Source organism: Pseudonocardia thermophila (assembly GCF_900142365.1).
GTDB classification, from domain to species: Bacteria; Actinomycetota; Actinomycetes; order Mycobacteriales; family Pseudonocardiaceae; genus Pseudonocardia; species Pseudonocardia thermophila.
In genome coordinates, this window is sequence record NZ_FRAP01000022.1 from 1 (window position 1) to 55776 (window position 55776).

At 74.0% G+C, this 55776-nt stretch carries 56 protein-coding genes and 1 riboswitch (1 of these 57 only partly in view); of the genes, 32 read left to right on the forward strand and 24 right to left on the reverse strand.

Annotation, left to right across the window (positions count from 1 at the left end; translation table 11 throughout):
- Positions 1 to 110: 110 nt before the first annotated feature.
- The 11 genes from BUE41_RS24270 to BUE41_RS24320 all read left to right on the forward strand — a co-directional run bounded on the left by BUE41_RS24270 (position 111) and on the right by BUE41_RS24320 (position 10061).
- Entirely contained in the window at positions 111 to 557 is a 447-nt protein-coding gene (locus tag BUE41_RS24270) for a MarR family winged helix-turn-helix transcriptional regulator (RefSeq protein ID WP_073459638.1), read from the forward strand.
- Positions 558 to 560: 3 nt separating this feature from the next.
- Positions 561 to 1076, forward strand: a complete 516-nt coding sequence (locus BUE41_RS24275) for a glycosyl-4,4'-diaponeurosporenoate acyltransferase CrtO family protein (RefSeq protein WP_073459639.1) — start codon at positions 561 to 563, stop codon at positions 1074 to 1076.
- Between the two features lie 58 nt (positions 1077 to 1134).
- Positions 1135 to 2046 carry an EamA family transporter gene (locus BUE41_RS24280; protein ID WP_143172329.1) on the forward strand — a complete coding sequence of 304 codons (912 nt, stop codon included), beginning with the start codon at positions 1135 to 1137 and terminating at the stop codon, positions 2044 to 2046.
- A gap of 54 nt (positions 2047 to 2100) precedes the next feature.
- A complete protein-coding gene (locus tag BUE41_RS24285; RefSeq protein WP_073459641.1) occupies positions 2101 to 3381 on the forward strand; it encodes a GAF domain-containing protein in 1281 nt (426 codons plus the stop codon).
- A 28-nt stretch (positions 3382 to 3409) separates the two neighbouring features.
- The gene (locus BUE41_RS24290; protein WP_073459642.1) at positions 3410 to 4288 is read left to right on the forward strand and encodes a DUF2268 domain-containing putative Zn-dependent protease; all 879 of its coding nucleotides are present in this window, start codon (positions 3410 to 3412) and stop codon (positions 4286 to 4288) included.
- A gap of 44 nt (positions 4289 to 4332) precedes the next feature.
- Positions 4333 to 5313: a 3-oxoacyl-ACP synthase III family protein gene (locus BUE41_RS24295; protein ID WP_073459643.1), complete on the forward strand. Its 981-nt coding sequence runs from the start codon at positions 4333 to 4335 to the stop codon at positions 5311 to 5313.
- A complete protein-coding gene (locus tag BUE41_RS24300; RefSeq protein ID WP_073459644.1) occupies positions 5310 to 6053 on the forward strand; it encodes a glycosyltransferase family 2 protein in 744 nt (247 codons plus the stop codon). Before BUE41_RS24295 ends, BUE41_RS24300 begins: the two co-directional genes overlap by 4 nt.
- Positions 6050 to 7210 (forward strand): cytochrome P450, encoded by a 1161-nt coding sequence (locus tag BUE41_RS24305; protein WP_073459645.1) that lies wholly within the window; start codon positions 6050 to 6052, stop codon positions 7208 to 7210. Before BUE41_RS24300 ends, BUE41_RS24305 begins: the two co-directional genes overlap by 4 nt.
- The gene (locus tag BUE41_RS24310) at positions 7195 to 8691 is read left to right on the forward strand and encodes a class I adenylate-forming enzyme family protein (protein WP_073459646.1); all 1497 of its coding nucleotides are present in this window, start codon (positions 7195 to 7197) and stop codon (positions 8689 to 8691) included. Before BUE41_RS24305 ends, BUE41_RS24310 begins: the two co-directional genes overlap by 16 nt.
- The gene (locus BUE41_RS24315; RefSeq protein ID WP_073459647.1) at positions 8676 to 9548 is read left to right on the forward strand and encodes an NAD-dependent epimerase/dehydratase family protein; all 873 of its coding nucleotides are present in this window, start codon (positions 8676 to 8678) and stop codon (positions 9546 to 9548) included. The genes BUE41_RS24310 and BUE41_RS24315 overlap by 16 nt, the downstream gene beginning before the upstream one ends.
- A gap of 69 nt (positions 9549 to 9617) precedes the next feature.
- Entirely contained in the window at positions 9618 to 10061 is a 444-nt protein-coding gene (locus BUE41_RS24320; protein ID WP_073459648.1) for an ATP-binding protein, read from the forward strand.
- 294 nt (positions 10062 to 10355) lie between these two features.
- On the opposite strand, the gene BUE41_RS24325 is transcribed toward BUE41_RS24320, so the two are convergent.
- Both BUE41_RS24325 and BUE41_RS24330 read right to left on the reverse strand, forming a co-directional pair.
- Complete coding sequence (locus BUE41_RS24325) at positions 10356 to 11645, reverse strand: aminotransferase class V-fold PLP-dependent enzyme (protein ID WP_073459649.1); 1290 nt, start codon at positions 11643 to 11645, stop codon at positions 10356 to 10358.
- A 32-nt stretch (positions 11646 to 11677) separates the two neighbouring features.
- A riboswitch (SAM riboswitch) is annotated at positions 11678 to 11791 on the reverse strand.
- A gap of 70 nt (positions 11792 to 11861) precedes the next feature.
- On the reverse strand, positions 11862 to 13316 hold the full coding sequence (locus tag BUE41_RS24330) for an aminotransferase class V-fold PLP-dependent enzyme (RefSeq protein WP_073459650.1): 1455 nt from the start codon (positions 13314 to 13316) through the stop codon (positions 11862 to 11864).
- 296 nt (positions 13317 to 13612) lie between these two features.
- Between BUE41_RS24330 and BUE41_RS24335 the strand changes: the two genes are divergently transcribed.
- Entirely contained in the window at positions 13613 to 14785 is a 1173-nt protein-coding gene (locus BUE41_RS24335; RefSeq protein WP_073459651.1) for an MFS transporter, read from the forward strand.
- Between the two features lie 9 nt (positions 14786 to 14794).
- Here BUE41_RS24335 and BUE41_RS24340 read toward each other — a convergent pair whose 3' ends face one another.
- Positions 14795 to 16312 carry an MDR family MFS transporter gene (locus BUE41_RS24340; RefSeq protein WP_073459652.1) on the reverse strand — a complete coding sequence of 506 codons (1518 nt, stop codon included), beginning with the start codon at positions 16310 to 16312 and terminating at the stop codon, positions 14795 to 14797.
- 69 nt (positions 16313 to 16381) lie between these two features.
- Here BUE41_RS24340 and BUE41_RS24345 point away from each other — a divergent pair, with 69 nt between their 5' ends.
- Together BUE41_RS24345 and BUE41_RS24350 are read left to right on the forward strand one after the other, a co-directional pair.
- Positions 16382 to 17035 carry a TetR/AcrR family transcriptional regulator gene (locus tag BUE41_RS24345; protein ID WP_234997544.1) on the forward strand — a complete coding sequence of 218 codons (654 nt, stop codon included), beginning with the start codon at positions 16382 to 16384 and terminating at the stop codon, positions 17033 to 17035.
- A gap of 55 nt (positions 17036 to 17090) precedes the next feature.
- On the forward strand, positions 17091 to 17852 hold the full coding sequence (locus tag BUE41_RS24350; RefSeq protein ID WP_073459653.1) for a 3-hydroxyacyl-CoA dehydrogenase: 762 nt from the start codon (positions 17091 to 17093) through the stop codon (positions 17850 to 17852).
- An 81-nt stretch (positions 17853 to 17933) separates the two neighbouring features.
- Here BUE41_RS24350 and BUE41_RS24355 read toward each other — a convergent pair whose 3' ends face one another.
- Together BUE41_RS24355 and BUE41_RS24360 are read right to left on the reverse strand one after the other, a co-directional pair.
- Positions 17934 to 18263: a histone-like nucleoid-structuring protein Lsr2 gene (locus BUE41_RS24355; protein ID WP_073459654.1), complete on the reverse strand. Its 330-nt coding sequence runs from the start codon at positions 18261 to 18263 to the stop codon at positions 17934 to 17936.
- Between the two features lie 186 nt (positions 18264 to 18449).
- Positions 18450 to 19376 (reverse strand): MBL fold metallo-hydrolase, encoded by a 927-nt coding sequence (locus BUE41_RS24360; protein ID WP_327194783.1) that lies wholly within the window; start codon positions 19374 to 19376, stop codon positions 18450 to 18452.
- A gap of 242 nt (positions 19377 to 19618) precedes the next feature.
- On the opposite strand from BUE41_RS24360, the gene BUE41_RS24365 reads away from it, so the two are divergent.
- On the forward strand, positions 19619 to 20368 hold the full coding sequence (locus tag BUE41_RS24365; RefSeq protein WP_073459656.1) for an enoyl-CoA hydratase-related protein: 750 nt from the start codon (positions 19619 to 19621) through the stop codon (positions 20366 to 20368).
- Between the two features lie 3 nt (positions 20369 to 20371).
- Here BUE41_RS24365 and BUE41_RS24370 read toward each other — a convergent pair whose 3' ends face one another.
- Complete coding sequence (locus tag BUE41_RS24370; protein WP_073459657.1) at positions 20372 to 21043, reverse strand: hypothetical protein; 672 nt, start codon at positions 21041 to 21043, stop codon at positions 20372 to 20374.
- Positions 21044 to 21060: 17 nt separating this feature from the next.
- Between BUE41_RS24370 and BUE41_RS31475 the strand changes: the two genes are divergently transcribed.
- On the forward strand, positions 21061 to 21213 hold the full coding sequence (locus tag BUE41_RS31475; protein WP_200804092.1) for a hypothetical protein: 153 nt from the start codon (positions 21061 to 21063) through the stop codon (positions 21211 to 21213).
- 592 nt (positions 21214 to 21805) lie between these two features.
- Here BUE41_RS31475 and BUE41_RS24375 read toward each other — a convergent pair.
- Together BUE41_RS24375 and BUE41_RS24380 are read right to left on the reverse strand one after the other, a co-directional pair.
- The gene (locus tag BUE41_RS24375; RefSeq protein WP_073459748.1) at positions 21806 to 23092 is read right to left on the reverse strand and encodes an acyl-CoA dehydrogenase family protein; all 1287 of its coding nucleotides are present in this window, start codon (positions 23090 to 23092) and stop codon (positions 21806 to 21808) included.
- A gap of 72 nt (positions 23093 to 23164) precedes the next feature.
- The gene (locus BUE41_RS24380; RefSeq protein ID WP_073459658.1) at positions 23165 to 24085 is read right to left on the reverse strand and encodes a TIGR03854 family LLM class F420-dependent oxidoreductase; all 921 of its coding nucleotides are present in this window, start codon (positions 24083 to 24085) and stop codon (positions 23165 to 23167) included.
- A gap of 63 nt (positions 24086 to 24148) precedes the next feature.
- Between BUE41_RS24380 and BUE41_RS24385 the strand changes: the two genes are divergently transcribed.
- Positions 24149 to 24790 carry a response regulator gene (locus BUE41_RS24385; RefSeq protein ID WP_073459659.1) on the forward strand — a complete coding sequence of 214 codons (642 nt, stop codon included), beginning with the start codon at positions 24149 to 24151 and terminating at the stop codon, positions 24788 to 24790.
- Between the two features lie 92 nt (positions 24791 to 24882).
- On the opposite strand, the gene BUE41_RS24390 is transcribed toward BUE41_RS24385, so the two are convergent.
- The 6 genes from BUE41_RS24390 to BUE41_RS24415 all read right to left on the reverse strand — a co-directional run bounded on the left by BUE41_RS24390 (position 24883) and on the right by BUE41_RS24415 (position 32598).
- Positions 24883 to 25464, reverse strand: a complete 582-nt coding sequence (locus tag BUE41_RS24390; RefSeq protein WP_084755771.1) for a hypothetical protein — start codon at positions 25462 to 25464, stop codon at positions 24883 to 24885.
- Between the two features lie 300 nt (positions 25465 to 25764).
- Positions 25765 to 26973 carry a sensor histidine kinase gene (locus tag BUE41_RS24395; RefSeq protein WP_200804093.1) on the reverse strand — a complete coding sequence of 403 codons (1209 nt, stop codon included), beginning with the start codon at positions 26971 to 26973 and terminating at the stop codon, positions 25765 to 25767.
- Positions 26974 to 27295: 322 nt separating this feature from the next.
- Positions 27296 to 28135: an SWIM zinc finger family protein gene (locus BUE41_RS24400; protein ID WP_143172330.1), complete on the reverse strand. Its 840-nt coding sequence runs from the start codon at positions 28133 to 28135 to the stop codon at positions 27296 to 27298.
- On the reverse strand, positions 28128 to 31223 hold the full coding sequence (locus tag BUE41_RS24405) for a DEAD/DEAH box helicase (protein ID WP_073459662.1): 3096 nt from the start codon (positions 31221 to 31223) through the stop codon (positions 28128 to 28130). The genes BUE41_RS24400 and BUE41_RS24405 overlap by 8 nt, the downstream gene beginning before the upstream one ends.
- 95 nt (positions 31224 to 31318) lie before the next feature.
- The gene (locus BUE41_RS24410) at positions 31319 to 31615 is read right to left on the reverse strand and encodes a GNAT family N-acetyltransferase (protein ID WP_073459663.1); all 297 of its coding nucleotides are present in this window, start codon (positions 31613 to 31615) and stop codon (positions 31319 to 31321) included.
- Complete coding sequence (locus BUE41_RS24415) at positions 31615 to 32598, reverse strand: pirin family protein (RefSeq protein ID WP_073459664.1); 984 nt, start codon at positions 32596 to 32598, stop codon at positions 31615 to 31617. The genes BUE41_RS24410 and BUE41_RS24415 overlap by 1 nt, the downstream gene beginning before the upstream one ends.
- Positions 32599 to 32656: 58 nt before the next feature.
- Between BUE41_RS24415 and BUE41_RS24420 the strand changes: the two genes are divergently transcribed.
- Together BUE41_RS24420 and BUE41_RS24425 are read left to right on the forward strand one after the other, a co-directional pair.
- Positions 32657 to 33535 (forward strand): SMP-30/gluconolactonase/LRE family protein, encoded by an 879-nt coding sequence (locus BUE41_RS24420; RefSeq protein ID WP_073459665.1) that lies wholly within the window; start codon positions 32657 to 32659, stop codon positions 33533 to 33535.
- Between the two features lie 118 nt (positions 33536 to 33653).
- A complete protein-coding gene (locus BUE41_RS24425; RefSeq protein WP_073459666.1) occupies positions 33654 to 34067 on the forward strand; it encodes a TIGR03668 family PPOX class F420-dependent oxidoreductase in 414 nt (137 codons plus the stop codon).
- A gap of 1 nt (position 34068) precedes the next feature.
- Here the strand turns inward: BUE41_RS24425 and BUE41_RS24430 are convergent, their stop codons facing one another.
- From BUE41_RS24430 to BUE41_RS24450, 5 genes are read right to left on the reverse strand one after another with little or no spacing between them, the layout of a single operon-like run.
- Positions 34069 to 34827, reverse strand: a complete 759-nt coding sequence (locus BUE41_RS24430; protein WP_073459750.1) for an alpha/beta fold hydrolase — start codon at positions 34825 to 34827, stop codon at positions 34069 to 34071.
- A gap of 17 nt (positions 34828 to 34844) precedes the next feature.
- Positions 34845 to 35216, reverse strand: a complete 372-nt coding sequence (locus BUE41_RS24435; protein ID WP_073459667.1) for an MmcQ/YjbR family DNA-binding protein — start codon at positions 35214 to 35216, stop codon at positions 34845 to 34847.
- Entirely contained in the window at positions 35213 to 36235 is a 1023-nt protein-coding gene (locus BUE41_RS24440; RefSeq protein ID WP_073459668.1) for a methyltransferase, read from the reverse strand. Before BUE41_RS24440 ends, BUE41_RS24435 begins: the two co-directional genes overlap by 4 nt.
- Positions 36232 to 36618: a VOC family protein gene (locus tag BUE41_RS24445; protein WP_073459669.1), complete on the reverse strand. Its 387-nt coding sequence runs from the start codon at positions 36616 to 36618 to the stop codon at positions 36232 to 36234. Before BUE41_RS24445 ends, BUE41_RS24440 begins: the two co-directional genes overlap by 4 nt.
- Positions 36615 to 37505 carry a helix-turn-helix transcriptional regulator gene (locus BUE41_RS24450; RefSeq protein ID WP_073459670.1) on the reverse strand — a complete coding sequence of 297 codons (891 nt, stop codon included), beginning with the start codon at positions 37503 to 37505 and terminating at the stop codon, positions 36615 to 36617. Before BUE41_RS24450 ends, BUE41_RS24445 begins: the two co-directional genes overlap by 4 nt.
- Positions 37506 to 37551: 46 nt before the next feature.
- Between BUE41_RS24450 and BUE41_RS24455 the strand changes: the two genes are divergently transcribed.
- Complete coding sequence (locus BUE41_RS24455; protein ID WP_073459671.1) at positions 37552 to 38190, forward strand: nucleoside/nucleotide kinase family protein; 639 nt, start codon at positions 37552 to 37554, stop codon at positions 38188 to 38190.
- A gap of 29 nt (positions 38191 to 38219) precedes the next feature.
- Here BUE41_RS24455 and BUE41_RS24460 read toward each other — a convergent pair whose 3' ends face one another.
- The 4 genes from BUE41_RS24460 to BUE41_RS24475 all read right to left on the reverse strand — a co-directional run bounded on the left by BUE41_RS24460 (position 38220) and on the right by BUE41_RS24475 (position 42779).
- The gene (locus BUE41_RS24460; RefSeq protein WP_073459672.1) at positions 38220 to 38456 is read right to left on the reverse strand and encodes a hypothetical protein; all 237 of its coding nucleotides are present in this window, start codon (positions 38454 to 38456) and stop codon (positions 38220 to 38222) included.
- 83 nt (positions 38457 to 38539) lie between these two features.
- Entirely contained in the window at positions 38540 to 41170 is a 2631-nt protein-coding gene (locus tag BUE41_RS24465) for a transglycosylase domain-containing protein (RefSeq protein ID WP_200804094.1), read from the reverse strand.
- A gap of 212 nt (positions 41171 to 41382) precedes the next feature.
- Positions 41383 to 41751, reverse strand: a complete 369-nt coding sequence (locus BUE41_RS24470; RefSeq protein WP_073459673.1) for a nuclear transport factor 2 family protein — start codon at positions 41749 to 41751, stop codon at positions 41383 to 41385.
- Positions 41752 to 41789: 38 nt separating this feature from the next.
- Positions 41790 to 42779 carry an LLM class flavin-dependent oxidoreductase gene (locus BUE41_RS24475; protein WP_073459674.1) on the reverse strand — a complete coding sequence of 330 codons (990 nt, stop codon included), beginning with the start codon at positions 42777 to 42779 and terminating at the stop codon, positions 41790 to 41792.
- Between the two features lie 510 nt (positions 42780 to 43289).
- Here BUE41_RS24475 and BUE41_RS24480 point away from each other — a divergent pair.
- The 4 genes from BUE41_RS24480 (at position 43290) to thrS (ending at position 47507) form a co-directional block, all read left to right on the forward strand.
- Positions 43290 to 43850, forward strand: a complete 561-nt coding sequence (locus BUE41_RS24480) for a hypothetical protein (RefSeq protein ID WP_073459675.1) — start codon at positions 43290 to 43292, stop codon at positions 43848 to 43850.
- 274 nt (positions 43851 to 44124) lie between these two features.
- Positions 44125 to 44568, forward strand: coding sequence for a hypothetical protein (locus tag BUE41_RS24485; RefSeq protein WP_073459676.1), 444 nt, complete (start codon positions 44125 to 44127; stop codon positions 44566 to 44568).
- A 19-nt stretch (positions 44569 to 44587) separates the two neighbouring features.
- Complete coding sequence (locus BUE41_RS30915) at positions 44588 to 45325, forward strand: hypothetical protein (RefSeq protein ID WP_073459677.1); 738 nt, start codon at positions 44588 to 44590, stop codon at positions 45323 to 45325.
- Between the two features lie 136 nt (positions 45326 to 45461).
- A complete protein-coding gene (thrS, locus tag BUE41_RS24495) occupies positions 45462 to 47507 on the forward strand; it encodes a threonine--tRNA ligase (protein ID WP_073459678.1) in 2046 nt (681 codons plus the stop codon).
- Here the strand turns inward: thrS and BUE41_RS24500 are convergent, their stop codons facing one another.
- Positions 47508 to 48314: a TetR/AcrR family transcriptional regulator gene (locus BUE41_RS24500; protein ID WP_073459679.1), complete on the reverse strand. Its 807-nt coding sequence runs from the start codon at positions 48312 to 48314 to the stop codon at positions 47508 to 47510.
- A gap of 168 nt (positions 48315 to 48482) precedes the next feature.
- On the opposite strand from BUE41_RS24500, the gene BUE41_RS24505 reads away from it, so the two are divergent.
- The 8 genes from BUE41_RS24505 to BUE41_RS32530 all read left to right on the forward strand — a co-directional run.
- Positions 48483 to 48992: a nitroreductase/quinone reductase family protein gene (locus BUE41_RS24505; protein ID WP_073459680.1), complete on the forward strand. Its 510-nt coding sequence runs from the start codon at positions 48483 to 48485 to the stop codon at positions 48990 to 48992.
- 97 nt (positions 48993 to 49089) lie between these two features.
- A complete protein-coding gene (locus tag BUE41_RS24510; RefSeq protein WP_073459681.1) occupies positions 49090 to 49644 on the forward strand; it encodes an HIT family protein in 555 nt (184 codons plus the stop codon).
- A 34-nt stretch (positions 49645 to 49678) separates the two neighbouring features.
- Complete coding sequence (gene pgsA / locus BUE41_RS24515) at positions 49679 to 50323, forward strand: phosphatidylinositol phosphate synthase (RefSeq protein ID WP_073459682.1); 645 nt, start codon at positions 49679 to 49681, stop codon at positions 50321 to 50323.
- Positions 50320 to 51264: a phosphatidylinositol mannoside acyltransferase gene (locus tag BUE41_RS24520; RefSeq protein ID WP_234997546.1), complete on the forward strand. Its 945-nt coding sequence runs from the start codon at positions 50320 to 50322 to the stop codon at positions 51262 to 51264. The genes pgsA and BUE41_RS24520 overlap by 4 nt, the downstream gene beginning before the upstream one ends.
- Before the next feature lie 8 nt (positions 51265 to 51272).
- On the forward strand, positions 51273 to 52367 hold the full coding sequence (locus tag BUE41_RS24525; protein WP_073459753.1) for a glycosyltransferase family 4 protein: 1095 nt from the start codon (positions 51273 to 51275) through the stop codon (positions 52365 to 52367).
- Positions 52364 to 52876: a hypothetical protein gene (locus BUE41_RS24530; RefSeq protein WP_073459683.1), complete on the forward strand. Its 513-nt coding sequence runs from the start codon at positions 52364 to 52366 to the stop codon at positions 52874 to 52876. The genes BUE41_RS24525 and BUE41_RS24530 overlap by 4 nt, the downstream gene beginning before the upstream one ends.
- Positions 52877 to 52919: 43 nt before the next feature.
- Positions 52920 to 53849 (forward strand): pyridoxal 5'-phosphate synthase lyase subunit PdxS, encoded by a 930-nt coding sequence (gene pdxS / locus BUE41_RS24535; RefSeq protein WP_073459684.1) that lies wholly within the window; start codon positions 52920 to 52922, stop codon positions 53847 to 53849.
- A 1519-nt stretch (positions 53850 to 55368) separates the two neighbouring features.
- A protein-coding gene (locus BUE41_RS32530) for a glycoside hydrolase family 16 protein (RefSeq protein WP_143172333.1) crosses the window boundary here: on the forward strand, positions 55369 to 55776 show its 5' end (the start). The gene runs 1065 nt beyond the window's last position; the window shows 408 of its 1473 coding nt (coding positions 1-408); it begins with the start codon at positions 55369 to 55371; the stop codon falls past the right edge of the window.

The following is a 55776-nucleotide window of genomic DNA, read 5'->3' on the forward strand; positions in this document are numbered from 1 at the left end:
AGGTGCCTCAGACACACCCACCTCGCCCGGAGGCCCTCCCCTCGTTCAAGCCGACACGCCGTCGAGCACTGACAACAACGTCCTGAGTCACTACATCTAGGGTGCCGTCGATGGATGGCGCACCGGCTCGCCTGCTCGCGCTGGCGACGTACCTCACGACGCGCACGGCGGCGCACGCGCATCGCCTGGTGGGGGAGGCCTTCAGCGCGACCGGGGCACGCGGCTACCACTACCGCGTGCTCTCCGCGCTGGCCGAGTTCGGCCCGCTCAGCCAGGCCGATCTCGGCCGTCGGATCGACGTCGACCGCAGCGACATCGTCACCGCGGTGAACGAGCTGGCAGCAGCCGGGCAGGTGGAGCGAAAGCCGGACCCGGCGGACGGGCGGCGGAACCTCGTGACGATCACCCCGGCCGGGCGCGAGCAGCTGCTCCGGCTCGACGCGGCGCTCGCGCAGGTGCAGGAACGGTTCCTGGCCCCGCTCGACGACGAGGAGCGCGTGACCTACCGGGCGCTGCTGGCCAAGCTCCTCGCGCACCACGCCGGACGCGCGACCTGAGCGGTGCGCGCTGCGGGACTCGCGCTGGTGGCGGCAGCGGTGACCACCGCGGCCGGCGTGCTGCTCGGCCCGGCGAACCCGCTGTTCGCGCTGATCGCGAACCTGGTGGCGATGGCGTGGACCGCGACGGTCCTGCACCGGTACCGGCCGGCCCTGGCCGCGCGCTGGTTCCGCGTCCGGGCCTGGGAGGAGCGGGTGTGGCCGCGGCTGGGCACCGGTCTCCTGTCCACCCCGCTGCGCGCCGTCGGCTGGAACCGGGTGATCGCTGCGCAGCGGCAGTTCGACGGCACGCGGGCCGGGCTGACCGATCTGGCTCGGCACACCCGGGCCTCGGAACTGTCCCACCTGGTCGTAGCGATCCTGAGTGCGCTCGGTGGGATCGTGGCCGCGGTGTGCGGGAACCTGCGGGCGGCGCTGTGGCTCTGGCTCGCGGCCGTCGTCTTCCACCTGCATCCGGTGCTGCTGCAGCGGCAGCTGCGCGCCCGGATCACCCGCGTGAGGTCTCTTAAGTCCTACTGAACGATTGCTTCATATCTATTCGATGGTCTTACAGAATCGTCCTGCTCAGGCTGGCACCGTGAGCTTGCGTGATCGCGCCCTCGCCGCGACCGTCGCCGTGCTGTGGGGCTGCAACTTCCTCGCCATCCACCAGACCCTGGATCTCTTCCCGCCGCTGCTCCTCGGGGCGCTGCGGTTCGCGGTGATCGCCGTCCCGACGGTGATCCTGGTGCCCCGTCCGCGGGTGCCGCTGCGCTGGTTGATCGCCTACGGCCTGGGCTTCGGCGTCGTGCAGTTCGGCTTCCTGTTCATCGCCATGGACATCGGCATGCCGCCGGGGCTCGCATCGCTGGTGCTGCAGGCGTCGGCGCCGTTCACGGTGCTGCTGGGTGCGCTGCTGCTGCGTGAGCAGGTCGGGCGGCGGCAGGCGGCGGGCATCGCGCTGGCCGTCGCGGGGCTGGTCGCGATCGCCGTGGCGCGGGCGCAGTCCGCGGCACTGCTGCCGGTGCTGCTCACCGTGCTCGCCGCGCTCGGCTGGGCGCTGGGCAACCTCACCAGCCGGCTCGCGCTGCGCACCCCCGCAACCAACCCGATGCACCTGCTGCTGTGGATGTCGCTGGTGCCGCCGATCCCGCTCTACGCGCTCTCGTTCCTCATGGAGGGCCCGGACGCTCTCCCCACCGCGGTCGCGGCGCTGACCGGCCCCGACGCGCTGCCCGGACTGGCCGGGTTCGCCTACCTGGTCGTCATCGGCACGATCGTCGGGAGCGGCATCTGGAACAGCCTCATGCGGCGTCACCCGGCCGGGGTCGTAGCGCCGTACTCGCTGCTGGTGCCGGTCGTCGGGATGGGGATGTCGGCGCTGCTGCTGGCTGAGCGACCATCGGTCGTCGAGCTCGCCGCAGCGGTCGTGATCGTCGGCGGGGTGCTGCTCGGAACGCCGCGCGCGAGACGGCGGGCCCCGGCGGAGGAGGTCCCGACGCGGGCCTGACCGCCCGGGCAGCCGCTATGGTGCGCACCACATCCAGTGCCTAGTCTGGCGGGGATGGACGAGGGAGTCTGCGCGGTTCGCCCCGGTACCGACGTGCGCCGACATGCCCGGATGCTGCAGCGGATCCACGACGCCCTGCTGTCGGGCGACCGCCCGCCCGGAGATCTCCGCGGACCAGTGGCGCGGTCCTGGGAGCGGGTGCGCGCCCTGGGGGTCGATCCCGACCAGGAAACGCCGCCCGGGCCGGTCGGGCCGGACGAGGTGGAGCGGCGCCGCGAGACCTCGCCGCTGCAGCCGGTGCTGCCCGAGCTGCGGGCGGCGCTGACCTCGGTCGCCGACGACGCCCGGCACATCATGGTCATCACCGACGCCGACGGCGTCCTGCTGTGGCGGGAGGGCTGTGCGCCGGTGCGGCACCGCGCCGATCGGCTCGGGTTCACCGAGGGTGCGGCGTGGTCGGAGGGCGCGGTCGGGAGCAACGCGATCGGCGTCGCGCTCGCCGAGGACGCACCGGTGCAGATGTTCGGGGCGGAGCACTTCGTCCGCACCCACCACGCGTGGACCTGCACGGCCTGCCCCGTCCACGATCCGCGCACCGGCGAGCTGCTCGGCGTCGTCGACGTGAGCGGGCCGGCCGAGACCGTGCACCCCACGACCGTCGCGCTGGTCGGCACCGCGGTGAAGCTGGCCGAGGCGAGCCTGTGGCGCCACCACGAGCGCCGGCTGGACGCGCTGCGATCGGTGGCCGCGCCGCTGCTGTCGCGGCTGTCCGGGCCCGGGCTCGTCGTGGACGACCACGGCTGGGTCGCCGCCGTGACCGGGATGCCGAGCATCGACCGGGTGGCCGTGCCGCGGGCGGATCGGCCGGTCGCGGTGCACGGCGTGGGTGTGCTGCTGCCCGAGCCGGTGCCGGGCGGCTGGCTGCTGCGCGGGGCCGGGTCGAACGGGTCGTCGAGCGGGCTGCGGCTCTCGCTCGACCTCGACGGGCGGCCACCGCGCGCGATCGTCGACGGCGCGCAGCGCTGGGTGCATCCGCTCTCCGCGCGGCACGCCGAGGTGCTCACGCTGCTCGCGTTCGCCGGGCCGCGCGGCATGGACGCCGGTGCGCTGTCCACCGCGCTCTACGGCGACCGGGACCACCTGGTGACCGTGCGCGCGGAGATGTCGCGGCTGCGCCGCACCCTCGGTGGGCTCCTGCTGGCCCGCCCGTACCGCATCGCCCCGGACGTCGCCGTCGAGCTACCCGATCCGGCTACGTCGGCGTTCCTGCGGGCGTCGGCGGCGCCGGGGATCGTCCGGCTGCGGTCGGTGCGGCCGATTTCGGGTTGTGGTTGACGCTGCGTCAGCCTCTACGGTCGCCGGCATGACGATCGAGGTCCTGGACACCTACGCGGCGATGCGGGAGATCCTCGCCGCTCCGCAGCCCGACCGCCCCGATCTGCTCCGGAAGATGATCGAGCCGGCGAAGGGCATGTACCGGTACTTCCCCGGCGAGGTCGATCTGGTGCAGATGCACGCCATGAGCGGCGGCTTCCCGATCGACCGCGACGAGGAGCACTGCCTGGCCGCGCTGGAGGAGCTGCGCGCCGCCGACGCGTGGGGGCGCATCGCCCGCGCGCTCGACGAGGCGGTGGCGGTGCAGCGGGAGGCGGTGCCCGAGGTGGTGGTCCCCGATCTCGTCGTGCTGCTCAGCCTCGCCGACCCCGGGGACGAGCACCTCATGGGCCCGGGCCTCGGGATGAGCGCGAACGGCAGCGTCTCCGGCTACATCTGGATCAACCTGTGGCCGTACCCGGAGAACCTCGAGCGCATCGAGGCCACCGCGGTGCACGAGCTCAACCACAACCTGCGCTACACGACCCGCCCGGACTTCTGGAACCCCGCGACGGTGACGGTGGGGGAGCACGTCGTCTCCGAAGGGCTGGCCGACGCGTTCGCCCGCCAGCTCTACGGCGACGAGCTGGGCCGGGCCCGGATCGGCGTGGCGGCACTCGGTGACGACGCCGCGTTCGCCACGGTGGTGAGCGGGCTGGGGACGACCGGTATGCAGAACTTCGTGGCGTGGGTGCACGGCGACTCCCACGCCGAGCGGTTCGGCGCCACCCCGGTCGGACTGCCCACCGGCGCCGGCTACGCAGCGGGCAACCGGATCGTGGACGCCTACCTGGCGGCCACCGGGAAGACCGCGGCGGAGGCGGTGCTGGCCGAGTCGGCGGAGGTGATCCGGGTGGCACTCCAGTAGATCTGCCGAGCCGGTGACCGGGTTCGGCTGTTTAGGGTCCGGTCATGGCACGCATCGGCGGGGTGGCGGTCCACCTGCCCGAACGACTCATGACCGGCGTGGAGCTGGAGCAGAGGATCGGCCCGTACCGGCCGCCGGACGGCATCGTGGCCCGGCTGACCGGCATCACCGCGCGGCACGTGATGGCCGACGACGAGCAGGCGTCGGACCTCGCGGTCGCGGCGGCGCGCAAGCTGCTGGCCGACACCGGCACCGCGGTGGAGGACGTCGACCTGCTGCTGTTCGCGTCAGCGAGCCAGGACATGGTGGAGCCGGCGACGGCGCACATCGTGGCCGAGAAGCTGGAGCTGCGCTGCCCGGTGATGGACGTGAAGAACGCCTGCAACAGCGTCCTCAACGGGCTGGAGGTCGCTGACGCGCTGATCGGCACCGGCCGCTACCGGCGGGTGGTGGTGGCCAGCGGGGAGGCGCCGTCGCGGGCCGTGCGGTGGCAGGTGCCCGATCTCGCAACGTTCCTGCGCTCGTTCGCGGGCTACACGCTCTCCGACGCCGGTGCGGCTCTGCTCGTCACGGCCGGGGACGGGATCCTGGCCAGCGCGTTCACCGCCGACTCGCAGCACTGGCGGGCCGGCACGCTCGGCACCGGCGGATCGGCGCATCCCCGCGACGTCGAGCACACGTACTTCGCGATGGACGCCGGGCGGCTGAAGAAGGCCTTCCTCGGGCTCGGCACCGCTGTGCTCGACCACACCCTCGCCGGGCTCGGCCTGACCTGGGCAGACCTGGCGGTGGTGTGCGTGCACCAGGTGTCGCGGCCCTACCTCGACGTGTTCGCCGAGCGGGCGGGGGTGCCGCCGGAGAAGCTGGTCGTGACCGTGGGCGAGCACGGCAACATGGCCTCGGCGAGCCTGCCGGTGCAGCTGGTGACGGCGATCGAGCTGGGCCGGGCCGGCCCCGGGGACCTGGTGGCGCTGGTCGGCCTCGCCGGCGGGGTCTCGCTGGGGATCATGGTGGTCCGGCTGTGAGCCTCGCCGTCGTCGTGCCGGCGTTCGACGAGGAGAAGGCGCTGCCCACGACGCTGGCCGCGCTGGACGCGCAGGTCGACCGGGACTTCCGGCTCGTCGTCGTCGACAACGCCTCGACCGACGCGACGCCGGACGTCGTGCGCGCGTTCGCCGCGGACCGGCCGTGGGTCACGCTGATCCACGAGCCGCAGCGGGGCACCGGCGCGGCCGCGGACACCGGCATGCGGCACGCGATCGCGGCCGGCGCCACGCTGCTGGCCCGCACCGACGCCGACTGCGTGCCCGCCCCGGACTGGACGGCGCGGATCCGAGCGGCGTTCGCCGACGGGCTGGAGCTGGTCGCGGGCCGGCTGCTGCCCCGGTCGGACGAGGGACTGGCCGCGTGGCAGCGCGGGGTTCTGGTGGGCGCGGTCGCGGTTGCGGCGGCGTTCGGACGGATCCGGCCCGGCAACCGGCTACCCGGGGCGCGCGGCCCGTACCTGATGGTGCCCGGTTGCAACCTGGCGATCACCGCCGACCTGTACCTGCGGTCCGGCGGGTTCCCGCGCACCCGCATCCAGGACCTGCACGAGGATCGAGCCCTGGTCAACGCCGTCCGGCTGCTCACCGACGCGTACGGCCACCGGCGCGATGTCGTGGTGCGCGGCTCGTCGCGGCGGGTGCAGGCGTGGGGCTTGCGCCGGACGCTGGCCTGGTACGCCGATCACCGTTACCGGCCCGAGCACGTGGACATCCGGTGAGGCCCGACCCGGAGCTTCGGGTGTGGCTGGGCGCCCACCCGGTCACGTACCCGCTGGTGCGCGGGATCGCGCGGCTCGGGCCAGTGGTGCGGGTGCCGCGCGTCGGCGTGGTGGTGAGCGACGCGGCGCTGGCCCGGGAGGTGCTGCTCGACACCGAGCGGTTCACCAAGACCGGGCCGGGGTCCCCGGCGGATCTCTGGACGCCGGTGGTGGGGCCGTCGGTGCTGCTGAACATGGAGGGAAGAGCGCACGCGCGGTTGCGGCGGACGCTGTCCGGGCTGTTCACGCCGCGGGCGGTGGGTGAGCTGTGCGCGCGGGTCGCGGCGCCGCAGCTCGGCGAGCTGCGGGCGGAGCTGGCCGCGGGCCGGGCCGTCGACGTGGTGGCGGCGGCGAAGCGGTTGGCCGGCGCGGTGATCGCCGAGCTGGTCGGGCTGGACCCGCTGCGGGCGGCGGAGGCGTTCGCAGCGGCCTCCGCGATCACCGGCGTGGTGCAGCTCGCCCGGCCGCGGCTCACCGCGCAGCAGGTCGCGCAGGGCCGGGCGGCGCTCGCGCGGCTGACCGGGCCGGCGGTGACGGCCTACCGGGCCGGTGATCCGGCCACCGTGCCGGGACGGATGCGGGAGCTGGGACTCACCGAGGAGGAGGCCCTCGGCGCGGTGGCGGCGTTCGCGCTGACCGGCACCGAGACGCTCGTGTCGTACGTGCCGCGGCTGGCCGCGCTCGCGGCCGGGTCGGGCTGGCTGGAGCGGCTGGCCGCCGATCCGTCGTGGACGGACGCAGTGATCGCGGAAGGCCTTCGGGTGACCGTGCCGTCGCCGGTGATGCTGCGCAGCGTCACCGCGCCCGCGCGGATCGGCGGGACGGCGGTGCGGCCGGGGGAGCGAGTGGTGATCGCGACCGTGTCCGCGGCGCAGGGCGGCGATCGGCGGTTCGACCCGCAGCGACGGCCGGCGCAGCAGGTGGCCGGGCTGTGGTTCGGTGCGGGGCCGCACTTCTGCCTCGGCATGCCGCTCGCGCTGGCCGAGATCCGCGCGCTGCTCGACGTGCTGGTGACGGCGGCCCCGCTGGAGATCGTCCGGCGGCGGGTGGCGCGGCGAGTGCTGATCCCCGGGTACCGGGAGCTGCTGGTGCGGAGGCGCGCGTGCGGGATGTCGTGACAGCGGTGCTGGAGGCCGGCGCGCGGTGGCCGGTCGAGCCCGCGCTGACGGGGCCGGACGGGCACACGCTCACCCACGCCGAGCTGGCGGGGCGGATCCGGGCGGTGGCGGCGCGGCTGCGGGTGGCCGGCCTCGCGCCGAGGGAGCGGATGCTGTTCTCGGTGCGGCCGTCCCCGGATGCGGTGGTGCTGGCGCTGGGCGCGGTGGCGGCGGGGGCCACCGTCGTGTTCGTCGACCCGGGTGCCGGACCGGAGCTGTTCGCGCGCCGCACCGAGCTCGCGGCGCCGGGGTGGGCGGCGGCCGAGTCGGTGCTGTACGCGGCCGGGCATCCGCCGCTGCGGACGCTGGCGCGCCGGCGTGGCCTGCTGCTGCCCGATTACGGGGCGCTGCCCGTGCAGCACGTCCGGGCCGGGCGGTGGCTGCCCGGCGTGCCGCGGGGTGCGCTGGCCCTGTCGGAGCTGCAGCGGCCGGGGCCGTCGTTCTCCGTGGCGGACGCGCCGGACCAGGACGCAGTCGTCGTCTTCACCTCGGGGACGACGGCGGCGCCGCGGGCGGTCGTGCACACCCGCGGCTCGCTCGGCGCGGCGCTGGAGGTGCTGGCGGCACGGTGCGCGTTGGGCCCGGGCACGCGGGTGCACACCGACCAGTTCCTGCTCGGCCTGCCTGCGCTCGTCGGGGGCGGGCACTGGAGCCTTCCGCCGCACGGGTTCGCTCCCGGTGCGGCGCCCGAGCAGATCGCGCGGGGCCTGGCCGGGGCCACGCACACGTTCCTCGTGCCGGCCGATCTCGCCGCGCTGCTCGACACCGGGGCCAGCCCGGCGGGGCTGCAGCAGGTGCTGCTCGGGGCCGCACCGGTGCTGCCGTCGCTGCTGGAGCGGGCGACGGCGGCGTGGCCGGACGTGGAGTTCCTGGCGGTCTACGGGATGACGGAGATCCTCCCGGTCGCGATCGCGACGGCCGCGGAGAAGCTGGCGCACACCGGCAGCGGCGATCTCGTCGGAGCGCCGCTGCCCGGGGTGTCCGCCCGCGTCGGGCCGGGTGGGGAGCTGCTGGTGAGGGGTCCGAACCTGGCCCGCGCGTACCTGGGCGGACCGGTGCTGTCCGAGCACGCGACCGGTGATCTCGCCCGGCTGGACGACGGGCGGATCGTGCTGCTCGGCCGCGCCACGGACATGATCATCCGCGGGCGCGTCAACATCTATCCGGGGCTCTACGAGCCGGCGATCGCGCGGCTGCCGGGGGTGGCGGACGCCGTGCTCGTCGGGGTCCCGGACGAGATCGGGGACGAGCGGGTGGTGCTGGCGGTGGTGCCGGAGCCAGGCGCGGACGACGTCGTGCCGCGGGTGCGGGAGCGGCTGCCCGAGGTGATGGACGCCGGAGCGCTGCCGGACGACATCGTCGTGCTCGACGGGATCCCCACCGTCGGGCGCACCCGCAAACCGGATCGGGCGGAGGTGGCGAGGCGGTGCGCATCGCGGTGATCGGCGCAGCCGGGTTCGTGGGCAGGGCGGTCGTGGCCGCCGCGCACGACCGGGGCTGGCGGGTGCACGCGCTGACCCGCCGCGAGTGGGACATCGGCGCGGGGCCGCTCACCGATCCGCCGGACGTCGCCGCGGTGGTGCACTGCGCCGCGGCCGTGACCGACCACGGCGATCCGGCGCCGATCTGGCGGGTGAACCTGCTCGGCACCCGCAACGTCATGGCGAGCTTCCCCGGTGCGCGGTTGGTGCACGTCTCGACCGCGAGCGTGTACGACCCGTTCACGCCGACCGTGCAGGTGAGCGAGGACGCGGCGCCCGTGCGGCGGTACCTGACGGCGTACGCCGCCTCGAAGGCGGCCGCGGAACGGCTGCTCGCCCGGCGGCCGAACACCGTGGTGCTGCGACCGCACGCGGTGTACGGACCCCGCGACCGGACCCTGCTGCCCCGGGTCCTCTCCGCGGTGCGGGGCCGCACGCTGCTGCTCCCCGGTGGCGGCCGCAGCCGGCACACGCTGACCGCGGTCGGCACGCTGGCGGAGGCGGCGCTGCTGGGCTGCACCGGGCCGGAGGGCGTCTACAACGTGGGGGACGCCGAACCGGTCGTGCTCGCCGACGCGCTCATGGAGCTGTTCGCCGAGCGCGGGCTCGACGTGCGGATCCGGTCCGTTCCGACCCCGATCGTGTGGGCCGCGGCAGCCGTCGCGGAGCTGGTGGCCGGGCCCGAGCGGGAGCTGCGGCTGTCCCGGTACGCAGTGAGCCACCTCGGCTACGAGCGCACCCTCGACCTCACCGCGGCCCGGACCAGGCTGGGCCTCGACCCGGCGCCGACGTCGATGCGGGGCGCGGCCGACTGGTGATCATGTGAACGGGCGTCCGCCCGCGGTGAGCGGCGTTTCGCTCCGGCACCGTCCCGGGAACACAGGCCCATGAACGCATCCGGGCACGTCGAGTTCGTCCACCGCAGCTGGCCAGCGGATCCCGAGCAGCTCTCGGTGATCCGCCACCAGCTCGCGGACTGGCTCGCCCCGCTGCGCCTCACCGAGGAGGAGACCGCGGACGTGGTGCTGGCCGTGGACGAGGCCGTGTCCAACGCCGTCGAGCACGCGTACGGGCCGGGGGAGTCCGGGCGGGTGGAGCTGACGCTGTGGACCGAGCCGGGCACGCTGTCGATCGAGATCGTCGACCACGGGCGGTGGCGGGCCCCGGCGGAGCACACCCAGCGGGTGCCGGAGACGGCGGCGAACGCGTCGCGGGGGATCTCGCTGATGACGACCATGGTCGAGTCGGTGCTGATCCGGTTCGACGACCGGGGCAGCCGGGTGCTGCTGCGGCAGCACATCCCGGTGGTGCCGGATGCGGGAGAGGGGTAGATCGGGTGCTGCCGGTGCGGTTCCGGGGATCTGGAGGTGATCTCGAAGCTGTGCGACCGGATCCCTGCCAGGTTCCGCTCTGGAGCCCTCGTGAGGTCGTTCGCCCGGGGCCCTGCCCCCGCCCCATCTCGCCTCAGTCGCAACGAACGGCACTCTCGTCCACCCGGAGTGGACGAAAGTGCCGTTCGTTGCCTTCTTGCACCGCGGGCCCGCCCGCCCCGCTTCGGCCTCAGCAGCCTCGCCGGCCCCATCGGCCACGGCTGTCGCGACCGCCCGCGGCTGGGATCGCGTGGCTCAGGCCGCGCCGACGCCGAACGGGTCCCGCGGGCGCGGGTCGGGCGTGGGCGCCCAGCGGCCGTCGACCGGGGCGTAGGTCCAGCGGGACCCGCGGCGGACGAGGGTGTCCAGCGCTTCGACGAGCCGGTCGATGTGCTCGGTCGTGGTGCCGAGGCCGAAGCTCGCGCGCAGGGCCGCGCCGGAGCCCGGGTTGAGCCGATCGAGCAGCGGGTGCGCGCAGAACTTGCCGTCGCGCACGCCGATGCCGTGCTCGGCCGACAGGTACGCCGCCACGTACCCGGCGGGGCGGTCGGCGACGGTGAAGGCGTGCACGCCGACCTTGTCGGTCGAGTCGCTCCAGATCGACAGCTCGGTGACGCCGGGGATCTCGGCGAGGCCGGCGGACAGCCGCTCCGACAGCACTCGCTCGTGCTCCGGCGCCGCGTCCGTCAGCACGGGGGCGAGCGTGCGGCAGGCCTGCGCGAGCGCCGCGGCACCGACGACGTTCGGGCTGCCGGCCTCGTGGCGCTGCGCGCCGCTCGCCCACCGGACGGTGCAGGTGTCGACGGCGAGGGTCGCGCCACCGCCGGCGAGGAACGGCGGGGCGGCGTCGAGCCAGTCCGCGCGCCCGGCCAGCACACCTGCGCCGTACGGTGCGTAGAGCTTGTGCCCGGAGATCGCCACGTAGTCGACGCCCCACGCGGCGATGTCGACGCGGCGGTGCGGGGCGAGCTGGGCGGCGTCGAGCGCGACCCGCGCGCCCGCGGCGCGGGCGAGCGCCACGACGTCGGCGATCGGCAGCGCCTCACCCGTCACGTTGGACGCACCGGTCACGGCGACCAGCGCGAACTCCTCCTCGGCCAGGGCGGTGGCGAGGTCGGTGAGGGTCTGCTCGATGGTCGCCGCGGCTGGTACGCGGCGGACGTCGCGCCAGGGGAGCAGGTTGGCGTGGTGCTCCACGTCGAGGCACAGGACCCGGCCGGGCACCGCGGTGGCCAGCAGGTTCAGCGCGTCGGTGGTGGAGCGGGTGAACACGACGGCGTCGTCGGCGCGGGCGCCGAGGAAGCGGCCGATCGTGGCCCGAGCCGTCTCGAGCAACGAGGTGCAGACCTGCGAGGCGTACCCCGCGCCGCGGTGCACGCTCGCCGAGAACGGGATCACCTCGGCGACGTGCTCGGCCACGGCGGCCAGCGCCGGCGCGCTGGCGGCGTGGTCGAGGTTGGCGTAGCCGACGCACTCACCCGTGACGAGCGGGACCTGCAGGTCGGCACCGAGGACGGCGGGCAGGCTGGCGAGAGCAGAAGACATGACGGTCTCCCGGTCCGGGGACCCGCGAGAGGGGTCCGCGCTTGCCGGCACGCGGTCGCGTGCGGCCTGGTCGTCACCCGGAGCACCCCACCGCGGAGGAGGGTTGCCGGCCAGCTAGCCGGGGCTTGGCGCTGGCACTCATGACCTGGCGCGGACGGTAGCACGGCGCTCCGGACGGAGACCGCGGGATCGGGAGCTACGTCACACGGTGTGTGATCAGGACCGCGACTCGGCCAGCACGGCGTCCGCCGCGGCGCAGAGCTGGTCCCACAGGGCCGTGACGTGCTCGGGACCGGTCGTGACGGCACCGATCGCCACCCGGATGACGTAGCGCCCGTCGACGACGGTGTGGGAGACGAACGCCGACCCGGACGCGTTGACCCGCTCGAGCACCTGGCGGGTGGCCGCGTCGTCGGCCTCCGAGCCGCGGCCCGTCACGACCCGCAGGCAGACGAGGCTCAGCGACCGCGGCACGGCGAGGGTGAACCGCGGATCGGCGGTCACCCACCCGGCGAACTCCTCGGCGAGCGCGATGTGACCGCGCAGGTGGGCGCGCAGCCCCTCCAGACCGCGCGCGTGGATCACCGCGCGCAGCTTGAGGGCCCGGAACCGCCTGCCCAGTGGCACCTGCCAGTCGCGGTAGTCGACGACCGCTCCGGACTCCGACGCGGGATTGCGCAGGTACTCGGGGGTGAGCGACAGCGCGGCCGGCAGCGCGGACCCGTCCTGCACCCACAGCAGCGACGCGTCGAGGGCGGTGAGCAGCCACTTGTGTGCGTCGGTGCAGAACGAGTCGACGAGCTCGACGCCGTCCAGCACGCTGCGGTGCTCGGGGCAGAGCGCGGCCACCCCGGCCCACGCGGCGTCGACGTGCACCCACGCCCCGTGCTCGCGGGCGACCTCCGCGATGCGGCGCACCGGGTCGATCGTGCCGGTGCCGGTGGTGCCGATCGTTGGGCAGACCAGCACCGGACGCAGACCTGCTCCCGCGTCGGCGGACATGGCAGCGGCGAGTGCGTCCGGCGAGAGGGCGTGCCCGCCCGGTTCGGGATCGACGACCACCAGAGCTTTCGATCCGAGCCCGGCCACCCGCACCGCCTTCGCCAGGGACGAGTGGGTCTCGGCCGAGACGTAGATGCGTTCGTCGCCGCGGACGCCGTCGGTCTGCCAGCCCGGATCGGCGCGGTGCAGGGCGGCCAGCAGCGCGACCAGCGCGGACGACGACGCGGAGTCCTCGATCGTGCCGCCCCCGCCACCGGTGAAGGTGAACGTCTCCGGCAGCCCGAGCGCGCCGGCCAGCTCGTCCACCAGGTGCTGCTCGGTCTCGGTGCACGCCGGGGAGGTCGCCCACATCATGCCCTGGGACCCGAGCCCGGTGGAGAGCATGTCGCCGAGCACGGAGTGCAGCGATGCGTTGGCCGGGAAGTAGCCGAAGAACGACGGTGACTGCCAGTGCGTCGTCGCTGGCACGACGACGCGGTCGAGCTCGGCGAGCAGGGCGTCGAACGGCTGCGGCCGCTCGGGGAGCGGGCTGAGCGCCGCGCGGACGGAGCCCGGCTCGACCTGCGGCTGGACCGGGTGCGCGGCGATCCCGGCGCGGTAGTCGGCGATCCAGTCGACGACGGCGTGCGCGAGTGCGCGGAACTCCTCGGGATCGTCGCGATCGGTCATGCCCACGAAGGTAGTCCGCACCCTGACGACCAGGTCGGGTGAGGCTCGACGAAGGGCGGGGAGTGGCCGGCCACAGCTTCGAGATCGAGGTCAGTCGGGATCGAGAACAGCTTTCGGGTTCGAACCGTTCGGTTCCTGACAGTTGATCGGTGAATCGCCACGAACGGCACTTTCGTGAGGAATGGTGCTGGCGAAAGTGCCGTTCGTCGAGAATGGCGTGAGCCAGCTGGGGGCTGTGCGGAGAAGCACACCCCTGCGCCTCGGCCGGGCGCATCGCGACCCCGGATGATGGCGGAATGGCGCCACCGCTGGTCACCGGGGAGCGCGGCCGGCTGCGGCTCCTGCAGCTGTCCACCTTCACGAGCAACGTCGACCGGTTCGCCATCGCCCCGCTGCTGGTGGCGATCGGCCTCGACCTGCAGGTCCCGCTCGTCGCGGCCGCAGCCGTGGCCAGTGGTTACTACCTGGCGTACGGGCTGATGCAGCCGGTGTGGGGCATGATCAGCGACCGGATCGGGCGGGTGCGGGTCATGCGCGTCGCGCTGCTCGGGGCCGCGCTCGCGGGTGTCGTGTCCGTGCTCGCCCCGAACATCGTCGTCCTGGGCGTGGGCCGGGTCATCGCCGGAGCCTGCTTCGCCGCGGTCATCCCGTCCACCCTCGTCTACGTCGGGGACGTCTGGCCCGCGGAGACTCGTCAGCAGCCGGTGTCCGAGATCCTGTCCGCCTCGGCGCTGGGCATCGCGCTGTCCACCGTCGGGGCGGGGATGCTCGCTGATCTCGTCGGCTGGCGATCCGTGCCGGCGCTGACTGCCGCCGCGGCCGGTGTGCTGTGGGTCGCGCTGGCCCGGCTGCCCGAGCCGGAGCGCGAACCTGCCACCGGCAGCCCGCTGCGTTCGATCGGCCGGGTGCTGCGCAACCGGTGGGGCGTCCTCGTGCTGGCGATCGCGCTGGTCGAGGGCGCGGTCGTGCTGGGCGTGCTCACCTACCTCGCGCCGGCCGCCCAGTCGCTGGGGTGGTCGGCCGGTGTCGCCGGACTGATCGCCGCCGCGTACGGGGTCGGTGCGCTCGGGTTCTCCCGGGTCGTGCGCGCGCTCGTGCCGCGGATCCCACCAGCGGGCATGGCGGCCATCGGCGGCGTGTGCCTCGTCGCGGCGTGGGCCGTGCCGGTGCTCGGCCTGAACCTGGTCACCCTCGCGGTCGCCGGCCTGCTCGTCGGGGCGTCGTGGGCGTTCTTGCACACCACCCTGCAGACCTGGGCGACGGACATGGTGCCGCAGGAGCGGGCGACGGCCGTTGCGCTGTTCGCGACCAGCCTCTTCCTCGGCAGCGCGATCGGCGCCGGCGTGGCGGCCCCGTTCGCGGAGGCTGGGGCGTTCGGGCCGCTGTTCACCGTCTCCGCGCTGGTCGCCGTGCCGGTCGCCGCGGTGGCGGCGCTGGGCCGCCACCGCTACGCCACCCGCACGGCCTGACGCCGGACGTCAGCCGGCCAGCGCGCGCTCGGACCGGTTGCTGGTGCGCAGCGGGGTCTCCCGGATGAGGAGCGCAGCCGCGATCGCGATCACGGCGACCCCGGCGGCGACGAGGAACGCGGTGGTCACGCCGTTGCTGACGGCCGCGGTGAACGCGTCCCGCACAGGGGTCGGCAGCCCGTCGAGCATCGCCGGGGTGATCTCCCCGCCCGAGACCTCGGACCCGGCCGCGGCGCCCAGCCGCTCGGTGAGCGTGCCCTCCAGGTGCCGCGCGTAGAACGCCCCGAGGAGCGACACCCCGAGCGAGCCGCCGACGGTGCGGAACAGGGTGGCCGCGCCGCTCGCCGCCCCGAGCTCGCTCATGGGCACGCTGTTCTGCACCACGAGCATCGTCGTCTGCATCAGCAGTCCCATGCCGATCCCGAGCACGACCATGAACACCGAGCTGGTCAGGTGCGACGTGCCCGGCCCCATCGTCGAGAACAGCGCCAGTCCGAACGTCATCACGACCGATCCGGCGACGATCTGCCACCGGTAGCGGCCGGTGCGGGTCACGATCTGCCCACCGATCAGCGACGTGGTGAGCATGCCCGCCATCATCGGCAGCAGCAGCAGCCCACTGCTGGTCGCGGACGCGCCCTGCACGATCTGCTGGAACTGCGGCAGGAAGGTCACCGCGCCGAACATCGCGAAGCCGGTCAGGAACGACAGCGCCGTCGCGGCGGAGAAGCTGCGGTCGCGGAACAGCGCGAGCGACAGGATCGGCTCGGCCTGCCTGCGCTCCACCACCACGAACGACGCGCCCGCGACGATCGTGAGCGCGGCCAGGCCGATGATCTGCCACGAGTCCCACGCGTAGGTGCTGCCGCCCCAGCTGGTCAGCAGCGTGAGCGCCGCGACCGCGACGCCGAGCAGCCCGGCGCCCGCCCAGTCGATGCGCGCCTCCCGGCGCACCCGCGGCAGCTTCATCGTGAACCACGTGACGATCAGCGCGACGATCCCGAGCGGGATGTTGATGTAGAAGGCCCACCGCCAGCTCAAGGTGTCGGTGAGCCCGCCGCCGATCAGCGGGCCGCCGATGAACGCGACCGGCATGACAGCGGCCATCAAGCCCTGGTAGCGGCCCCGCTCGCGGGGCGGGACCAGGTCGCCGATGATCGCCATCGAGTTGACCATCAGGCCGCCCGCCCCGACGCCCTGCACGGCGCGGAACGCGATCAGCTGGCCCATGTCGCCGGCCGTCCCGGTGAGCGCGGAGCCGACCAGGAACACGACGATCGCGGCCATGAAGACGCCCTTGCGGCCGTGGAGATCACCCAGCTTGGCCCAGACCGGAGTGGTGACGGCGGTGGCCAGCGCGTACGCGGTGACCACCCACGACAGGTGGGCGAGGCCGCCGAGCTCGCCGACGATCGTCGGCATCGCGGTGCCGACGATCGTGTTGTCGAGCATGGCGAGCAGCATCGCGATCATGAGGCCGCTCAGTGCGATGTAGACCTCGCGCCGCGACCTGGTCGGTGTGTCCATCGTTTCCCCGACGACCGATTACTTGCCGGCCGGCTAGTATCTGACCTGTCGACAGGCTAGGAGTCTTACTTGCCGGCCGTCAAGCTAGTTGGCGTCAGGGAGGACGTGGTGACGAGCACAGGCCCCGCGGCAGGGGGCGAACGCAAGGACGAACGCCGCACGGACACTCGTCAGCAGATCCGGGCTGTGGCGATGGAGCTGTTCGCCGAGCAGGGCTACGACCGGACCTCGCTGCGGGAGATCGCCGAGCGGCTCGGTGTCACGAAGGCCGCGGTCTACTACCACTTCCGCACCAAGGAAGAGATCGTTGCGAGCCTGTTCGACGACCAGCTCCGCGTGCTCGACGAGCTGATCGAGTGGGGTCGATCGCAGCCGCCGGGGCCGGCTCGCAGCCGGGGCTTGATCGAGCGCTACTGCGCACGGCTCGCCGAGGCGGGGATCGATCCTCACGTGCTTCGGTTCCTCCAGGAGAACCAGACCGTGTTGAAGGGGCTCGCGCCCGGCGGGGAGATGCGTCAGCGCGTCGCCGTGCTGGTCGATCTGCTCGCCGGCCCCGAGCCGTCGCTGGAGACCCTGCTCAAGATGCGGTTGGCGCTGGTTGCGGTCAACTTCGGCAACTTCGCCAAGGATGAGCTGCCCGGCACTCCGGAGGAGCGGCGCGCCGTGGCGCGCGCGATCGCGCTCGAGCTGGTCGGCGCCGATGACGGCGAAGCGTCGGTGTGATGGTATGAACAGTCACGACTGACGGTTTGCACCCCTCGCACGGAGGAGGACGAGGTTGGACATCAACGGCGGCGTCGCACTCATCACCGGTGGAGCATCAGGACTCGGCCTGGCCACCGCGCAGACCCTGGCCAAGGCCGGCGCGAAGGTCGTGCTCGTCGACCTGCCGACCTCGGCGGGCGCCGAGCGGGCCGAGGAGATCGGCGACGCGGCGGTGTTCGCGCCGGCCGACGTCCGGGACGAGGACGCCGTCAAGGCGGCTCTCGACAAGGCGGCCGAGCTGGGCACCCTGCGTGCGGCGGTGAACTGCGCGGGCATCGGCCCGGCGCACAAGACCGTCGGCAAGAACGGCCCGTTCCCGCTGGACCTGTTCACCCGGGTCATCGAGATCAACCTGATCGGCACGTTCAACGTGATCCGGCTGGCCGCGGAGCGGATGCTGGCCAACGAGCCGCTCGACGGCGACCGCGGCGTCATCATCAACACCGCGTCCGTCGCCGCCTTCGAGGGCCAGATCGGGCAGGCGGCCTACTCGGCGTCGAAGGGCGGCGTGGTCGGCATGACGCTGCCGATCGCGCGTGACCTGGCCAGCGCGCAGATCCGCGTCGTGACGATCGCGCCGGGCCTGTTCGAGACCCCGCTGCTGGCGAGCCTCGGCGAGGAGGTGCGCCAGTCGCTCGGCAAGCAGGTGCCGCACCCGTCGCGGCTGGGCCAGCCCGCCGAGTACGCGGCGCTGGCGGCGCACATCATCGCGAACCCGATGCTCAACGGGGAGACGATCCGCCTCGACGGCGCGATCCGCATGGCCCCGCGGTGAGCGCGCGAGAAACCGAACGGCCGGCCCGCCCCGACAACCGGGGCGGGCCGGCCGCTTTCTGCGTCAGCGCTGCGCGCTGGATCAGTGCGCCTTGTGGTAGGCCTCGATCACGTTCGCGGGCAGACGGCCGCGGTCGGACACGGCGAACCCGTTCTTCTGCGCCCATTCACGGATCGCCTGGTTCTGCACGCGGTCGCTGGTGGAACGGCCGCTGCCGGCCGCAGAACGGCGCCCGCTGCCCACGCGCCGCGCCGCCGAGATGAACGGGGCCAGGAGCTCGCGCAGCCGCTTGCTATTCGCCTCCGAGAGGTCGATCTCGTAGGTGCGGCCGTCGACCGCGAACTCCACCTGCTCGACGGCCTCGGAACCGTCCAGGTCGTCGATCAGTGTGACCGTGGTCTTCTTCGCCATCTCCGTGCCTTCCCAATGAGCCCGGGTATGCCGAACGACCCCCGGTGAGGGTCGCAGATTTCGCGGCATGGCCCGGAGCCGGACTCTTTCCCGGTCGCGAGAATAGAGCAGGGATGCGCATTCTGTCGAACCCGGGGTGTTCTCGATGGTGTGTCGATGCGCACCTGCGACTTCCGGATCCCGTAATCAGGTGATTGCCGCCCACCAACGGTCGAGCTCCGGTGCCGAGTCCGGCGTGATCCGGGCGCCCGGGCGGGGCACGCAGATCCTGGTGCCGGTCTCATCAGCGGCCCGGGTCAGGCGCTCGACCGGTTCCGCCCATTCGTGCCAGGCGAGATCGAACGTGCCCCAGTGCACGGGGAGCAGCGGTGCCGCGCCGCCCTGAACGAGATCGAGATGCGCCCGGAGCGCCTCCTCGGGCGTCATGTGCACGTCCGGCCACAGGTCGGCGTACGCGCCGATCGGCAGGATCGTGAGGTCGAAGGGGGCGAACCGGGCGCCGATTTCGGAGAACGCCGAGGTGTAACCGGTATCGCCGCCGAAGAACACCCGGTGCGCCGGGCCCTCCACGACCCAGGACGCCCATTGCGTGGTGTTGCGGGTCAGGCCGCGACCGGAGAAGTGCCGGGCCGGTGTGGCGTGCAGGGCCAGTTCACCGATCCGGACGTGCTGACCCCAGTCGAGTTCCACGATCCGGTCGTCGGGCACGCCCCAGAACCGCAGATGCGCGCCGATCCCGACGGGAACGACGAACGGTGCGGACATCGCGGCGGTCAGCTCCCGTATCGTCGGCAGATCTAGGTGGTCGTAATGGTCGTGTGAGATGACCACCGCGTCGACGGCGGGAAGTGCGGAAAGCGGCAGCGGCGGCGGGTGCAGGCGCCGCGGGCCCACCGTGGGCGAGGGCGACGCGCGTTCCGCCCACATCGGATCGGTGAGCACTCGTCTCCCGTCGATCTCGAGCAGCACGCTGGAATGCCCGAACCAGGTAACGGCCAGCGGGTCGGCTGTGCGCGGCACCGGGTCGGTGACCAGCGGGACCGGCCTGGGCGGCCTCCCCCGGCGGCGGCGCTGCGCGAAGGCGGTGAGCACCCGCGCCGGGTCGACGAGCACGGCGGGCTCGGTGTTATGGAACCGGCCGCCGCGGGCGAACGGGGAGCGCTCCGCCGCGGCGCGCAGGACTTCGGCCGGCGCCCCCATCGCCTCGGGGAGCCCGCGGGAGGCCTGGCGCACCCGCACCGCGCCCGCGCCCGCGGCGAACACGGCCACCAGGGCAACCGCGCGGCGGATCATGCCCGGAGCCTAGGAACCGGGGCGTCGCCGGGCAACGCGGGTGTGGCTAGTGTCTGAGGATCATGACGGTCTCCACGGAGCGGCGCGGCAACGTCCTGCTGGTCACGATCGACCGGCCCGAGAAGCGCAACGCGATCGACGCCGCCACGACGGCCGCGCTCGACGCGGCGCTGAACGAGCTCGACGACGATCCGGCGCTGCGGGTCGGGGTGATCGCCGGGACGCCGGTCGCGTTCTCCGCCGGGACCGACCTCGTCGACGGGCCCGGCGAGCCCACGCCGCGCGGCGGTAACTACGGGGTGGTGCGGCGCGCCCGCCGCACGCCGTTGATCGCGGCCGTGGACGGGCTCGCGTACGGCGGCGGGTTCGAGATCGTGCTGGCCTGCGATCTCGTGGTCGCAGCGCGGGACGCCCGGTTCGCGCTGCCGGAGACCGCGCGGGGGCTGGTGGCCAACTGCGGTGCGCTGTTCCGGGCCCCACGGGCGCTGCCCCGCAACATCGCGCTGGAGATGCTGCTGACCGGTGAGCCGCTGGCGGCCGAGCGGGCGTGGTCGCTGGGGCTGGTGAACCGGCTCGTCGAGTCGGGGAAGGCGGTCGAGGGCGCCCTCGAGCTGGCGGCCGTGATCGCCGAGCACTCGCCGGTGGCGCTGGCCGAGACACTGGCCGTGGTGGCGGAGGTCGAGGCCGTGCTCGATGAGCCGGGGTGGGCGGCCACCGAGCGAGCGACGGAGATCGTCAAGGCGTCCGAGGACGCGAAGGAGGGTGTGGCGGCCTTCCGGGAGAAGCGGCCGCCGCGCTGGCCGGGACGGTGACGGCTACTCCGGAGGGAGCCCGATCTCGATCTCGCCGCCCAGCCGGAAACCGCCGGTGAGGTGGAGATCGTCGCCGCTCCAGAACCGGCCGGGGTCGTACCAGTTGGCGCGGTGCCGCACCGGCAGGATGCCCATCTCCTCGTAGGTCACGGCGACGACCTCGGCGCAGTACGCCGTCTCCAGGCCGGCCGCGGGATCGGTGTCGTCCTCGCTGCGGCGCCGGCGCAGGAGGTTGATCTGCGGTACGCGGCCGCGGAGCCAGCGGGCGGCGAGCCGGGCCGACGACGGGAACGGGGTGCCGTCGAGCCGGGCGACCGTCTGCAGCGCGGCGTCCTCCATCTCGGGCGTGACCTCGCCCTGCAGCTGGCGCAGCCACGCCCGCTGTTTGTAGCGGTGGCCCCACTGGAGCACGGCGGCGCGCAGGTCGTGCAGCTGCACCCCGCGCTGGTGCGAGCCCGACCAGAGATCGAGCAGGCCCTTGCCCAGCTCGGCGTGCCACATCAGGGGAGGCAGGTCGTCGACGACGATCGCCATGCCCACGTGGTTCACGGGCGCGTTCGTGAGGCTGCGGACGGCGCGGTCGGGAAGGCTGTGGCCGCGGAAGATCCAGATGTCGCCGGTGCGGGTGAGGTCGCAGGCCTCATCCAGGGAGATCGACGTCGCATGGCGCCGCACGGCGGTAGGTTAACGACATGCGCCTGTGGAAACTCGTCGGGCTCGCCGGCCTCGCCGGGGTGGCCGCGACCGGCGTCGTCGTGGCCAGGGGCGAGCGCAAACGCCGGGCGTACACGCCGGAGGAGATCCGCAACCGGCTCCACGAGCGGGTGGAGCAGCACCGCTCCTGACGCCCGCTGCGCGGTTTGCGGTGTCCGCGCCGGTGAGTCGCGGAAACCCTCACGGCGAGTCGTGGTTCTCCGAGCGGCGAGTCGGGGAAGCCGGGCACGCGAGTCGCGGTTCCCGTGACGCGAGTTGCCCCGATGGGGTGGGCGAGTTGCCCCATCGAGATGGGTGAGTTGCCCCGACGGGGTGGACGAGCTGCCCGGAGCGGGCCCGCGAGTTCTCCGAGCAGACCGGTGATTCCCTGGAGAACCGGCGATGTCTCCTGTTCGGTCTGGCGGGCCCCCGAACGGTTGACCTGAACGGCGACCTCGCCCGGCCACTCGGGAGAACTCGCGCTCCCGTTCGGGAGCTCGCGCGTCCGTGGGGGAGATCTCGACGAGCCCGTCGGGGCAACTCGCCTGCCTCGGCGGGGCAACTCGCCTGCCTCGGCGGGGCAACTCGCGCGCCTCGATGGGGGAACTCGCCTGACTCGACGGGGTAACTCGCCAGCGGCGTTGCCGACTCGACGTCAGGGAGCCCCCGATTCGCCGGCACAGCTTCCGCGACTCACCGTCCATGGCTTCGCGACTCGCCGGCGGAAAGCCGCAACTCGCGGTGTCAGAGGTTGGCCGTGGCCGCGTCGAGGTACTCCGCGAACTTCCGGCGGGCCGCCTCGCGGCGGGTCGGGATGTGCTCCGTGGGGACGTCGACCGGGCGGTAACCCCGCAGGATCCGTGTGGCGACCGTCGCCTTGTGCACCTCGTCGGGGCCGTCGTAGATCCGTGCGGCGCGGGCCGCGCGGTACATCTGCTCCAAGGGCAGGTCACCGGAGAATCCGAGCGAGCCGTGGACCTGGATCGCCCGGTCGATGACGTCGTGCAGCACCCGCGCGCCCCAGTACTTGATCATGGCGATCTCGACGCGGGCGTTCGCGGCGCCGACCTGGTCCATCGTCCACGCCGCGTGCAGCGTCATCAGCCGGGCGGCCTGCATCTCGGCCGCGGACGTGGCCACCCAGTCCTGCACCATCTGCTTGTCGGCGAGCACCGAGCCGTGCGTGTAGCGGCTCACCGCCCGCTCGCACAGCATGTCGAACGCTCGCTTCGACTGCCCCAGCCAGCGCATCGCGTGGTGGATCCGGCCCGGGCCCAGCCGTTGCTGGGCGAGCCGGAACCCGTCACCCGGGTTGCCGATGAGGTTCTCCACCGGCACCCGCACGTCCCGGTAGATCACCTCGGCGTGCCCGGCGTGCAGCGCGGCGCCGATCGTCGGGTGGTCCATGACGGGGATGTCCCGGACGATCTCGACGCCGGGGGTGTCGGCGGGCACCACGAACATCGACGAGCCCTGGTACGGCGACACGTCCGGGTCGGTCACGGCCATGACGATGAGGAAGTCGGCGTGCGAGGCGTTCGACGAGAACCACTTGTGCCCGTTGATCACCCAGTCGTCGCCGTCCCGCACCGCCCGCGTCTTCAGCAGCGTGGGATCGGCTCCGGCGCCCGGCTCGGTCATGGAGAAGCAGCTGCGCAGCTCCCCGCGCAGCAGCGGGTACAGCCAGCGCTCCTTCTGCTCGGGTGTGCCGCCGATGGCCAGCAGCTCCGCGTTGCCGGAGTCCGGCGCCTGGTTGCCGAAGATCCCGGGGGCGAAACTGCACTGACCGAGGATCTCGTGCATCAACCCCAGCTTGACCTGCCCGAATCCGCCGCCGCCCAGCTCGGGCGGTAGGTGCGCGGCCCACAGGCCCTGCTCCTTCACCTGCTCCTTGAGCGGGGCGGTGATCCGGTCGAACGTCTCACGGTCGAGATCGAGCGTCTCCAGCGGGATGATCTCCTCGCGCACGAACGCGCGCATCCAGTCGAGCTTCTCCTCGAACTCGGGCTCGGTGGAGAAGTCCCACGCCATCGTGTGCACCTTTCGCGGACCGGTCGGGTCCGGCCATCGTGCACCGCGCCCCGGCCGTGGGGCGAGCCGGGATCAGCTCGAGAGCTCGTCCTCCAGCCCGGCCAGCTCCCCGGCGAACGCGTCGAGGAACCCCGCCCACGACGGCACCGGCGCAGCCGGCCGCACCACGAACTTCGTCAGGCCCGCGGCCACGTACTGCCGCACCAGCTCCCGCGCGTGCGCCCAGTCCCGCGCCACCAGCGCCGCCGGGTCGATGTCGGATCGGCGCCTGGCGACGGCGGCCAGCGCGGCCGCGGCCCCGGCCTCGGTCACCTCCGGGGTGCGGACGGCGATGTTCGTGCCGTAGTGGTCGGGATCGATGCGCCGGCCCACGCGGGCTGCCTCCGCCGCGATGGTCTCCCGGGCCTCCGCGGCCTCCTCCGGGGTGACGAGGCTGCCCAGCCAGCCGTCACCGAGGCGGCCCGCTCGGCGCAGCCCGACCGGGGCCCGCCCGGCCAGCCACAGGTCGAGGGGCTTCTGCGGCAAGGGCACGATCGACGCGTCGGTGAGGTCGAAGAACCGGCCGTGGTGCGTCACCGCCGGCTCGGTGAGCAGCCGCCGCAGCACCACCATCGCCTCGTCGAACACGGCGGGCCGGGTGCCGTCGGCGACGGGGAACAGGGTGCGCTCGGGCTCCCGCGCGGGCCGGACCCCGAACGCGGGCAGCACCCGCCCGGGCGCGAGGGCCGCGAGCGACGCCAACGCGGCCGCCACCGTCGCGGGGTTGCGCCCGGGCAGCACGATCACCCCGGTCCCGACCTTCAGCCGCGACGTGCGGGCGAGCGCGTACGCCATCCCCACCAGCGGGTCGATCGCCCCGGTGGACGGCGAGTCGGACAGCCACAGCGAGTCGATCCCGCGCGCCTCCAGCTCGTCGACGAGCACGGCCAGCTCGGGGCCGGGGCCGGGGCCGTCGGCCAGCGGGATCGCACCGATCCCGATGCGCACCTTCACTCGGCTGACACTACCTGCGCGGGTCTGCTCCCGGTCGCGGTTCGGCGCGCATATGCTGCCGCCGTGGACCAGGCGAAGGTGCGCGTCGTCGTCGCGGACGACCACCCGTTCTTCCGCGACGGCGTGACCCGTGGGCTGGTCACGAGCGGACGCATCGACGTCGTCGCCGAGGCCGAGAACGGCCGCGAGGCGCTGGAGGCCGTGCGCGAGCACGAGCCGGACGTCGCGCTCGTCGACCACGAGATGCCCGAGATCGACGGCCTCGGCGTCGTGCACGCGGTGGTGCGGGACGGGCTGCCCACGCGGGTGCTGCTGCTGTCCGCGCACACCGAGAGCGCGATCGTGTTCCAGGCGATCGAGGCGGGCGCGGCCGGGTACCTCGCCAAGGACTCCAAGCGCTCGGAGATCGTGCAGGCCGTGCTGGACGTCGCCCGCGGCCGCACCGTCGTGCCGCCCGATCTCGCCGCCGGCCTGGCGGGTGAGATCCGCATGCGGGCCCAGAACAACGGCCCGGTGCTCTCGGAGCGGGAACGCCAGGTGCTGCAGGCGTTCGCCCGTGGTCTGTCGGTGCCGCAGGTGGCGGCGGAGCTGTTCATCGGGGTGAGCACCGTCAAGACCCACACGCAGCGCCTCTACGAGAAGCTCGGGGTGTCCGACCGGGCCGCCGCGGTGGCCGAGGCGATGCGCCGCGGCCTGCTCGAATGACCGGTCTCCTCGAATGACCGGTCTCCTCGGATGATCCCGACACACGCAGATCCCCCTGCGGATGTCCGCAGGGGGATCGGTCGGTGGTGGGCTCAGCGCCGGGATCCGGCGACCGCCCCGGCGACGAGGCTGCCGATGGCCAGGCCGATCACCAGGTGGATGACGGCGGTGGCGGCGGCCAGCGGGAGCGCGGGGATCGTCAGGAACGGCAGCACGGTGGCGGCGGTGGTGGCCAGCCCGACGATCCAGCCGAGGTAGGCCAGCGGCCGCGGCGTCGACACGACCAGCAGGTGCGCCAGGCCGGTGGCGGCGAGCGCGCCGAGGGCGGCCAGGGTGCACAGCAGGATCGTGGTGTGCTCGCCGATGGCCGCGGCGGGCAGGTGCAGCGCGGAAGTGGTGACGGCCTGCACGACCAGCGCGCCGACCAGGCCGATCAGGGCGGCGACGACGGCGGTGGCGATGCCGCCGGTCCACAGCTTGACCGGGTCCAGATCGCCGGGCTCGGGCACGTCCCGGGCGACGTTGTCGATCTCGAAGCGGTTCGGGGCCGGGTAGCGGTACTGGTCGGGGTAGGTGTATTCGCGGACGATCGCGGTGGGCTCGTCCAGCCCGCGGTCGGCGGCGGGGCGGGCGGCGTAGGTGGTCGGGTGCGGGGTGGCGGTGGTGGTGCTCATGGCGTCCTCCTGTGGTGGGCCGGGTCGGTGTTCCCGGGTGCTCCGTGCGTTGAGGGAAGAGTGCTCCGCCGCGCCGCCCGGATCCGTCGGTCGCCCGGCCGGTTCCCCGGGTGACGCTGCTGTCCACCGATCGGTGGACCCGCAGGCCAGGCGGCCCGACCGCGTCGAGAACGACGTCCTGGCGCATTGGAAACGGTTCGAACCGCCACAACGTCGTTCTCGACGTGGAGGATCGCGCGGACGCCCCCATCAGGGAACCGCAGCGGCGGGCGGCCGGCGCCGACCAGCCCGCGACGGGCGTCAGGCCGGACGGGGCACCTCGAGGATCGCGACCGTCCCGCCGGCCGGGCCGCGCTGCACGGTGAGCCGGCCCCCGGCCGCCTCGACGCGCACCGCGTGCGAGGGCAGGCCGATGTGCCCCTCGGCGAGGGAGTGGTCCGCGGCGCCGTCGGGGATGCCGACGCCGCCGTCGGTGACGGTCAAGCGCAGCGGATCGCCCGTGCCGTCGAGCACCACGTCGAGCGTCGAGGCCCGCGCGTGCTTGGCGACGTTCGTGATGAGCTCGCGGGCGGTGCGGTAGACCAGCGCGTCGACGGGGGAGCGCTCGGGCCAGTCGCGGACCTCGACGTTCGCGGTGAAGCCGGCTCGCGATCCCGTCGTGGTCGCGAGATCCTGCAACGCGGCGGCCAGGCCGGCGCGTTCCAGCACGGCGGGATGCAGCTGCGAGACGGTCGACCGCAGCAGCTTCGAGGACGTCGCCAGTGCCTCGTCGAGCCGGTCGAACGCGGCCGGGTCGCCGGTGTCGCGGGCGTCCTCCGCGTCCTGTCTGGCGGCGAGGACGTACTGCAGCGCGCCGTCGTGGAGGCTCTCGGCCAGGTCGCGGCGCTCCCGGGTCTCCAGGTCGGACAGCTCGTCGACGAGCCGGGCGCGGTCGCGCAGCAGGCCGGCGATGGTGGTGACGCGGGAGCGCTGGATGCGGGAGAGCCCGACGCAGCCCGCCCCGACCCCGGCCAGCAGCACGTGCCGCAGCAGCAGCGACGACCACGGCTCGGCGTTCGCCTCCTGGGTGATGACGCCCGCGACGAACGACAACAGCACGGTCGGCCCGACGACCGCGGCGCACACTCCGGGGGCGAGCTGGGTCGCGGCGAGCACGGGGATGAGGCCGAACGCGGCGGCGAGCACCGAACCCGTCCAGCTCTCGGGAGCGAGCAGGTCGGTGAGCAGCGCCAGCGTGGTGAGCACAGCGAGATCGACGAACAGGGCGAGCCAGGCGAACCGCACCGCGGTCGTCCCGCCGCCGCGGAACCACACCGTGAAGGCGACCACCCACACCGCGTAGGCCGCAACGACGATCGCGCAGGCCAGCAGGCCACGGCCGGGCGGCACCGCGAACACGGTCGCGGCGAAGAACAGCAGGAGCAGCGCCCGCAGCACGATCTGCAGCTGAACGCCCCGGCGCGCGTGCTCGAGCACCGTGGCCTGCAGCTGCGGGTCGGCTCTGGTCATGCGCGCATCGTCCTCGATCATGGACGGGCGCGTCATCCGCCCATCAGGGTTGTTGCGCGCGCACAGAGAAGCGTGGCGGTCACCCGACGAGCCCGACGACGAGGCCCGCGACGATGCCGGCTGCGAGCAGCACACCGGCCAGGACGAGAACGACACTGCGGGTGGTCGAGGTCATCGGACTTCTCCCTGCGTGGTGGCACGGGTGTCTCCCCGTACCCACCACCGTCGCGCGATCACCGCGCCCGCGCCGTCGGGCGACCGGCCGATCCGGTGGACGACACCGGTGTCGGTCGATCGGGGGACACCGGGGTCCACCGACCGGTCAGCCGCCCGCGTCGGGCAAGGCTCGGTAGAGCGGCCTGAGCAGCTCCCGCACGTCCTGGTCGTGGACGGTGATCGGGAAGCTCGGTACCTGGTCGAGCAGGGCGTCCGGGCTGGTGCGCGGGCCGGTGAGCGGCGGTCTGCCCAGCCCCGGCGCGTCCCCGGCCGCGTAGAACCGGTCCATCAGCTCATCCAGCGGGGCCCGGCCATCCGCCGGGGCCGACTGCGGGGTGGCGCGACGGCGGCGCAGCTCGTCGAGCAGGTCTTCGCGCTCCCGCCCGCGCAGCAGCAGGATCAGGAACGGATCGGCGTCGAACCGCTCGGCCAGCACGTAGCAGACCGCGGCCAGGTGCTTGCACGGAACCGCCGTGTCGGGGCACGTGCAGTCCATCGCGAGATCCCGGATCGAGGTCGGGAACAGCGCCGAGCCGACCTCGGTGAACAACTCCTCGATCTGGTGCGGAAGCTCCCCGTTGAGCAGGGCCGCCGTGTAGGAGGCGTCGTCGGCGAGGGCCTGCACGATCTGGTTCCACTCCGTCTTGCCGAACGTCGGCAGCCCGATCCGTACCGCGTACGGGCGGGACCGGGTGCCCTGCACCTGCGCGAGGACGCTGCCGGGCGCGATGTCGAATGTGACGATCTGCCCCTGCCGGGCGTAGGTCCGCCCGCGGGCGAGCCGGCCGCCCACCCCGAGCGACTCCAGCACCTGCAGGAAGCGCTGCGACCACCAGGTGCGGGCCACCGGGCCGCGGGTGGCGGTGATCTGGATGCCGTTCTCGACCGGGCGCGGCCGGCTCGGCCGGTCCTCCATCCACCAGGGGCGGCCGTCGCGGTCAGGCATCGTCCGCCCCCTCCCCGTCGTCGACGGCGTCCTCGCCGAGCTCGAACAGCTCGCGCAGGGTGTCGGTGGACAGCTCGGTCAGCCAGTTCTCCCCGTCGCCGACGACCATCCCGGCCAGCGCCTTCTTCTTGGTGATGAGCGCGTCGATGCGTTCTTCGACGGTGCCCTGGCAGACGAACTTGCGCACCTGCACCGACCGCTTCTGCCCGATGCGGAACGCGCGGTCGGTGGCCTGGTTCTCCACCGCCGGGTTCCACCAGCGGTCGAGGTGCATGACGTGGTTGGCGGCGGTGAGGGTGAGCCCGGTGCCGCCCGCCTTCAGCGACAGCAGCATGATCGGCGGCCCGTCGCCGGACTGGAACCGCTGCACCATCTGGTCGCGGCGCGCCTTGGGCACCCCGCCGTGCAGGAACGCGACCTCGGTGTCGAACCGCGCCGACAGGTGCGGCACCAGCATGTGGCCGAACTCGGCGAACTGGGTGAAGCACAGCACCCGGTCGCCCTCCGCGAGGATCTCGGTGAGCAGCTCCTCCAGGCGCACGATCTTGCCGCTGCGCCTGCCGATCGGGGACCCGTCGTGCAGCAGGTGCGCCGGGTGGTTGCAGACCTGCTTGAGCTTGGTCATCGCGGCCAGCACGTTGCCGCGACGCTGGATGCCCTCGGAGTCCTCGATCAGCTCCATCATGTCGTCGACGATCGTGCGGTAGAGCGAGGCCTGCTCCCGGGTCAGTCGGTAGTACTGGGTGATCTCGATCTTCTCCGGCAGGTCGTCGATGATCGACGGATCGGTCTTCACCCGCCGCAGCAGGTACGGCTGGGTGATGCGGCGCAGCAGCCCGGCCGACTCCTGGTCGCCGTGCCGCTCGACGGGGATGGCGAACCGCTTCCGGAACCGCTCGGCGCTGCCCAGCAGGACCGGGTTGAGCACGTCCATGACCGACCACAGCTCGGAGAGCCGGTTCTCCACCGGGGTCCCGGTGAGCGCGACCCGGTGCTCGGCATCGAACCGGCGCACCGCCCGGGACGGCGCGGCGTGCGGGTTCTTGATCGCCTGGGCCTCGTCCAGCACCAGGCGGCGCCAGGCGAACCCGGACAGTTCGTCGGCGTCGCGCGCAGCGGTGCCGTAGGTGGTGATGACGAGATCGGCCCGTTCCAGCTCGGCGGCCAGTTCGTCACCGTGCAGCCGGCCCGTGCCGTGGTGGGCGTAGACGCGCAGATCGGGGGCGAACTTCGCGGCCTCCTGCTGCCAGGTGCCGACCAGCGACATCGGGCAGACGAGGAGCGTGGGCCCGCACGCCCCGGCCGCGCGTTCGGTGGCCTCCAGCGCCAGCAGCTGCACGGTCTTGCCGAGGCCCATGTCGTCGGCCAGGCACGCGCCCAGCCCGAGCGAGGACAGGAACGCCAGCCAGGCCACGCCGCGCTGCTGGTAGGGGCGCAGCACGGCGCGGAACGACGGGGGCGGCTCGACCGGGGTGATCGCCCGGTCGGCCCCCCCGGCCAGGAGGTCACCGATCCATCCCTCCGCTCGCACGTCGACGACCGGCAGCGGCACCTCGCCGGACGCTGTCCACTCCTCGGGCAGCCGGTGGGCCAGGGCGAGCAGCTCGGCGGCGGTCGGCACCGTCGCCTTCGGCCGGTTCGCCTCGCGGCGCAGGAACTCCAGCCCGGCGCGCAGTCGTTCGGGATCGACGCTGACCCACTTGCCGCGCAGCCGCACCAGCGGCGCCTTCGCAGCGACCAGCTCGGCCAGCTCCTCCTCGGACAGCTCCTCGTCGCCGACGGCGAGCGACCAGCGGAACGCGGCCAGCTCCTCCCGGCCGAGGCCGCCGCGGGTGACGACCCGCTCGGTGGGGGTGCTGCGCGCCGACAGCCGCAGCCCGAGCCGGCGCCCGCCGTCCCAGCTGGCCGGCAGCTGCACCCCGAACCCGGCCTCCATCAGCAGCGCCGCGGACGTGGTGAGGAACTCGGCCGCCTCCGCCACGGTGAGGTCGTGGACGCTCGGGCGCGGCTGGCGCAGCGCGGGTGCTAGCCACGGCACCACGACGGCGGCCCGGCCCAGCTCGGCGAGCAGCAGCTCCTGCGGGCCGGCCAGCAGCCGGTCGGCCTGGCCCGACCACACCTGCTCCGCCGGCACCAGCAGGCTCGGGTCCTGCGCGGACTGCAGCAGGAACTGCAGCTGCCACCGGGTGCCGTCGCCGGTCTGGTCGTCGGGATCCGGGCCGGGATCACTGGGATCGTGCAGCGTGGACACCTCAGCGAGCCGCACGCACAGCCGGCCCTCGACCGGTTCGGCGTCGCCGACCTCGTCCCACACGGTGACCGCCTCGGCGAGCGCCGCGAGGTCCCGCGGCGGCAGGTCCAGCCGCGGATCGACCCGCTGCAGGGCGGCGAGCCAGGCCTGCACCGGGCCGCGGCCCGGCGGATCGAGCCGCACCGACGGATCGGCCCGCGCCAGCCGGTCGCGCACCTCGGTGTCGACCAGCGCCTCCAGCGCGTCGGTGAGCAGCTCGCGCGGATCGGCACCGGTGAACGGGCGGCCGGGCAGCGCGGTGCGCTCGGCGCGGCCCGCCGGCGGCAGCGCCTCCACCAGCGCGTCGAAGGCCACCGCATCCAGCCCCTGCACGACCGGCCGCCAGCGCGCCACGGGCCCGTCGGGGCCCGTGCGGACGGTGGGCAGCACCCGCCCGCGGGCGGCGAGATCGGCGGCCAGGTCGGCCAGGGCGCGCAGGTGCGCGACGGTGGCGCCGTAGCGGACGTCCTCCACCGGATCGGCCAGCTCCGCCGGATCGACCAGCAGCGCGGGCACCGACCACGGCCGCAGCTGCGGCGGGGTGCGCACGGGTGGGGCGGGCCGGGATCGGACCAGCTCCGGCGACGCCAGCGGCCCCGATGTGCGCGACGGCAGCATCAGCGTGGCGGTGGCCGGCTTGCCCGGGTGGAGCGCGACGAGCTCCGCGACCGGCACCGCGAACGGGTGCGGGCGTGCGGAGCGCAGCGCCCGGCTCGACGTGGTAGCCGGCCGTTCGCCGTCCTCACCCCACAGCAGCAGGCCCCGGCCGGGGGACCACAGGGCATGGACGACGAGCACGCGCCCAGGCTACGGGCGGGGCCCGACGGAACCGCCGGGCCCCGAACCGTCACTGCTGGCCGGGTCAGTGCTGCTCAGGTGTGCGCTGCTCCAGATCAGTGCTGCTCGGTGAGGTCCTGGTAGTCGGGGTGCTTCTCGATCCAGGACTTCACGTACGGGCAGACCGCCACGACCCGCAGGCCGCGGGCGCGTGCGTCGTCGAGCGCGTGCCGCACGAGCACCCCGGCCAGGCCCTTCCCGGCGTGCGCCGCGTCGATCTCGGTGTGCACGAACGCGATGTGGTCGGGCGCCAGCTGGTAGACGACGAACCCCGCCCGCTCCCCGTCGACGCTGATCTCGTAGCGCGAGCGCTCCGGCGCATCGGCGACGACGGTTCCTGCTGTGGTGGCCATCAGGCGTCTCCTCCCGCGGAGCCGTGCGGCACGCTCGTCGCGGGCACGACGCCGAGCTTGCCCTTCTGGTAGTCGTCGAAGGCCTGCAGCAGCTCGGCCTTCGTGTTCATGACGAACGGGCCGTACCACGCGATCGGCTCGCGGATCGGGGCGCCGCCGAGGATCACGACGTCCATGGCGGACAGCCGCGACTCCTGCTCGGCGTCGGCGGCGACGGTGATCGCGTCGCCCGCTCCGTACAGGACGGCCTGGCCGGTGCGGATCGGCGCGCGCTCGGCGCCGGCGGTCCCGGCGCCGGACAGGACGTAGACCAGGGCGTTGAAGTCGCGCCGCCACGGCAGCCGCAGGCCGGCTCCGGGCGCGAGCGTCGCGTGGATCATCGTGATCGGGGTGAACGTCGTGCCGGGCCCGGTGTGCCCGGCCAGCTCACCGGCGATCAGCCGCAGCAGCACCCCGCCGTCGGGGGAGGAGAGCAGCGCGGACTCGTGGCCGCGCAGGTCCTGGTACTTCGGCGGCAGCCACTTGTGCTCCTGCGGCAGGTTCACCCACAGCTGCAGCCCGTGGAACAGACCACCGCTGGCGACCAGCGCCTCCGGCGGGCGCTCGATGTGCAGCAGGCCGCTGCCCGCAGTCATCCACTGCGTGTCGCCGTCGGTGATCGTGCCGCCGCCGCCGTGGCTGTCCTGGTGCTCGAAGGTGCCGTCGATGATGTAGGTGACGGTCTCGAAGCCGCGGTGCGGATGCCACGGCGTGCCCTTCGGCTCGCCGGGGGCGTACTCGACCTCACCCATCTGGTCCATCATCAGGAACGGGTCGAGGTCGCGCAGGTCGATGCCGGCGAAGGCGCGCCGCACGGGGAAGCCCTCGCCCTCGTACCCGGAAGGGGCGGTGGTCACCGAACGGACGGCGCGCTCGATCGCCGCCTCACCCGGCTCGGGAACTCGGGGGAGCACGGTGATGTCCGGGACGGTCACGGCGGGCATGGAGCCTCCAGATTTGAACTCTCAAGTAATTGCTCCCCGTCAACGCTATTGTCGGGGTATGTCTTCCGAACCCAACGTTGTGCTCGAGGGCTACACGTTCCTGGAGGGTCCCCGTTGGCACGAGGGCCGCATCTGGGTGTCCGACTTCTACACCGGGCAGGTCGTGTCCGCACGTGCTGACGGCTCCGACGTGCGCGTCGAGGCCGAGGTGCCCAACCAGCCGTCCGGCCTCGGCTGGCTGCCCGACGGGCGGCTGCTCGTCGTGTCGATGAAGGACCGCCGCATCCTGCGCAGAGAGGCCGACGGCAGCCTCGTCGTGCACGCCGACCTCGCCGAGTACTGCGGCGGCCACCTCAACGACATGCTCGTCGACCCGCAGGGCCGCGCGTACGCCGGGAACTTCGGTTTCGACCTGATGGCCGGTGCTGATCCCGAGCTCGCCGACCTGGTGCGGGTCGATCCCGACGGCACGGTCACCGTGGCCGCGCGGGACCTGTGGTTCCCCAACGGGATGGTGCTGCTGGGCGACACGCTCGTCGTCAACGAGACGATGGGCAACCGGATCAGCGCGTTCGACGTCGCCGAGGACGGCTCGCTCGGTCCGCGCCGCGACTTCGCGGTGTTCGACGAGCTGCCGCCCGCGGGCACGGACCTGCAGACCCTGCTGTCCCACACCAAGGTGGGCCCGGACGGCGCCGCGGGAGACTCCGAGGGCGGGGTCTGGTTCGCCGACGCGTTCGGGCAGCGCGCCGCCCGCGTGCTCGACGGGAAGATCGTCGACACCGTGGACGTCGGGACCGGCGTCTACGCGTGCGCGCTCGGCGGTGAGGACGGCCGCACTCTGTTCCTCTGCACGGCGCCGAGCTTCGCCGAGCACGAGCGCAAGGCAGCTCGGGAGGCGCAGCTGCTCTCCGTGACGGTCTCGGTGCCCGCCTGAGCCACCCCGTCCCTGCGTCGAGAACGAACATAGGGTGATCAACAAGGCTGTTCGATCACCGCAAGTTCGTTCTCGACGCGTACGGGGACCTTGGGGAAGGAGGTGCGCAGTGCCCGGGATGGATCCGGCGGAGCTGCGCAAGCGGTTCACCGACGCACCGGTGGCGCGGATGGCGACGCTGCGGGCGGACGGCACCCCGCGGCTGGTGCCGGTCACGTTCGCCGTGGTGGGAGAACGGGTCTTCGTGGGGATCGACGACGTGAAACCGAAGTCGGGCCGCCGGCTGGCCCGGCTCGCCGACGTCGACCGCGATCCGCGGGTGGCGCTGCTCGTCGACCGCTACGCCGAGGACTGGTCGCAGCTGTGGTGGGTGCGGGTCGACGGCCGGGCCACCGTCCACGAGGACGGCCCGGTGCTCGCCGGGGCGGCGACCGCGCTGCGCGCCAAGTACCCGCAGTACGCGCGCGCCACCTTCACCGCGGTCGTCGCGGTCGAGCCGACCGCCTGGACGGGCTGGTCGGCACGCGCCTGACTCATCGGCCGTCGAGGCGGGCGACGATCGCGTCCCGGACCCGCTCGCGGTGCTCCAGGTGCGGTGCGTGCCCGCCGCCGAGGATCAGCAGCTCGACGTCCGTGCTCCGGACGGTGTCGCGGATCGCCTCGACGTGCGCGACCGTGCCGTAGCGGTCCTCGGTGCCCTGCACCGCAAGGATCGGGCAGGTGATCGCCGCGATGTCGGGGCGCAGGTCCCAGTCGCGGAACGCCGGGTCCCGCCAGACGTCGCACCAGTTGGCGAAGGTGACGTCGGGATCGCGGTGGTGGCGAGCCATCCTCCGGCGCAGGTCGCCCTCCTCGAACTCGGCGCGGGCCTGCGCGATGCCGGCCAGCCCGACCTCCTCGACGAACACGTGCGGCGCGATCACCACCAATGCCGACACATCGGCGATCGCCGCGTGCAGCAGCGCGATGGACGCCCCGTCGCTGTGCCCGATGAGCGCGGGCCGCTCCAGCCCGAGCGCTTCGCGCAGGGCGGGCACGACCGTGCGCGCCTCCTCGTGCATGAACGTCGTCGTGCGCTTCGCGGGCGGCAGGTCCGACCAGCCGTGCCCGAGCCGCGAGTACGCGACGGTGCGCCGCCCGGTCGCCGCGGCGACGTCCTCGTGGAACCCGCGCCACAGCCCGACCGAGCCGAGGCCTTCGTGCAGGAACAGCAGCGGCGGGAGATCGGGGCGGCCGGGGATGTCGGCGTACTCGACGCGGCCGCCGGGAACCTCGACGGTGGGGAGCTGCACGGTGCGAGCGTAGGCGATCACCGGGCGTCGAGCAGGGCGATCAGCTTCTTCGGCGCGACCTCGCGGTAGGCGTCGGTCACCACCTCGGCGATCTCGGCCCAGTCCAGCTCGCCGGTGCCGAGGGCGTCGAGGTTCACGCCCAGCCATCCGCGGTGCCCGACGTAGGGCGGGCGGAAGTACACCTGCGGTCGGGCTGCGACCAGCGCCTCCTGTGCGCCTGGCGGCGCCGCGCACCAGAACGCGGTCCGCGGGTCGCCGTGGTGGTGGTCGGAGTACACGACGAACGCCTTGCGCACGAACCACGTGGGCTCGCCGTGGCTGATCTTCTCCGTCGTCTCCGGCAGCGCGAGGCACAGCTCGCGCAGCCGGGGCAGCGGATCGGGGCTCACGCCGGGACCGCCCGCAGCACCCTGTACGAGCTGGGCGGCGGCAGCGGCCGCTCGTCGGTGAGGACGAGCCCGGCCGCGGCCAGCAGCTCGGCGAACTCCGCCGACGTGCGTTCCCGGCCACCCGTGCAGACGAGCATGTTCAGATCGCTCATCAGCGTCACGTACGCATCGGGCAGCGCGGCCGGATCGGCGGGCAGCGTCGGCTCCACGACGAACAGCCTCCCGCGCTCGGGCATCGCGGCCCGCACCGACCGCAGCACGGCGACCGCGCGCTCGTCCGGCCAGTCGTGCAGAACGCTCTTGAGCACGTGCGCGTCGGCCGCTGGGACCGCCTCGAACACGTCCCCGGTGACGATCTCCGCCCCGGGCGGGAGCACACGGGCGGCGTCGCCGATGCCGTCGGGCAGGTCGAACAGGATCCCGTGCAGCCCCGGATGCGCGGCGAGGAACGCCGCCAGCAGGGTGCCGTTCCCGCCGCCGACGTCCACGAGGGTGCGGACGCCGTCGAGATCGCAGGCGGCGGCCACGTCGGCGGCCACCATGCGGGTGCCCTCGGCCATCGCCTCGGTGAACACCGCGCGCAACAGCGGATCGGCGGCGATCGCGTCGAACGTCGACGAGCCGGTGATCCGCGGCAGCGCGGGGTCGCCGCCGCGGACGCTCGCGGGCAGCTCGCCCCAGGCCCGCCAGGTGGCGTCCCCGCAGAACAGCTGCGCGAGCCCGCCCAGCCCGCCGGGCGAGCCGGGGCGCAGCAGCTCCCCGTCCGCGGTGAGTGCGAAGCGACCGGCGCCGTCGCGGGTGGCGAGCCGCAGCCCCACCATCGCGGTCAGCAGCCGGTGCGTGGCACCCGGATCGGTGTCGGCGAGCCGGGCCAGCTCGGCGGCGGTGCGCGGCTCGACCATCAGCTCGGGCAGGCCCAGCGCGGCTGCCGTGCGCAGCACCTGGGCCGGGAAGAACCCCCACAGCATCCCGAGGACCCGGTTGCGGTCCCCGGTGCGGTTCTGCGTGGTCGCGGTCATGACGGGCGATAGGTGCCGACGGACCAGACGTTGCCCTCGGGATCGGCCACGGCGAACTCGCGCGACCCGTAGGGCTGGTCGACCGGTTCCTGGACCACGGTCGCCCCTGCCGCGACGGCGCGCTCGTAGAGCGGATCGACCGCGGTGCCGGGGGTGACGGCCAGGTAGAGGACGGCCTTGCCGGTGTCGAACGGCGAGTCGCCGGTGCGCGTGCCGAGCATGACGACGCCCTCGTCGTCGCCGGATCCCCAGGCCAGCTCCGCGTGGGCGATCGCGCCGTCGTCGCCGGTCGTCACGGACTTCTCGGTGAACCCCAGCGCGGAGACCAGGAACTCGATCGCCGCCTCGGGGTCGTCGTAGCGCAGGGCGGGATGGATGCTCATGCCGGCGACCGTAGGTCCGCGGCGGCGACCTGGCTTGAAGGAATGGGAACGGCGGCCTGCCACTCCGCGACGTACGCGGTCGGGGGCACCCCGGCGAGCGCGCGGAACTCGCGGGTGAGGTGGGCGTGGTCGGCGTAGCCGCAGCGGGCGGCGACGTCGGCGATCGAGCGGTCGGTCCGATCGGCGCGGTCGGCCGGACCGGCGGTGAGCGCCGGCACGAGCAGCCGTACCGCGCGTTCGAACCGCACCACCCGCGCCGCGGCCTTCGGGGCGAGCCCGACCTGTGCGCGGAACCGGGTCAGCAGGTGGCGGCGGCTCCACCCGGTGCCGTCGGCGAGCTCCGCGACTCCGGCCGCGCCGCCGGTGCGCTGCAGCCGCTGCCACGCCCAGCGCACCTCGGGATCGGGCAGGCGCGGTGCGGCGGCGAGCAGCCCGAGCAGGGCCGCGTCGACCCGGGCGAACCGCTGCGGCCAGCCGGGGTCCTCCGCGAGCCGCTCCGGCAGACGGGCCAGCTCCGGCACGGCCAGCTCGTCGAGGGCCGGGGCGCGGTTGACCAGCTCGTCCATCGGCCGGCCCAGCAGCGTGTACCCGCCCAGCGGGGTGAGATCGACCTGCACACCGCGCTGCAGGCCCACGAACTCGGTGAGCACCACCGCGTCGTGCAGCCCCGCGAGGAACGAGCCGGGCGCGCTCGGCCCGGCCGGGCCGAGCATCCGCAGCGGCGGCCCGAACGAAATGATCAACGTGAGCGCGCCGACCGGCGCCTGGCGGCGGCGCACCGGCGTCGTGGAGTGCTCGACGTACCCGACGTAGCGGCGGACCAGCCCGGCCAGTGCCGGGTGCGGGCGCGCGTCGACGTACTCAGCCCGGTACTCGGCCCGCTCCATCGACCCAGGATGACACCGCTGCGGCCGCGGAACCTAGGATCCGGCCGTGCGGCGCGGGTTCGACGGCCTCGTGGCGCGGGCTGCGGCGCTGACCGAGCGCGCGCCCCCCGCCGTCCTCGGCATCACCGGGAGCCCGGGAGCCGGCAAGTCCACCCTGGCCGCGGCGCTGGCGCGGGCCGTGCCGTGCGCGGTGCACGTCCCGATGGACGGCTTCCACCTCGCCGACGTCGTGCTCGACGCGCTGGGCAGGCGGAACGCGAAGGGCGCCGAGGACACGTTCGACGTCGGCGGCTACGTCGCGCTGCTGCGCCGGCTGCGGGCCGGTACGGACGACGTCGTGTACGCGCCGGCGTTCGAGCGGGAGCTGGAGCAGCCGATCGCCGGGGCGATCGCGGTGCCGCGGGGCACCCGGCTCGTCGTCACCGAGGGCAACTACCTGCTGCTGCAGCGCGGCCGCTGGCCGGAGGTCGCCACGCTGCTGGACGAGGTGTGGTTCTGCGCACCCGACCCGGCCGTGCGGCGGGAGCGGCTGATCGCCCGGCACGTCGCGTTCGGCAAGCCACCGGCCGCGGCCGAAGCCTGGGTCGCCGCCGTCGACGACCCGAACGCCGCACTGATCGAGGCGACCAGGGACCGCGCCGATCTCGTCCTGGGCCCCGACGTGCTCGACGACGTGCCCCTCTGAGGTGCGCCGTCGAGCCGGGCGAGGGCGGATCAGGCGAGGGGGGTGGAGCCGCCGAGCATCCCGGGGGAACGGCGGAGGCGGATGTCGCAGGAGATCGACTCCTCGGGCAAGCCCGTGAGATCGGCGATGAGCGAGCGCGCGGCGTCCTGCGCCTCCGCCATCGACGTCACGGAGGTCGCCGCCTCGATGGCCGGCACGTACAGGACCAGGCGCCGCTCAGCTGGCCAGGCGACCACCTCGAACGGGTCCGTGGACGTGTCGGTCACAGGTGCCCCTGATGTCCTCGACCGCGCCGCATCCTCCCACCGTAGCGCCGTTCCACGCCCTGACCACAGGGCCGGACGGACGGTCACTCCTCCAGCTCGGCGGAGCCGTCCGCGGCGTCCTCCTCGGAACCGTCGGCCGAGGCCGTGGGATCGGCCGACGGGCCGGTCGTGGTGGCGGCGGTGGGGGTGGCCGGCGACGTCCCGGCCGGGCCCGTCCCGGCGGGGGCGGACGCCGGGGACGAGGTGGCCGACGCGGTGCCCGGCAGGGTGGTGCGGGACGGCGCGGCCCCGGTGGTGGCCGTGGCGGCGGGCGCGGTCTCGCGCCGGTCGCGGGGCGGCTCACCGATCGGCCGGAACGGCGTGAAGTGGGTGACCGGCAGGTGGTCGTGCGCCTCGGCCATGAACGCCCGCCACACCTCGCCGGGCAGGCTCTTGCCCTCCACGGGTGTCCCATCGGCGGTGCGGATCGGATCGTTCCGGTCGGTGCCCATCCACACCGCCGCGGCCAGCGCCGGGGTGTAGCCGGCCATCCAGGCGTCGTTGTTCTGGCCGGGGAAGCGGGACTGCACCGTGCCGGTCTTCGCGGCGACGGGCCGCCCGCCGGGCAGCGCCAGCCCGTCGGTGGGGGCGACGTCGAGCATCGTCTCGGTGACGTTGCGGGCCACTCGTTCGGTGAACCGCTGCTCCCCGCGCGTCACGGCCTCGTAGAGGACGGTGCCGTCGGCGCGGACGACGGACTGCACCAGGTGCGGCGGCCGCCAGACGCCGCCCGCTGCGAGCGTCGCGTACGCCGAGGCCAGGTCGAGCGCGGAGACCTCCTTGTTGCCCAGCGCGATGCCCTCGTCCGGGTCGTCCAGCGGGCTGGTGATGCCGGCGGCGCGGGCCGCGTCGGCGACCGCGTCCGGGCCGACCCTGCGGGCCAGCGAGGCGAACACGACGTTGTTCGACACCGTCATCGCCTGCTTGAGGTCGCAGCGGAGGCACTCGGCGCCCGGCGCGTTGCGCAGTCCCGGCCGCGCGGCGCCGTCGAACGTCTCGCCGAGCCCGATCGGCGGGTCGTGCAGCAGCCCGGCCAGCACCACGAACGGCTTGAACGTCGATCCGGCCAGGCGCTGCGCGCGGGCGTAGTCGAGACCGTGCCCGTTCTCGCCGCCGTAGTAGGCGAGGATCGCGCCGGTCGCCGGGTCGATCGCGACCATCGCGGTGCGCAGGTCGTCCGGCTGCCCGGCCAGCGCCCTCTGCGCAGCCGCGACGGCGTCCCGCTGGCGCGCCGGGTCGATCGTGGTCGTGATCCGCAGCCCGCCCTGGGCGAGGTCCTGCTCGGAGATGCCCAGCTCGGCCAGCTCCCGGCTGACGGCGGTGACGATGTGGCCGGTGCTGTCCGCCGGCACGCCGATGCCCTTGGCGGTCGTCCGCGGCACGGTCACCGGGAACTGAGCGGCTTCGCGCTGCTGCGGGCTCATCCAGCCCTGCGCCACCATGCCGTCGAGCACGAAGCTCCAGCGCTGCACGGCCCGCTCCGGGTTGAGCGCCGGATCCCACCGCGCCGGGGACTGGATGACCCCGGCGAGCAGAGCGCCCTCCTCGGGGGTGAGCTGCCCGACGTCCTTGCCGAAGTAGGCCTGGCTGGCCGACTGGATGCCGTAGGCGCCGCGGCCGAAGTAGATCGCGTTGAGGTAGTCGGCGAGGATCTCGTCCTTCGTGCGCTGCTGGGAGAGCTTCACCGACAGGACGAGCTCCTTGTACTTGCGCCAGAGCGTCTGGTCGTCGCCGACCAGGGCGTTCTTGACGAACTGCTGAGTGATCGTCGAGCCCCCGCCGGTGCCGCCGCGCAGCTGGTTCCAGGCGGCGCGGGCGATCCCGGACAGGTCGAAGCCGGGGTTGGAGTAGAACGTGCGGTCCTCGGCGGCGAGCACGGCGTGGCGCACGTGCTCGGGCACTGCGTCGAGGCCGACCTTCGTGCGGTTGCCGGCCTCGGGCACGAGCCGGGTCAGCTGGCTGCCGTCGGCGTACGACACCAGCGCGACCTGGTTGTTCACCGCGTCGTCCGGGTTGGGGATCGGGAAGAACAGGTACCCGGCGCCGAACGCCACCAGCGGCGACACGAACAGCCCGGCCACCGACAGCAGCACCGCCTGGAGGGTGCGGCGGCGCTTCTCGCGGGGCGTGCGTTCCGGGGCGGGGGCCGACCGGCGCTCCAGCACCGCCCACGCGGCGGGTCGGCGGTCGGCGCCGGCCGTCTGGTCGGACTTGTGGCCGGCCTTCTGATCGGCGCGGTGGCGCGGCTCCCCCTCCGAGGGGCCCGCCTGCGGCCGCCACGTGCCGTGCCCGCCGGACTCGGCGGCGTGCCGCCTGCTGCCGCGCTGGGCCGGGCACACCAGCTTGCGCGGGTCGTCCTGCGCCCGTCTCGAGGCCGTGCTCTGCGGCCGGCCGCCGGCCCGGGTGGTGTCCGGACCGGCGGCGGCCGTGCGGCCGGGCTCGGGGGTGCGCGGCCGCGCAGAGGTCCGCTGCGCGGCGATCCGCGGGAGACGGGGGATCGGCGGACCGGGCAGCGAACCGGTCTGGGGAGCGGAGCGCTGCACGTTCTCCCCGGCCGGCCGGGGACCGGGGACGACGCGCGGGATCTCGGGCAGGCTCGGGTGGGTCGGGTGATCGGCGGGCGACCCGGCTCGGGTCGGGACGCTGCGGGTGCGTGCGTCGTTCGCCCGCGTCATCCGTCACCTCCGCTCGGTCGTCTCGCCAACCGCGGATCCACCCCGGCCCTGCGACCCGACCAACGGCCGCGCGGCGACGCCGATGTGGCGCATCCACCGAGATCACCCGAAGGCGGTGCGCGTCGTGCCCGGCTCGCCGAGCGGCGGTGCGCTACGGCGACGGTGTGTGAGTCACGCTCCGCCGAATGGAGCAGTGATCGGACGACACGCCCTCAGGTGAGCAGCGCCGCCATCCGTTCGCGGAGCGCCGTCGCTGCCGAGTACGGGCGGACGAGGACGGTCAGCGCGGACAGCTCGCCGCCCTCAGCGCGCAGGATGTCGACGCCCTCGAGCTCGCGGTCGCCGACGCGGGCGGCGAACCGCAGCACGTGCCCGTCGGGGCCGGCGTACTCGGCGGTGTAGCGGAAGTCCTCGAAGACCTGCAGGACGGCGGACAGGATCGCCTGCAGCGCCGAGCGGCCGCGGTAGGGCTTGTGCACGACCGGCGAATGGAACACCGCGTCCTGGCGGAACAGGGCGACGGCGGCCGGGACTTCCCGGGCCTCGACGGCGGCGCGGAACGCGGCGTAGGGATCGGCCATCCCGCCATTCTGGCCACCGGCCCCGGCCGAGGGCAGCATCAGACCGGCGCGCCGACGAGCGCTTCGTGCACGATTTCGTACGAGCGGATGCGGTCGGCCGCGCCGTGCATCGCCGTGACGATCATCAGCTCGTCGGCCTCGGTGCGCTCGAGCAGCTCCGTGACCCCCTCGCGGACGGTGTCGGGGGAACCGATGATCTGCTGGCTCATCCGGTCCTCGACGAACGCCCGCTCGAAGTCGGACAGCTCGTGCGCGGCGGCCTCCTCAGGGGACGGCAGCAGCCCGGGGTTGCCCTTGCGCAACTGGAGGAACTGGATCGCGCTGGGCAGCGCCAGCCGGCGGGCTTCCTCGTCGGTCTCGGCGGCGAACACGGCGGCCGCGATCATCGCGTACGGCTGCTGCAGCACCGCCGACGGCTGGAACCGCTCCCGGTAGAGCGTGAGCGCGGGGATCGTGTTCTCCGCGGCGAAGTGGTGGGCGAACGCGAACGGCAGCCCGAGCATGCCCGCGACCTGCGCGCTGTAGTCGCTGGAGCCCAGCAGCCAGATGGCCGGCTGTGCCCCCGTCGCGGGCACGGCCAGCACGGGCCCGTCCCCGCGGAAGTAGGAGACCAGCTCCACCAGCTGGTCGGGGAAGTCGTCGGCGCCCAGCGGCGAGGTGCCGCGGCGCAGCGCGCGGGCGGTGCGCTGGTCCGTGCCCGGTGCCCGGCCGATGCCGAGATCGATCCGGCCGGGGTGCAGCGCGTCGAGGATGCCGAACTGCTCGGCGACCACCAGCGGCTGGTGGTTGGGCAGCATCACCCCGCCCGACCCGACGCGGATGCGGGTGGTGGCTGCGGCGATGTGCGCGATGATCACCGCTGGCGCGGAGCTCGCGATGCCCGGCATCCCGTGGTGCTCGGCCAGCCAGTACCGCTGGTAGCCCAGTTCGTCGACCCGCCGGGCGAGCGCGGTGCTCGCGGCGAGGGCGTCCGTGGCGGACGCGCCGGATCCGACGGGGACGAGATCGAGCACGGAGAGCGGCACCACGTCGAGACGAACAACGGAGGGGCCGCCGATCTTCCCTCGATGCGCGGCGGCCCGGCGTGCGGCCCGGCGGTGCGGCCGATCGGCTCGCAGGTGCGCCGGTCGGGCCGTCGGTGCCGCCACCGACCGGCCGATGTCGACGTGCTCCGGTTCCGGATCTGCAGCGACGCTGCGTACCGCGTCGGGCACCCTCCCGCGCGGTGATGCGGAGAGTGCCCATCCGTGCACCGACAGCCAGTGCTGTGACCTGCACAACTCGTTCCCGGGCCGGTGCGGGGCCCGCTCGGCTGTGCCGAACGGCGCACCGTCGCCGTCGAAGATCGCGACCGAGCAGACGCGCCGCCGTCCGCCGAAGGACCGACCCGGCAATTCCGGCAATCCGGCGTGTCGCGGCAAAAGGGTCAATGTGCGTTGCGCCACGGCGTCCTGGCATTCTCCCGACCGATGTTCGGCGAACTCCTCCGTGACCTCCTCGCGCACACCGGGGCGGAATACTGTTGTGTCGCCGACCCCGTGCAGGGAAAGGTCCTGGAGGAAGCCGGACTGCAATCCGGTGCGCAGTCCGAGACGTCGCTCGCAGTCCTCGGGTGGGGTGCGGGAGCCGAGGTGTTCCTGCGCCGCAGCGGCAGCGACGAGCTCGACGACCTGATCGTCACCACGCAGGCCGCCTACCACCTCGTGCGACCGCTGGAGGCGGACGCCGACCAACCGCTCCTGGTGTACCTGCGGGTCGACCGCAAGCGGGGCAACCTCGCGCTCGCCCGGCGCGGGCTCGCCACCGCCAGGCCGGCCACCGCCCCGTCGGGCGGCGGCTCGACCACCTCTGATCGACCGGCACGGCTGCCCGCCCAGCGGCACCCGGAGGCGCCGGCGCGGCAGGAGGCTGCGCGCCAGGTGCCGGCTGCCGTCGGCGCGCTGCCCCGCCGACAGCCGCTGGCTCTGCCGGTGCCGCGGCCACCCCCGTCGCCGCAGCCGCGCAAAGCCGCCACCGACGCCGTTCTGCCCGCGGGTGCCCGGTGGCACACCGACACGCGCACGCTCGACCGGGTGCTGCAGGCGCTGCGCAGGCTGTGATGATTCGCTGGGACGATTCACTGTGATGATCCGCTGTGGCGATTGCGTTGCGACGATCGCGTCGTGACGATTCGCTGTGACGATCCACGGCGACGATCCGCAGTCCAGCGGCGCACGTTCCGGACGTTTCCGGGGCACCGTTTTCCACTATGCGACTCCGCCACGTCGTTCCGTGGTGCGCGACGGCCGAGTCGTCCCGACTCCCACCCCGTTCCCGGGGATTCATCGACCCGTTCCGCCGGTTTCGTGCACGGCGGGGGAGGAAACCACCGACATGAGCAACATCGACCACTGCCTCGACATGGCCGCGAACATCAAGGGAGCGTTCGCGGTCGCCGTCGTGGACTTCGAGAGCGGCATGACGCTGGGCTCGCGCGGCGGCAGCCCCGAGTTCGACCTGGACGTCGCCGCGCCCGGCAACAGCGACGTGGTGCGCACGAAGCTGGAGGTCATGCAGAAGCTGGGACTGCGCGAGGGGATCGAGGACATCCTGATCACCCTGGACACCCAGTACCACCTGATCCGGCCGGTCCGCGGCGGCGGCACCGACGAGAAGCTGTTCATCTACCTGGTGCTCAACCGGGCGCAGGCCAACCTGGCGATGGCGCGGCGCGACCTGCGGGTGATCGAGCAGTCGTTCTACATGGCGGTGCCCGCGCCCGCCCGGCCGCCGATGCCGGAGAACGCCGGGTTCTTCCCGGCGAACATCCAGCGCTGAGCCGCATCCGGAGGAACCGATGGCGCGGCACCGGCATGCGGTCAACGTGCGGACGGACGGGCTCGCCGCCGTGCTGGGCCCGCTCGCCGGTGATCCCGCTGTGCGGGCCGCGCTCCTGGTGGACATCGACAGCGGCATGGTGCTCGGCGCGACGGGTCAACCGCTGACCGAGTGTGAGGAAGTCGGCGCCCTCCACGGTGAGCTGATGCGCCTCGCATGCAGCCCCGTAGTGGGTATGGTGACTACGCCACCGGAGACCGGGGGTGACCCGGCGATCGACGCCGAGCTCACCGTCAACCGGGGCCCGCGCCGGCACCTCGTGGTGCGCCGGATCGCCGACCCGCACGGCGACCGGCTCGCGCTGTCGATCCTGGTCGACGGCCCGCCCCGGGTGCTGCGCCGCGTGCGGCGCCGGCTGGGGGCGGTGTCGGCCGCTGCGCTCACCGCCGGTCCGACGGTGAGCCTCAGGCCGCGGGACGGCGCCTGGGTACCAGGCGTAGTGGAGGAGCGCCCCGTACTGCGGGCGCCGTCTCGCACCTTCCCGGCTGCGCCCCGGGCCGGCACGGCCCGGGGCCCGCAGCTGCCGGCGCTCTCGCAGCTCGACGAGGGCCTGGCCGGACCCGGACCGCACCAGGGTGCGACCGCTCGGCCGCCGGTCGCGCCGAGCAGCCCACCGCCGGGCGAGCCCGCCCTGCCGGCCCAGGCGCAGCGGCGCCCGGCCCCGCCCTCCGCGCTGCCCCCGAGGCCCTCGGTCTGACCTCACGGTCGAGCCGAGGGACCGGTGGGCAGAACCCGGTTCGGCCGCGCGGCGCAGCCCCTCTAGCATCGACGGGCACCGTTCCGTCGCAGAGGAGCGGTGGCACCTCGAGACGACACCACAGTGGAGGCCTTCCGTGTCCGCGCCCGCAACCCGTCCCGCGTCCGCTCGCGTCCGGGTGCCGGCCGGGACGACGGCCGGGGCCGCCGTCCGCGAGGCCGGCCTGCCGTCGAGCGGGCCGAGCGCCGTCGTGGTCGTCAGGGACGCTGACGGCAAGCTGCGCGACCTTTCCTGGGTCCCGGACACCGACGTCGAGGTCGAACCGGTCGCGGCCGACACCGAGGACGGCCGCAGCGTCATCCGCCACTCCGCCGCGCACGTGCTCGCACAGGCCGTCCAGCAGCTGTTCCCCGAAGCGAAGCTGGGCATCGGCCCGCCGGTCAAGGACGGCTTCTACTACGACTTCGACGTGGCCCGGCCGTTCACGCCCGAGGACCTCTCGGCGCTCGAGTCGGCCATGAAGAAGATCATCAAGTCCGGGCAGCGGTTCTCCCGCCGCCGCTACGCCTCCCTCGACGACGCCCGCAAGGAGCTCGCCGACGAGCCGTACAAGCTCGAGCTGATCGAGCTCAAGGGCAACCCGGGCGACGACGTCGTCGAGGTCGACGGCAGTGGCGAGCTGACCGCGTACGACAACGTCCACGCGCACACCGGCGAGGTCGTCTGGTCCGACCTGTGCCGCGGCCCGCACGTGCCGACGACGAAGTACATCCCGGCCTTCAAGCTGATGCGCAGCGCCGCGGCGTACTGGCGCGGCAGCGAGAAGAACCCGATGCTGCAGCGCATCTACGGCACGGCGTGGGAGTCGGTCGAGCAGCTCGATCTCTACCTCGACCGGCTGCTGGAGGCCGAGAAGCGCGACCACCGCCGCTTGGGTGCCGAGCTGGACCTGTTCTCGTTCCCCGATGAGATCGGCTCCGGGCTCCCGGTGTTCCACCCCAAGGGCGGAGTGATCCGCAAGGAGATGGAGGACTACGCCCGCCGCCGCCACGAGGAGGCCGGGTACGTCTTCGTCAACACCCCGCACATCACCAAGGCGCAGCTGTTCGAGACGTCGGGCCACCTGCACTGGTACGCCGACGGCATGTTCCCGCCCATGCAGCTCGACGCCGAGTACGGCAAGGACGGGGAGCTGCGGAAACCGGCTCAGGACTACTACCTGAAGCCGATGAACTGCCCGATGCACAACCTCATCTACCGGTCGCGCGGGCGGTCCTACCGCGAGCTGCCGCTGCGGATGTTCGAGTTCGGCTCGGTCTACCGCTACGAGAAGTCCGGCGTGGTGCACGGCCTGACCCGGGCGCGCGGGTTCACCCAGGACGACGCGCACATCTACTGCACGCGCGAGCAGATGCAGGACGAGATCCGCTCGCTGCTCACGTTCGTGCTGGACCTGCTGCGCGACTACGGGCTCGACGACTTCTACCTGGAGCTGTCGACCCGGGACCCGGAGAAGTCCATCGGCAGCGACGAGGACTGGGAGAAGGCCACCGACGCGCTGCGCGAGGCCGCCGAGGCGTCCGGCCTGGAGCTGGTGCTCGACCCGGGCGGCGCCGCGTTCTACGCCCCGAAGATCAGTGTGCAGGCCAAGGACGCGATCGGGCGCACCTGGCAGCTGTCGACCATCCAGGTCGACCTCATGGAGCCGGGCCTGTTCGGGCTGGAGTACACCGCGGCCGACGGCTCCCGCCAGCAGCCGATCATGATCCACCGGGCGCTGTTCGGCTCGATCGAGCGGTTCTTCGGGGTGCTCACCGAGCACTACGCGGGAGCGTTCCCGGCGTGGCTGGCCCCGGTGCAGGCCGTCGCGATCCCGGTGACCGCCGAGCAGATCCCGGCCGTCGAGGAGTTCGCGGCGCTGCTGCGGGCCCGGGGCGTGCGGATCGAGGTCGACAAGAGCGACGACCGCATGCAGAAGAAGATCCGCACCCACACTCTGCAGAAGGTGCCGTTCCTGGTACTGGCCGGCGCCCGCGACGTCGAGGCCGGCGCGGTGAGCTTCCGTTTCCGCGACGGCAGCCAGCGCAACGGTGTGCCCGTCGCCGAGGCGGTCGAGCTGGTCACCGGATGGATCGCCCGCCGGGAGAACGCCAGCCCCACCGCCGAGGCGTTCGGCGGCTGATCAGGTTCCGCCCGCCTCGCCGGTCTGACCACGCCGGCGAGGCGGTTCGTCGTCGAGCGCGGCGCGGACGGCGGCGGCCCGTGACTCGTCCCAGGTGATCGTCGGGTCCTCCTCGAAGACGATGGCGGCCACGCTCGCGGCCCCCAGTGCGGCGAGGTTCCACTGCGCCGGGCCGGTCCCGAACGGGTCCGCCGTGACCGGTTCCCGCACCGCGTCCGGCGTGATCGCCGCCATCAGGGTCAGACCGCGCAGCGACGCGCTCGCCAGGGTCGCGACCGTCGCGGGGGTGACGCCCAGGCCGGGGCGGATGCGGTGGCCGAGCAGCCCCGCCCACCGCTCCCAGCTGGTGGCGACCCGCTCGAGGAACCCGCGCTCGGACTCGGCCAGCGCAGAAGCGACGTCATCACGCAGCTCTCCCGGCGGCAGGCTCTGGACGGTCGCGTGCAGGGCCAGGTAGGAGCGCCACGCGGGGGAGTCGGCCAGTACGGCGAAGTCGTGCTCACCGCCCAGCCGGAGCACGTCGACCAGCAGCCGGCGGCGGCCCGCGGGCGTGCCGAGCCAGTCGAGCCGGTCGGCGATCACCCGCCGGACCAGTGCATCGGACTCGCGCCCCGCCACCTCGGCCAGCTCGACGGCGCGGGCCAGCTCCTTGAGCAGGTCGCCGAAGAACATCTCCTTGTACGGCCAGCGCCGGTAGGCGGCGCTGCGGGCGACCCCGGCCTCGCGGATCACGTCCTCGAAGCTCAGGTGTTCCAGGCTCACCGTCAGCCCGGTGCGCCCCACCATCTCCGTCGCGGCGCGCAGCATCCGTCGCGCCGTCTCCGCGTCGCCGAGCCGCGGCCGCCGGGGCCTGAGCGGATGTGCACCGGGCGACGGCGCACCCGGCGAAGGCGTTCTCGGACGGTCGTCTGCCACAGCTCCTCGCCTCATTTTTGAGACACGATATCCTATGTCTCAAACCGGAAGGAGGACTGCATGGCGCCATCCGGGCCGACCCAGCTGCTCCACCGGCTGAAGCGCTGGATGTACCCCGCAGGCCGGCCCAACGCAGTGGCCAGGGTCCTGAACGCGGTCGCGAAGGTGCAGCACGGCACGGGTCTGCTCGCCCCGGCGGAGTGGGTCACGCTGGAGGTCGTGGGCCGGCGCAGCGGCCGGGTCGTCTCCGCACCGCTCGTGGTCGCCGAGCACGAGGGCGAGCGCTACCTCGTGGCCATGCTCGGCGAGTCCACGAACTGGGTCCGCAACGTGCGCGCCGCCGGTGGTCGTGCGGTCCTGCGCCACGGCCGCCGGGAGCGCGTGCGCCTGGTGGAGGTGCCGGTGACCGAGCGAGCGCCGATCCTGCGCCGCTACCTGGCGGTCGCCCCGGGCGCACGCCCGCACGTCGCCGTCGACCGGTGTGCGCCGTTGGCGGAGTTCGCCCGAGTCGCCGCCGATCACCCGGTGTTCCGGGTGGTCGCCGACGCGGCCGCCGAGCGCGCGGCGTAGGCCGATCGGACCCGCGCCGGCGGGCCGATCGACCCGTGGCGCAGGGATCCGTGCGCCCCCGCAGCGGCCCGCGGGTCACTCACTAGGATTCGCGACCATGAACGACGAGCGGGGCACAGGAACGGGTCCGTACCTGGAGCCCCGCGACGGTGTCGGCACCCCGGACGGCTTCCAGCGGCTGTGGACCCCGCACCGGCTCGCCTACATCAAGGACGCCGGGAACGAGGGCTGCCCGTTCTGCCGCATCCCGTCGCTGGACGACGAGGAGGGGCTGATGGTCGCGCGCGGCGCGGCCGTCTACGCGGTGCTCAACCTGCACCCGTACAACCCCGGGCACCTCATGGTGGTGCCCTACCGGCACGTGGCGGAGCTGGAGGACCTCACCGACGAGGAGTCGTCGGAGCTGATGGCCTTCACCCAGCAGGCGATCCGCGCGCTCAAGACCGTCTCGGCCCCGCACGCGTTCAACGTCGGGCTGAACCTCGGCACGGCGGCGGGTGGCTCACTCGCCGATCACCTCCACCAGCACGTGGTGCCGAGATGGGGCGGCGACGCGAACTTCATCGCCGTCGTCGGGCAGACCAAGGTGATCCCGCAGCTGCTCGGCGAGACCCGGTCGGTGCTCGCGCAGGCGTGGTCCGACCGGCGATAGGCTGGGTGGGTATCGGTCCGACAGGCAGGAGTCCATGCTCAACGTCCACGCGCGCAAGCACGTCAACCGCGTGGCCGACCCGATCGGCCGCTGGCTCGTCGCGCGCGGGGTCGGTCCGGACACGGTCACCGTGGTGGGCACGCTGGGCACCATCGTGGCGGCGCTGTGGTTCATGCCGCGGGGGCAGTTCCTGGCCGGCACGTTCGTGGTGGCCCTCTTCGTGCTGTTCGACCTGATCGACGGCGCGATGGCCCGGGCGGGCGCGACCGGCGGCACCCCGTTCGGCGCGATCCTCGACTCGGCCTGCGACCGGCTGGCCGACGCCGCCCTGTTCGGCGGTCTGATCTGGTGGTCGTTCGTGGTCGCCGGCGATCGCGCGACCGGTGTGGCGGCCCTGATCTGCCTGGTCACCGGCCAGCTCGTGTCGTACATCAAGGCCCGCGCCGAGGGCGTGGGCGTCGAGGTGGACGGCGGGATCGTCGAACGCGCCGAGCGACTGGTGCTGGCGCTGCTCGGCACCGGCTTGACCGGCTTCGGCGTCCCGTACGCGCTGCCGGTGGCGCTGTGGCTCCTGGCCGCCGGGTCGCTGTGGACGATGGTGCAGCGGCTGTGGTCGGCGCGGCGGAACTCGCGGGCGAAGCCCCCGGTGTCGCTCGATCCGGGAGAGACCGGCCCGTGAGCGTCGGGCAGGCCGCAGCGCGCCTCGCGGACCTGCAGTACGCGGCCGGGTGGCGCATGGTCCGCGCCGTGCCCGAACCGCTGGCCCGCCGGGCGTTCGAGGCCGGCGCCGGCTGGGTGGCCCGTCGGGGCGGCGCGGGGCCCGCTCAGCTGCGGGCGAACCTCGCCCGCCTCGTCCCCGACGCCGCACCCGATCAGCTGGACGCCCTCGTCGTCGCCGGGATGCGCAGCTACGGGCGCTACTGGAGCGAGGTGTTCCGCCTGTCCGCGCCGGACGTGCCGCGCATCCACGCGCGCACCCGCATGACCGGCCCCGGCCTACCGGCGCTGCTGGCGGCGATCGCTGACGGCACACCGACGGTCGTCGCGCTGCCGCACAGCGGCAACTGGGACGCCGCGGGCGCCTGGCTGGTCGAGCAGTTGCGGCAGAGCGGGCGCGAGCCGGTGTTCACCACCGTCGCCGAGAGGCTGCGACCCGAGGCGGTCTACCGGCGGTTCGTCGGCTACCGCCGGCAGCTGGGCATGGAGGTCGTCGCGGCCGGCGACAGCACGGCCGCGCACCGGGCGCTGACCGGGCGGCTGCGCGGCGGGGGAGTGGTGTGCTTGGTGGCCGACCGCGACGTGACCGGCGGCGGGGTGCCGGTCGACCTGCTCGGGGCGCCGGCCCGGCTGCCCGCCGGACCCGCGCGGCTCGCTGCGCTGACCGGGGCGCTGCTCCTGCCGGTCTGCCCGCGGTTCGCCCCGGACGGCTGGGCAGTCACCGTCGCCGAGCCGGTGCCGGTCGCGGACCGGGGCGCGGTGCCCGCCGCCGTGCAGGCGCTCGCCGACGTCTTCTGCGCGCTGCTGCGGGCCAAGCCGGAGGACTGGCACGCCCTGCAGCCGGTCTGGACGGCCGACGTGGAGCGTGTCGCCGAGGGCGCCGGCGCGGGGGTCGCGGCGTGACCGGAGCTCTGCGGATCGGGCTCGTCTGCCCGTACTCCCTCGACGTCCCCGGCGGGGTGCAGGCGCACGTCCTGGGCCTGGCGAACGCGCTGCGCGAGCTGGGGCACGAGGCGGCCGTGCTCGCCCCCGGCGCCGGGCCCGTCCCGGACTTCGTGACGTCGGCCGGCCGAGCGCTCGGCCTGCCGTACAACGGCTCGGTGGCCCGGGTCGCGTTCGGCCCCCTCTCCTACGCGCGGGTGCGGCGCTGGCTGGCCGAGCACCGGTTCGACGTGCTGCACCTGCACGAGCCGACCACGCTGAGCCTGTCCGCGCTGGCGCTGACCCTGGCCGACGGCCCGGTGGTGGCGACCTTCCACACCGCCACCGACCGCTCCCGAGCGCTGCGCGCGCTCGTCGGGGTGGCGCAGCCGCTGATGGAGCGCGTCACCGCGCGGATCGCGGTGTCGGCGACCGCGCGGCGGGTGCAGGTCGAGCACCTCGGCGGCGACGCCGTGGAGATCCCGAACGGGGTCGACGTGGCCGGGCTGGCCACCGCGGAGCCGCTCGACGTCCCGCGCCCGACGATCGGGTTCCTCGGCCGCTTCGAGGAACCCCGCAAGGGCATGCCGGTGCTGCTCGACGCCTGCCGCAGGCTCGCCCGCACCCGCCCGGACGTGCGGCTGCTCGTCGTCGGTCCGGGGGACCCGGCGGCACTGGCCGACGCCGGTGTCCCGGTGACCGCGCTCGGTGCCGTCGACGACGCCACCAAGGCCCGTGCACTGCGTGCCATGGACGTGTTCTGCGCCCCCAACCTGGGCGGGGAGAGCTTCGGCATGGTGCTGACCGAGGCGATGGCCGCGGGCGCCCCCGTCGTCGCGTCGGACCTGGACGGCTTCGCCGCCGTCCTCGCCGGCAACGGGGTGCTGGTGCCGCCCGGCGACGCGGCGGCGCTGGCTTCGGCGCTCGACGACCTCCTCGGGGATCCCGCGCGGCGGGCGGCGCTGGCCGAGGCGGGCCGCGCCCGGGCGGCCGCGTTCGCGTGGCCGACGGTCGCGGCCCGGGTCGTGCAGGTCTACCGGGCGGCCATCGCCGCCGATCCACGTCGGCTCCGGGAGGCATCGTGAGCAGCACCGCGGTGTGGGTGATCGCGCTCGTCGCCGTCTGGCTGACCTGGGTCGTGCTGACCGCCGCAGCACGCATGCGGCGGCTCGACCGGCTGCACCGCAGGCTCGACGCAGCCCGCGCGGCCCTCGACGCGGCCCTGGTCCGGCGCGTCGAGGTGGCCCGCCGCGCCGGGATCGACGCCCCGATGCCGGCGGGCAGCTGGGCCGCCCGCGAGGCCGCGGCCAACGCGCTCGGCTGGGCGCTCGCCGAGCTGGACCGCACCACGCTCCCGCCGGAGCTGCGCTACGAGCTGGCCGACGCGGAGCAGATGCTCGCGCTGGCCCGGCGGGTGCACAACGACGCCGTCCGCGACACCCTCGGCCTGCGCTCGCAGCGGCTGGTCCGCTGGCTGCACCTGGCGGGCCGCGCCCCGCTGCCACGCTACTTCGAGATCGCCGACCCGGAGCACTCCGAGGCCGAGCTCGGTGCAATCCGGATGACACCCGTCGGAGCACCCGAGCGGACCTAACCTGACCGGGACAACACTTCCCGTTCCGTCGAGAGGTACTGCCGTGTCGTCCGACCAGCCCGTTTCCGAAGCCGTTGCCCAACCGAACGCTCCTCAGCTGGGCACCGCCCGCGTCAAGCGCGGGATGGCGGAGATGCTCAAAGGCGGCGTGATCATGGACGTGGTGACGCCGGAGCAGGCCAAGATCGCCGAGGACGCCGGCGCCGTCGCCGTCATGGCGCTGGAGCGGGTGCCCGCGGACATCCGCGCCCAGGGCGGCGTCGCCCGCATGAGCGACCCGGACATGATCGCCTCGATCATCGACGCCGTCTCGATCCCGGTCATGGCGAAGGCCCGCATCGGGCACTTCGTCGAGGCGCAGGTGCTGCAGGAGATCGGCGTCGACTACATCGACGAGTCCGAGGTCCTCACCCCGGCCGACGAGACCCACCACATCGACAAGTGGGCGTTCACCGTGCCGTTCGTGTGCGGCGCGACGAACCTCGGGGAGGCGCTGCGACGGATCTCCGAGGGGGCCGCGATGATCCGGTCCAAGGGCGAGGCCGGCACCGGCAACGTCGTCGAGGCCACCCGGCACATGCGCCAGATCCGCGCCGACATCCGTCGCCTCGCCACCCTGGACGAGGCCGAGCTGTACGCCGCCGCCAAGGAGCTGCGGGCGCCCGTCGAGCTGGTCGCCGAGGTGGCGCGCACCCAGAAGCTGCCCGTCGTGCTGTTCACAGCGGGCGGCATCGCGACGCCGGCCGACGCGGCGATGATGATGCAGCTCGGTGCCGAGGGCGTGTTCGTCGGCTCGGGGATCTTCAAGTCCGGCGACCCGGCGCGGCGCGCCGAGGCCATCGTCAAGGCCACCACGTTCTACGACGACCCGGGCGTGATCGCCAAGGTGTCGCGCGGCCTCGGCGAGGCGATGGTCGGTATCAACATCTCCGAGCTGCCCGCCGAGCAGCGCTACGCGGGTCGCGGCTGGTGATCCGATCCGTCGCGGAGCGTGATGTTCGCGACGGATCGTTCGGCGTGTCCGAGACCGACGGTGATTCGCCCGTTTGCCACGGTCGCCTGGTGCGGTGACACGGCCGCTCGGAGTAGCGATTTCCGCCTACTGTCCGCCTCGATCGTGTGCGGCAGAGCTGGAGGCGGAGTGACGCATGAAGCGGACCGTGACCATCGGGAGCGTGCTGGCGCTGGCGTTGATCAGCGGGCCGGGCGTGGCGATGGCCGAGGACCGACGGGCCGTGCCCACCACGTGCACGGTGGAGCCGGCCTCTGGCACGGGCGCCGGCACTGAGCCCTCGCCGAGCGGGGACACCCCCGGCGGGGCCTCGACCGGACTGGGTGTGGCCGTGCCGGCGCTCCCGTCGATCCCGGTGCCGGACCCGGCGTCGCTGCTGCCGGGCGCCCCGGCGGGCGGGACGCCGGTGGCTCCCGGTGGCTCGGCACCGGCGGCGGCCGTGCCCGCCGGTTCCACCTCACCTGGTTCGTCTTCGCCTGGTTCGTCTTCGCCTGGTTCGTCTTCGCCTGGTTCGTCTTCGGCGGGTTCGTCTCCGGCAGGTTCCGTCCCGCAGCCCGCGCCGGCGGTGCCGAGCAGCCCGCCGGCCGGCTCCGCGCCGATCCCCGGCGACGACCCGACCGGCGGTGCATCCGAGCCGGCCGCGGCACCGGCTCCGGCCGCTCCTGAGCCCGCAGCCACCGAGCCGGCAGTGCCTGGCCCCACCGGCACCGGGCCGGCAGCGGCCGTTGCGCCGGCTCAGCCGCCCGCTGGTGGTGCGCCGGCAGGTGACGAGCCCGGCCCGTCCGCGGGGCTGCCGGTCGCGCTGAACCCCGTCCCGGCCGGGGCGCACCCGGCCGACCCCCAGCACGCGGGCGCCGAGCCGACCGGTGCGGCGCCGCCAGCGCCGGTGCTGCCGAGCCTGCCGGTGCCGCCTCCGCTCAGCACTGACCCGATTGGTTCCGGCCCGACTGTGCCCGCCGAGCCGGCTGGTCCGTCCGCTCCGGCTCCGGCGGGTGGGGATCCCGCCGCGCCACCCGCCGGAGCCGGCCCGACCGGCGGCGATCCGGCGGGCCCGCAGGTGCCCGACCCCCGTGTGCCGGCTGCGCTGAACCCGCCGGCCCCGGCGCCCGCCGGTGTCGACCCGGCCGCACCGACGCCGGCTGGGGGAGACCCGACCGGCAGCGCGCCCGCGGTGCCCGTGCCTGCAGCTCCGGTACCCACGGGAGTCGAGCCCGCCGCCCCTGCGCCCGGCGCCGACCCCGCCGGTGCCGAGCCCACCGGCTCGCACCCCGCGGGCGGCGAGCCCACCGGTGGCGCGCCGAGCAGCCCGGCGCCGGTCGGACCCGAGCCCGCGGTGCCGTCCCTCGGCGTGCCCACGGGACTGAACCCCGCCGCTCCAGGAGGCGGCGACCCGGCGGCCCCGGCTCCTGCCGGTGGTGGCCCCGCCGCTCCGGCGCCCACCGGCGCTGACCCCGCGTCCGACCCGGTGGGTGGCGACCCGGTGACCCCGGCTCCGGCCGGCGATGACCCAGCGGCGTCGCCGCCCGCCGGTGGCGAGCCGCCGGCACCTGCGCCGGCCGAGCCCGACCCCGCCGGTGCCGAACCGCCTGCGCCCGCCCCGGTCCCGAACCTCGGCGTGCCGACCGGGCTGAACCCGGTGCCGACCGGCTCCGACCCGGCTGCTGCGCCGACCGGCACCGGCCCAGCGGGCAACGACCCGGCAGCAGCGCCCGCGAGCGGCGCACCGGCTGCGCCTGCGCCCACCGGCGCTGACCCCGCTGCGCCGACCCCGGCGGGCGGCGACCACAGCGCCGCACCCGCGGCGCCGGCCGGCGGCGAGCCCGGTGCACCCGCTCCTGCCGGTGGCGAGCCGGCCCCGGCCCTCGGCGTGCCAACGGGGCTGAACCCG

Bases quoted from the DNA above. Each gene is read 5' to 3' on its own strand.
- BUE41_RS24270 (WP_073459638.1), top strand. From the start codon at position 111: ATGGATGGCGCACCGGCTCGCCTGCTCGCGCTGGCGACGTACCTCACG.
- BUE41_RS24285 (WP_073459641.1), top strand. From the start codon at position 2,101: ATGGACGAGGGAGTCTGCGCGGTTCGCCCCGGTACCGACGTGCGCCGA.
- BUE41_RS24290 (WP_073459642.1), top strand. From the start codon at position 3,410: ATGACGATCGAGGTCCTGGACACCTACGCGGCGATGCGGGAGATCCTC.
- BUE41_RS24295 (WP_073459643.1), top strand. From the start codon at position 4,333: ATGGCACGCATCGGCGGGGTGGCGGTCCACCTGCCCGAACGACTCATG.
- BUE41_RS24320 (WP_073459648.1), top strand. From the start codon at position 9,618: ATGAACGCATCCGGGCACGTCGAGTTCGTCCACCGCAGCTGGCCAGCG.
- BUE41_RS24325 (WP_073459649.1), bottom strand. From the start codon at position 11,645: ATGTCTTCTGCTCTCGCCAGCCTGCCCGCCGTCCTCGGTGCCGACCTG.
- BUE41_RS24330 (WP_073459650.1), bottom strand. From the start codon at position 13,316: ATGACCGATCGCGACGATCCCGAGGAGTTCCGCGCACTCGCGCACGCC.
- BUE41_RS24335 (WP_073459651.1), top strand. From the start codon at position 13,613: ATGGCGCCACCGCTGGTCACCGGGGAGCGCGGCCGGCTGCGGCTCCTG.
- BUE41_RS24340 (WP_073459652.1), bottom strand. From the start codon at position 16,312: ATGGACACACCGACCAGGTCGCGGCGCGAGGTCTACATCGCACTGAGC.
- BUE41_RS24355 (WP_073459654.1), bottom strand. From the start codon at position 18,263: ATGGCGAAGAAGACCACGGTCACACTGATCGACGACCTGGACGGTTCC.
- BUE41_RS24365 (WP_073459656.1), top strand. From the start codon at position 19,619: ATGACGGTCTCCACGGAGCGGCGCGGCAACGTCCTGCTGGTCACGATC.
- BUE41_RS31475 (WP_200804092.1), top strand. From the start codon at position 21,061: ATGCGCCTGTGGAAACTCGTCGGGCTCGCCGGCCTCGCCGGGGTGGCC.
- BUE41_RS24375 (WP_073459748.1), bottom strand. From the start codon at position 23,092: ATGGCGTGGGACTTCTCCACCGAGCCCGAGTTCGAGGAGAAGCTCGAC.
- BUE41_RS24390 (WP_084755771.1), bottom strand. From the start codon at position 25,464: ATGAGCACCACCACCGCCACCCCGCACCCGACCACCTACGCCGCCCGC.
- BUE41_RS24395 (WP_200804093.1), bottom strand. From the start codon at position 26,973: ATGACCAGAGCCGACCCGCAGCTGCAGGCCACGGTGCTCGAGCACGCG.
- BUE41_RS24400 (WP_143172330.1), bottom strand. From the start codon at position 28,135: ATGCCTGACCGCGACGGCCGCCCCTGGTGGATGGAGGACCGGCCGAGC.
- BUE41_RS24410 (WP_073459663.1), bottom strand. From the start codon at position 31,615: ATGGCCACCACAGCAGGAACCGTCGTCGCCGATGCGCCGGAGCGCTCG.
- BUE41_RS24415 (WP_073459664.1), bottom strand. From the start codon at position 32,598: ATGCCCGCCGTGACCGTCCCGGACATCACCGTGCTCCCCCGAGTTCCC.
- BUE41_RS24420 (WP_073459665.1), top strand. From the start codon at position 32,657: ATGTCTTCCGAACCCAACGTTGTGCTCGAGGGCTACACGTTCCTGGAG.
- BUE41_RS24425 (WP_073459666.1), top strand. From the start codon at position 33,654: ATGGATCCGGCGGAGCTGCGCAAGCGGTTCACCGACGCACCGGTGGCG.
- BUE41_RS24440 (WP_073459668.1), bottom strand. From the start codon at position 36,235: ATGACCGCGACCACGCAGAACCGCACCGGGGACCGCAACCGGGTCCTC.
- BUE41_RS24445 (WP_073459669.1), bottom strand. From the start codon at position 36,618: ATGAGCATCCATCCCGCCCTGCGCTACGACGACCCCGAGGCGGCGATC.
- BUE41_RS24450 (WP_073459670.1), bottom strand. From the start codon at position 37,505: ATGGAGCGGGCCGAGTACCGGGCTGAGTACGTCGACGCGCGCCCGCAC.
- BUE41_RS24465 (WP_200804094.1), bottom strand. From the start codon at position 41,170: ATGACGCGGGCGAACGACGCACGCACCCGCAGCGTCCCGACCCGAGCC.
- BUE41_RS24470 (WP_073459673.1), bottom strand. From the start codon at position 41,751: ATGGCCGATCCCTACGCCGCGTTCCGCGCCGCCGTCGAGGCCCGGGAA.
- BUE41_RS24485 (WP_073459676.1), top strand. From the start codon at position 44,125: ATGAGCAACATCGACCACTGCCTCGACATGGCCGCGAACATCAAGGGA.
- BUE41_RS30915 (WP_073459677.1), top strand. From the start codon at position 44,588: ATGGCGCGGCACCGGCATGCGGTCAACGTGCGGACGGACGGGCTCGCC.
- BUE41_RS24500 (WP_073459679.1), bottom strand. From the start codon at position 48,314: ATGCTGCGCGCCGCGACGGAGATGGTGGGGCGCACCGGGCTGACGGTG.
- BUE41_RS24505 (WP_073459680.1), top strand. From the start codon at position 48,483: ATGGCGCCATCCGGGCCGACCCAGCTGCTCCACCGGCTGAAGCGCTGG.
- BUE41_RS24510 (WP_073459681.1), top strand. From the start codon at position 49,090: ATGAACGACGAGCGGGGCACAGGAACGGGTCCGTACCTGGAGCCCCGC.
- pgsA (WP_073459682.1), top strand. From the start codon at position 49,679: ATGCTCAACGTCCACGCGCGCAAGCACGTCAACCGCGTGGCCGACCCG.